General features: G+C 43.2%; 41 protein-coding genes and 2 rRNA genes (1 of these 43 running past the window's edge). 10 read left to right on the top strand and 33 right to left on the bottom strand.

The genetic code is table 11. The annotated features are described in order from the left end of the window. The 3 genes from nagK to NH462_RS05010 form a co-directional block, all read right to left on the bottom strand. Positions 1-303, bottom strand: the beginning of a protein-coding gene (gene nagK, locus NH462_RS05020) for an N-acetylglucosamine kinase (RefSeq protein WP_010378041.1). 609 nt of this gene lie to the left of the window's left edge; 303 of the gene's 912 nt are visible here — the first part of the coding sequence; the start codon lies at positions 301-303; its stop codon lies beyond the left edge, outside the window. A 310-nt stretch (positions 304-613) separates the two neighbouring features. Next, entirely contained in the window at positions 614-1,456 is an 843-nt protein-coding gene (locus NH462_RS05015) for a 2OG-Fe(II) oxygenase family protein (protein ID WP_017219251.1), read from the bottom strand. A 386-nt stretch (positions 1,457-1,842) separates the two neighbouring features. Then, complete coding sequence (locus NH462_RS05010) at positions 1,843-2,964, bottom strand: hybrid sensor histidine kinase/response regulator (RefSeq protein ID WP_010378038.1); 1,122 nt, start codon at positions 2,962-2,964, stop codon at positions 1,843-1,845. Between the two features lie 105 nt (positions 2,965-3,069). Here NH462_RS05010 and NH462_RS05005 point away from each other — a divergent pair, with 105 nt between their 5' ends. Beyond that, positions 3,070-6,801 (top strand): response regulator, encoded by a 3,732-nt coding sequence (locus tag NH462_RS05005; protein WP_253104544.1) that lies wholly within the window; start codon positions 3,070-3,072, stop codon positions 6,799-6,801. A gap of 112 nt (positions 6,802-6,913) precedes the next feature. Here NH462_RS05005 and NH462_RS05000 read toward each other — a convergent pair whose 3' ends face one another. After that, entirely contained in the window at positions 6,914-7,588 is a 675-nt protein-coding gene (locus tag NH462_RS05000; RefSeq protein ID WP_010378035.1) for a DUF3334 family protein, read from the bottom strand. Positions 7,589-7,703: 115 nt separating this feature from the next. Here NH462_RS05000 and cmoA point away from each other — a divergent pair, with 115 nt between their 5' ends. The 3 genes from cmoA to NH462_RS04985 all read left to right on the top strand — a co-directional run bounded on the left by cmoA (position 7,704) and on the right by NH462_RS04985 (position 10,063). Next, positions 7,704-8,429 carry a carboxy-S-adenosyl-L-methionine synthase CmoA gene (cmoA, locus tag NH462_RS04995; protein WP_010378032.1) on the top strand — a complete coding sequence of 242 codons (726 nt, stop codon included), beginning with the start codon at positions 7,704-7,706 and terminating at the stop codon, positions 8,427-8,429. Positions 8,430-8,437: 8 nt separating this feature from the next. Beyond that, complete coding sequence (cmoB, locus tag NH462_RS04990) at positions 8,438-9,406, top strand: tRNA 5-methoxyuridine(34)/uridine 5-oxyacetic acid(34) synthase CmoB (RefSeq protein WP_017219248.1); 969 nt, start codon at positions 8,438-8,440, stop codon at positions 9,404-9,406. A gap of 183 nt (positions 9,407-9,589) precedes the next feature. Beyond that, the gene (locus NH462_RS04985) at positions 9,590-10,063 is read left to right on the top strand and encodes a hypothetical protein (RefSeq protein ID WP_010378028.1); all 474 of its coding nucleotides are present in this window, start codon (positions 9,590-9,592) and stop codon (positions 10,061-10,063) included. Positions 10,064-10,139: 76 nt separating this feature from the next. On the opposite strand, the gene adk is transcribed toward NH462_RS04985, so the two are convergent. From adk to glk, 6 genes are all read right to left on the bottom strand, one after another. Next, positions 10,140-10,784, bottom strand: coding sequence for an adenylate kinase (gene adk, locus NH462_RS04980; RefSeq protein WP_010378026.1), 645 nt, complete (start codon positions 10,782-10,784; stop codon positions 10,140-10,142). A 168-nt stretch (positions 10,785-10,952) separates the two neighbouring features. Beyond that, positions 10,953-11,957: a type I glyceraldehyde-3-phosphate dehydrogenase gene (gene gap, locus NH462_RS04975; RefSeq protein ID WP_010378024.1), complete on the bottom strand. Its 1,005-nt coding sequence runs from the start codon at positions 11,955-11,957 to the stop codon at positions 10,953-10,955. Positions 11,958-11,974: 17 nt separating this feature from the next. Then, entirely contained in the window at positions 11,975-12,595 is a 621-nt protein-coding gene (locus NH462_RS04970) for a bifunctional 4-hydroxy-2-oxoglutarate aldolase/2-dehydro-3-deoxy-phosphogluconate aldolase (protein ID WP_253104541.1), read from the bottom strand. 23 nt (positions 12,596-12,618) lie between these two features. After that, the gene (gene edd / locus NH462_RS04965; protein WP_017219245.1) at positions 12,619-14,472 is read right to left on the bottom strand and encodes a phosphogluconate dehydratase; all 1,854 of its coding nucleotides are present in this window, start codon (positions 14,470-14,472) and stop codon (positions 12,619-12,621) included. A gap of 523 nt (positions 14,473-14,995) precedes the next feature. After that, complete coding sequence (locus NH462_RS04960) at positions 14,996-16,015, bottom strand: LacI family DNA-binding transcriptional regulator (RefSeq protein ID WP_010378018.1); 1,020 nt, start codon at positions 16,013-16,015, stop codon at positions 14,996-14,998. Between the two features lie 10 nt (positions 16,016-16,025). Continuing rightward, positions 16,026-17,027, bottom strand: coding sequence for a glucokinase (gene glk / locus NH462_RS04955; protein WP_010378016.1), 1,002 nt, complete (start codon positions 17,025-17,027; stop codon positions 16,026-16,028). A 318-nt stretch (positions 17,028-17,345) separates the two neighbouring features. Between glk and NH462_RS04950 the strand changes: the two genes are divergently transcribed. Further along, positions 17,346-18,365 carry a LacI family DNA-binding transcriptional regulator gene (locus NH462_RS04950; RefSeq protein WP_010378014.1) on the top strand — a complete coding sequence of 340 codons (1,020 nt, stop codon included), beginning with the start codon at positions 17,346-17,348 and terminating at the stop codon, positions 18,363-18,365. 75 nt (positions 18,366-18,440) lie between these two features. Here NH462_RS04950 and NH462_RS04945 read toward each other — a convergent pair whose 3' ends face one another. The 5 genes from NH462_RS04945 to NH462_RS04925 form a co-directional block, all read right to left on the bottom strand. Beyond that, entirely contained in the window at positions 18,441-20,837 is a 2,397-nt protein-coding gene (locus NH462_RS04945) for a glycoside hydrolase family 15 protein (protein ID WP_253104536.1), read from the bottom strand. Positions 20,838-20,847: 10 nt separating this feature from the next. Next, the gene (locus NH462_RS04940; RefSeq protein WP_253104534.1) at positions 20,848-22,347 is read right to left on the bottom strand and encodes an MFS transporter; all 1,500 of its coding nucleotides are present in this window, start codon (positions 22,345-22,347) and stop codon (positions 20,848-20,850) included. A gap of 3 nt (positions 22,348-22,350) precedes the next feature. Next, positions 22,351-24,225: an alpha-amylase family glycosyl hydrolase gene (locus tag NH462_RS04935; RefSeq protein ID WP_253104530.1), complete on the bottom strand. Its 1,875-nt coding sequence runs from the start codon at positions 24,223-24,225 to the stop codon at positions 22,351-22,353. A 119-nt stretch (positions 24,226-24,344) separates the two neighbouring features. After that, positions 24,345-25,859: a tryptophan halogenase family protein gene (locus NH462_RS04930; protein ID WP_253104527.1), complete on the bottom strand. Its 1,515-nt coding sequence runs from the start codon at positions 25,857-25,859 to the stop codon at positions 24,345-24,347. A 158-nt stretch (positions 25,860-26,017) separates the two neighbouring features. Then, complete coding sequence (locus tag NH462_RS04925; protein ID WP_253104523.1) at positions 26,018-28,876, bottom strand: TonB-dependent receptor; 2,859 nt, start codon at positions 28,874-28,876, stop codon at positions 26,018-26,020. A 635-nt stretch (positions 28,877-29,511) separates the two neighbouring features. Between NH462_RS04925 and NH462_RS04920 the strand changes: the two genes are divergently transcribed. After that, entirely contained in the window at positions 29,512-31,131 is a 1,620-nt protein-coding gene (locus NH462_RS04920; RefSeq protein WP_253104522.1) for an alpha-glucosidase family protein, read from the top strand. A 30-nt stretch (positions 31,132-31,161) separates the two neighbouring features. Here NH462_RS04920 and NH462_RS04915 read toward each other — a convergent pair whose 3' ends face one another. The 7 genes from NH462_RS04915 to NH462_RS04885 form a co-directional block, all read right to left on the bottom strand. After that, positions 31,162-32,772 carry an EAL domain-containing protein gene (locus tag NH462_RS04915; protein ID WP_253104520.1) on the bottom strand — a complete coding sequence of 537 codons (1,611 nt, stop codon included), beginning with the start codon at positions 32,770-32,772 and terminating at the stop codon, positions 31,162-31,164. A gap of 110 nt (positions 32,773-32,882) precedes the next feature. Next, positions 32,883-33,182: an integration host factor subunit alpha gene (gene ihfA, locus NH462_RS04910; RefSeq protein WP_010377997.1), complete on the bottom strand. Its 300-nt coding sequence runs from the start codon at positions 33,180-33,182 to the stop codon at positions 32,883-32,885. A gap of 2 nt (positions 33,183-33,184) precedes the next feature. Further along, complete coding sequence (gene pheT / locus NH462_RS04905; RefSeq protein ID WP_253104516.1) at positions 33,185-35,572, bottom strand: phenylalanine--tRNA ligase subunit beta; 2,388 nt, start codon at positions 35,570-35,572, stop codon at positions 33,185-33,187. A gap of 13 nt (positions 35,573-35,585) precedes the next feature. Then, the gene (gene pheS, locus NH462_RS04900; RefSeq protein ID WP_010604038.1) at positions 35,586-36,566 is read right to left on the bottom strand and encodes a phenylalanine--tRNA ligase subunit alpha; all 981 of its coding nucleotides are present in this window, start codon (positions 36,564-36,566) and stop codon (positions 35,586-35,588) included. An 83-nt stretch (positions 36,567-36,649) separates the two neighbouring features. Continuing rightward, entirely contained in the window at positions 36,650-37,354 is a 705-nt protein-coding gene (gene hda / locus NH462_RS04895) for a DnaA inactivator Hda (protein ID WP_138527255.1), read from the bottom strand. 1 nt (position 37,355) lies between these two features. Further along, positions 37,356-38,417: a DUF2066 domain-containing protein gene (locus tag NH462_RS04890; protein ID WP_253104513.1), complete on the bottom strand. Its 1,062-nt coding sequence runs from the start codon at positions 38,415-38,417 to the stop codon at positions 37,356-37,358. A gap of 123 nt (positions 38,418-38,540) precedes the next feature. Next, a complete protein-coding gene (locus NH462_RS04885) occupies positions 38,541-39,713 on the bottom strand; it encodes a sensor domain-containing diguanylate cyclase (protein ID WP_017219234.1) in 1,173 nt (390 codons plus the stop codon). 179 nt (positions 39,714-39,892) lie between these two features. On the opposite strand from NH462_RS04885, the gene NH462_RS04880 reads away from it, so the two are divergent. Further along, the gene (locus NH462_RS04880) at positions 39,893-40,333 is read left to right on the top strand and encodes a VOC family protein (RefSeq protein ID WP_253104510.1); all 441 of its coding nucleotides are present in this window, start codon (positions 39,893-39,895) and stop codon (positions 40,331-40,333) included. Positions 40,334-40,413: 80 nt separating this feature from the next. Here the strand turns inward: NH462_RS04880 and NH462_RS04875 are convergent, their stop codons facing one another. From NH462_RS04875 to dapB, 8 genes are all read right to left on the bottom strand, one after another. Beyond that, complete coding sequence (locus tag NH462_RS04875) at positions 40,414-41,166, bottom strand: transporter substrate-binding domain-containing protein (RefSeq protein WP_253104507.1); 753 nt, start codon at positions 41,164-41,166, stop codon at positions 40,414-40,416. A 226-nt stretch (positions 41,167-41,392) separates the two neighbouring features. Beyond that, complete coding sequence (locus NH462_RS04870) at positions 41,393-44,191, bottom strand: collagenase (RefSeq protein ID WP_253104504.1); 2,799 nt, start codon at positions 44,189-44,191, stop codon at positions 41,393-41,395. A gap of 252 nt (positions 44,192-44,443) precedes the next feature. Continuing rightward, complete coding sequence (locus tag NH462_RS04865; RefSeq protein WP_010377978.1) at positions 44,444-44,719, bottom strand: hypothetical protein; 276 nt, start codon at positions 44,717-44,719, stop codon at positions 44,444-44,446. A gap of 149 nt (positions 44,720-44,868) precedes the next feature. Then, the gene (locus NH462_RS04860) at positions 44,869-45,474 is read right to left on the bottom strand and encodes a hypothetical protein (protein WP_253104501.1); all 606 of its coding nucleotides are present in this window, start codon (positions 45,472-45,474) and stop codon (positions 44,869-44,871) included. Between the two features lie 155 nt (positions 45,475-45,629). After that, on the bottom strand, positions 45,630-46,106 hold the full coding sequence (gene greA / locus NH462_RS04855; RefSeq protein ID WP_010377973.1) for a transcription elongation factor GreA: 477 nt from the start codon (positions 46,104-46,106) through the stop codon (positions 45,630-45,632). Between the two features lie 46 nt (positions 46,107-46,152). After that, complete coding sequence (gene carB, locus NH462_RS04850) at positions 46,153-49,371, bottom strand: carbamoyl-phosphate synthase large subunit (RefSeq protein WP_039495519.1); 3,219 nt, start codon at positions 49,369-49,371, stop codon at positions 46,153-46,155. Between the two features lie 16 nt (positions 49,372-49,387). Further along, positions 49,388-50,524, bottom strand: a complete 1,137-nt coding sequence (gene carA / locus NH462_RS04845; RefSeq protein ID WP_010377970.1) for a glutamine-hydrolyzing carbamoyl-phosphate synthase small subunit — start codon at positions 50,522-50,524, stop codon at positions 49,388-49,390. 206 nt (positions 50,525-50,730) lie between these two features. Further along, a complete protein-coding gene (gene dapB, locus NH462_RS04840) occupies positions 50,731-51,534 on the bottom strand; it encodes a 4-hydroxy-tetrahydrodipicolinate reductase (protein WP_010377967.1) in 804 nt (267 codons plus the stop codon). Between the two features lie 434 nt (positions 51,535-51,968). On the opposite strand from dapB, the gene NH462_RS04835 reads away from it, so the two are divergent. Next, entirely contained in the window at positions 51,969-53,282 is a 1,314-nt protein-coding gene (locus NH462_RS04835; protein ID WP_088530882.1) for a Na+/H+ antiporter NhaC family protein, read from the top strand. A gap of 73 nt (positions 53,283-53,355) precedes the next feature. Further along, positions 53,356-54,135, top strand: a complete 780-nt coding sequence (locus NH462_RS04830) for a nucleoside-binding protein (protein WP_253104498.1) — start codon at positions 53,356-53,358, stop codon at positions 54,133-54,135. A 313-nt stretch (positions 54,136-54,448) separates the two neighbouring features. On the opposite strand, the gene NH462_RS04825 is transcribed toward NH462_RS04830, so the two are convergent. Next, positions 54,449-55,468, bottom strand: coding sequence for a tetratricopeptide repeat protein (locus tag NH462_RS04825; RefSeq protein ID WP_253104495.1), 1,020 nt, complete (start codon positions 55,466-55,468; stop codon positions 54,449-54,451). A gap of 192 nt (positions 55,469-55,660) precedes the next feature. Here NH462_RS04825 and NH462_RS04820 point away from each other — a divergent pair, with 192 nt between their 5' ends. Further along, positions 55,661-57,199, top strand: coding sequence for an FAD synthase (locus NH462_RS04820; RefSeq protein WP_253104492.1), 1,539 nt, complete (start codon positions 55,661-55,663; stop codon positions 57,197-57,199). Between the two features lie 133 nt (positions 57,200-57,332). Here NH462_RS04820 and rrf read toward each other — a convergent pair. Both rrf and NH462_RS04810 read right to left on the bottom strand, forming a co-directional pair. Continuing rightward, positions 57,333-57,446 (bottom strand): 5S ribosomal RNA (gene rrf, locus NH462_RS04815). Positions 57,447-57,563: 117 nt separating this feature from the next. Continuing rightward, a 23S ribosomal RNA gene (locus NH462_RS04810) occupies positions 57,564-57,671 on the bottom strand; the annotation flags it as partial.

Genomic DNA, 57,671 nt, shown 5'->3' with positions numbered 1-57,671 from the left:
AAAGGGATGCTCCCATTGCATGATTTTGTCATAGAGCGCGGGTAAGTTAACACCTGCAAGGCCAAGACCAGCATTTAGCTCATGTACTTGTTCAACACGAAGACCCGCGTCTTGTAACGCCATTTGTGTCGATACCATGATGGATTCAAGCGTACGCTCTAAACCATGTAAGGGATTCGCAGGACCGCCTAGACCCGTACCCAAAACGCCATGTTGAAGAGAATAAATTGTAGCGCGGCATTTTGTTCCACCACCATCGACGCCGATGTATAGTTGGTCTTGGTTAACCTGTTTAGCCATCATGTAAAGACCCCTACTTTGTTCTGGATTAGACCGCGTTATTGTTTTCGTTGGACACGGTTTTTCATTCATGTTGAATTGATGTTACACAACAAATGACAGCGTTGTCATTAAATTTTTCAAGAAATTTCTTCATTTTGAAAAAAACTAATATTGCACAGTTTGTGAGGATTGTCAGTGAAAAATTGCAATAATCGTCAAATTACAAGGACTAACAGAGATTAGGGATTGTTAGACACATAATAAAAAAGCGACTCAATATTACATCAAGTCGCTTTATCGATTTAACCTTATCGTTCAGGTTATTCGCAGATTACTTAACCCCAAGTTCTCTCAAACGCTCTTGCAAATAGCTATCTGCAGTGTAACGCTCTGACAACACAACATCCGGTCTTGGATGTAAGAATAGCGGCAATGAAATGCGAGATTTCGTCGACGCTTTGCCTGTAGGATTAATCACACGGTGAATTGTCGATGGGAAGTAATCACCCGACGCCTCTTGCAGCATGTCACCAATGTTAATAATTAGCGAACCAAAGTCACATGGTACGTCTAACCAGCTGCCATCTTGTCTTTGCACTTGTAGACCTGGCTCATTTGCCGCAGGCAATACAGTAAGTAGATTGATATCACCATGAGCCGCGGCGCGAATTGCACCCGGTTCTTCATCGCCTGTCATTGGTGGGTAATGAAGAATACGCAGTAATGTCTGCTCTGATTCTTTGATCATATCTTTAAGATCAATAGAGAATCTCGCTCTCACATCTGCAGGCGCTTCAGCTTGTACCCAGCTTAGCAATTCTTGAGCAAACTCGCTCGCTAAACGGTAATATTCACGAATCTCTGCTTCTAATTGGGCCGGTACGCGACCTTTTGGATAAACGTGAAAGTACTCTTTAATGTCTTTTACTGTAAAACCTTTCGCAACTTCAGAGACTTCTGGTGGGAAGTAACCATCTTGGGTTTCTTTATTGAAAAGGAATTCGTGTTTTTCTTCTGAATTAAAAAATTCTTGCCAATGTTTGTAGATTGATTCAACCAACTCTTGTGGGATTGGGTGATTTTTTAGTACACCAAAACCCGTGTTTCTTAAAGATTCTACAAATTCTTTCGCAGCATTTGGCGATTGATAGTCTACGGTAGGTAACTGTTGCATAATGGTTCCACCAAAATTATTAGTAATTCATGGTTATTTACTCAATTGCACATTGGAGTAAATAACGCACTTCCCGTGTCATCTCAACACTGCGTACCTAGTAGAAGGTAAGGCGTATGTTATCGGGTCTGTTAACCTAGGGGGTTGTTTTTAAGCAGTAAACTTGTATTTGACAAGACTCGCTCAAAACAGCAACAGCAAAGGCTAAAAAGCCCTTATACGATCGTGTTGTCGATAATTCTTAAAAAAGTGTAGCTAATTACATGGTTAGCAGAGTACTTTTTAAAGATTACGTTTTAACAGCGAGCGAGCTTATTGAATTAGGACAAATGATATAAGGACTTATGTCCGCTTTTATGTATAGGACCTGAGACTTTTGATGCAGATCAAGCATTATCGGGTGCATCTATCGGTATTTGGATATCCCACTCCAATCCTTGCGGTGTATTTTTCACACTAAACTCTCCATTGAGTGCCCCTGAAACCAAGTTGGCAGTTAAATTTGCGCTGAGCCCAACATGACCTGCATTACCTCTTTTTGTTGTAACAAATGGTTTTAATAACTCTTGTGTACTAATTCCTCTAAGCCCTATTCCATTGTCAGTATAATTCACATGTAAATTGTTACCCGAGTGCGTAAAGGTGATAGTGGCAAGATGATCATGGTCAATCCAAGCATGCGCAATGGAATTTTCAACTAAGTTGCTCAATACCTCAACCAGAGCTTGTCCATCCACATAAATCTCTGTTGTTGTGTTACCAACAAACTGAATTTGTACGTCTTGCTTTGAAAAATCTTTTTTCAGTCTTGTTTCTATTTCTTGTAATTTAACGTCAGCACAGCTGCTATCTCGCTCAGACTGAGAGACCGATTTCAATAAGCTGACAAACTTAGCCACTTTTTCTAGATTACGGCTGCACAGCGCACTGCTGTCTTTGATCTGTTCAAACCCCGTAACCAGCCCATCCTGCGTAAGCGTACCTGCGGTAAGTGCACTTTGAAGCTCTTGCATGACGCCTTCTAAAAAGGTGTTTGATGTAATACTGGTACCAAGCGGGGTATTGATTTCGTGTGCAATCCCCATCACCATTTGGTTTATGGCTTTAGATAGCTGCTGTTTTACCGCTAACTTTTGCGCTTCAATTAACTTAAATTGGGTGTTTACTCTGGCTATGATTTCAGCGGGTTTATAGGGTTTGGTAATGTAATCAACACCACCAACCTCGAATGCTTGTACCAAGCTCTCGCTGTCTTCATAAGCACTCACAAAAATAACGGGAATGGCCGCAGTCGAGTTGTCGGACTTAAGCACTTTACATAGTTCAATCCCCGACATGTTTGGCATTTTTATATCAGTAATAATTAATTCAGGCTGATGCTTTTTAACGATACCTAATGCAATGTCCCCGCCTCGTGCCGCCAATACTTTATATCCTTCCTTTCTTAGTATGAGCTGCAATACTTGGAGGTTTTCCGGCATATCGTCAACAATTAAAATGTCTGACATGTAACGTTACTCAAGTCCTTAAGGTAGACACTTTTTACAGCATAGCTTGAGAAATTGTATATCGCGACTATGTTTATATATAAATTCACGCGTAAATAATAACTTATGTCCTCAAAAGCATTACTAAGTTGGATCGCACTTTTCGCCTTGATGGCAGCCTTAGGAAGCGCAACGCTTATCTACTACTCAACAACCACTCATAGCACACTCGCGACCGACGTTAATACCGCTTATCACAACCACCTCTCACTTGAGATATATAGCAAAGATAAAAACGCCCAATGGCTCAATGATATCAAACCTGCACCAAGTCACTCATTACCACTACCGCTACAACAAATTTATGAAACCCAAGCAAGATTAAAATCTCAATTTTTAGCAAACACGGTTGAACAGGTCTATTTACCTCAAAGTTATCAAAACGCCATCTCACAGCTGCCTCTCATCGCAAACGCTGAACTCGAAACACATACTAATCAACAACTTAAAATACTGTTGATTACTGGCCTTGCTTTCGCGGTGTTAACACTATTTTTAAGCTTTTATGTTTGGTTTATGCGCACTAAACATTTCTCCCCACTCTATCGCATCGTCAATACGTTACGTGAACAAGCGTTAAACGGCGCCCCTCTTTCAGTAACCCCCACAAACAGTGACGCAGATGTAAAACGCCTCACACAAGCTATCCATGCTGCCACCACCTCTCAAAGCCAAAAGTTGGCGTCAGCCGCAATTATCGAAAACTATAATCGCGAACTAAAATCCATCACTGGTTCCGAGCCTATCGTCCGCCACGCACTAGAGTTTATTTCCAGTGAGTTCAATGCACCGAGTGTTTGCCTCTATGCCAATTCAGAAGACGACACCTTGTCGTTAGTGAAAAGCCACGGAGTGACACCAAGCCAATCAATTATTGCGTCCACGATAGCGCTTTGCGCAACAAATAATGAACCGCAAGTACAACAAGAACCGTTGTGGCTCAAAGAACAAGAAGTTGAAGTGAAGTTACAAAGCCGTTATTGCTTTCCACTAGCCATCGGTAATCATGTAGTTTATGTGCTACTAGTCGGTAGTGTACAGGCGTTGATAGACAGCCAATTTGAAGCGCTTGAGTACTTGTGTAAGGACTTAAGTCTCGCGCTTGCTATTAATGAAAATATCGAAAAACAACAAAAGACAGAGTCGGCCTTAAGCGAACAACTTGAACTTACCCACCACATTATCAATGCTATCCCAAACCCTACATACTATCGATCTACTGACGGGGTATTTATGGGGGTAAACAAGTCCTTCTTGGCACTGTTAGATCAATTTGAAGTAGACGTGATTGGCGCCAAACTAGACGAGATTTTTGATTTAGGAATAGCCAGTCTATTTGAGTCCAAAGCCCACGAAATTATCACCACAACCCAAGAGCAAACCTACGAAGTACTATTACTCGATGGCCAAGAGCAAGCTCGGGAACTGATTGTATACGAAGCGCCATTTTTTAATGAAAATGGCGCTGTAGCTGGGATTGTTGGTATGTACCTTGACGTGTCGGAGAGGAACCAACTACAACGCGAGCTCATAGAAGCGAAAGACTTGGCCCAAAACTCGGCAAAAGCGAAAAGCGAATTCCTCGCCAACATGAGCCATGAAATTAGAACCCCAATGAACGCGATTATTGGTATGTCTCATCTCGCACTTGCGACCGAATTAAATGCAAAACAGCACGACTACGTATCAAAAATAGATACTGCGGCAAAGCAATTACTGAGATTGATTAACGATATACTCGATTTTTCAAAAATCGAAGCTGGCAAAATCGAGTTAGAATATCAGGCCTTTTCAACAGAAAAACTACTCGACAATGTCGCCACCATCGTCAGTGTAAAAGCCCAAGAAAAACAACTAGAGTTAGTCTTTGATATTGACTCACAAGTGCCCTACTGCGTGATTGGCGATCAGTTTAGAATAAGCCAAGTACTCATCAATTTAGCGGGTAACGCGGTTAAATTCACAGAAACCGGTGAGGTTGTTATTCGTGTTGCCCTCGTCAATGTCGAAAAAGGGTTAGCGAAAATTAAGTTTAGCGTCAAAGACTCCGGTATTGGCATGAATAAACGCCAGCAAAAAAACCTATTTCAATCTTTTTCTCAAGCAGACAATTCAATCACCCGAAAATATGGCGGTACTGGGCTTGGCCTCACAATTTCGCAGCAACTGGTCAAGCTTATGGGGGGAGAAATATATGTTGAGAGTGAGGAAAACGTCGGTTCGGAGTTTTATTTCACATTAGAAATGGAAGTCAGTGACGAGCTGAGTCAGGCGAAAATGGCGTCAACCCACTTATCAGAGCTATCAGCAACAATTATTGACGATAACCAACATGCATTGGACGTGTTAAGTGGTATGCTAACAAACTTTGGTATGCAAGTTTGTTCTTATTTGGACCCTCATAAAGCATTAAATCAATTCGTCCTAACACAAGATTTACCCGATCTTATTTTCGTCGATTGGCATATGCCAAAATTAGATGGCATCGAGATGATCACTAAGCTGCAATCGCAAGTCGATGTGTCACAAAGTAAGTTTATTTTAGTCACAGCTTATGGTCGGGAGTTAAACCTGAGCGACAGCCAAGCCAGTTTAGTCGATGGTGTACTTTTAAAGCCGATTAATCCGTCAAACCTTGTGGACGTTATTCAAAATGCCGTATTTGACTCACCAGAGGTAAGAACCACTATCACCAAAAAAGAACAAACGATTAGTAAACAAGCACTAAATGGCATATCGATTTTGGTTGCGGAGGATCAACCTGTTAACCAGGAAATCGCTGTTGAGATCTTATCTAGCTTCGGAGCGCAAGTGGCGGTCGCTGATAATGGGCAAGAAGCCATTGAGCAAGTTCATAGCAAACATATAGATATTGTTTTAATGGATATGCAAATGCCAGTGATGGATGGCATTACCGCGACGCAAAACCTTCGTATAGAGTTCGATAAAAATACACTTCCTATTCTCGCGATGACCGCCAATGCCATGGAAGAAGACATCCAGACTTGTATCGATGCTGGTATGAATGACCATGTCACCAAACCCATCGACGTAGAGCAACTCGTTAAAAGTATTTTGAAATACGCAAGTGCGGAGACCAGTAGCCTTTTAGCAACACCAGTAGCAAACCAATCAGAAGTCACTACAGAAGTAGAGGAAGTTGATGAGATCATTGAGTTTGAAGGCATTGATATTGCTGAGGGTATTGCTCGAGCAGCTGGCAACCAAAAGGTTTACTTCGATATCTTAGAAAAGTTCCTGTCCCAGCAGATTGAAGAGCTGATCAATTTAAAACAGGCTTTAGCCATTGAGAATTTTGAACTGGCACATAGCATGTTACATGCATTAAAAGGTGCTAGTGCTAACCTTTCGATTGTTAGGCTGACAGAGGAATTTAAGCACATTGAAGCTTCTCTCAATGTCCGTCCACCTAATGCGAGCGAAATTGACGAACTGATTAAATACGTTAAATATGCGCTGGAGCAATGCCAAAAACGTCGTAAAAAAGAAGCGTCTCATCAGGTAAAAAATGTAACGAAAAACAACGAAGAAAAAGGTGGCAATAGTCAATTAGAGGAACTCATCCAGCTTGCGTGTGCGTTAAGAGATTATGATACCCAAGCCACAGAGTTAGTAGACTCAATTTCAGTAAGTAGCTATTTGACGGAGCCAGAACTACAGAAATTAAAAACCGCCATCGCCCGCTTTGAGTTCAATGAAGCCTTTATGATGCTAACATCCATAAAGCATGTAGAAGAAGCACCTGAGCTTAATGCAGGAAAAGGCGCACTGCATTAGTGCCATTACTATATATTTTATCCGAGGGCGAAATGAAGATTTCGACGTAATAGAAAGGCCACTGAGGTGGCCTTTCTATTACGTGCTCAAACACATGTCCTTAAATACGGTTTTACAGTCCTAACTGATCCATAAAGTCGTCATCTACAACATCTTCTTCCTGCGGCTTCGCTGGCTTTTTCTTCTCAGCCTGACTTGCAATAATGTCATCTGGGTCTACCGACTCTGCAATATCAAAGTCATGTAGCTTAATGAATTCAGTTTTATCCATTGCCAATTCAAGATAGAAAATATTCTGGCCTTGAGTGGTAAAGGTAACGCGTCTTGCCTGCGGGCGATCCATCGTTGTGTCTACCGAGATCTGCACCTGTTTGTTGATAGCCATCATCTTAGGCTGGTTTTGCGTGATAGAGGTATGTAGCTGCTCGCGTACTTTGTTGGTGAAATCACCGACAATCTGGTTCATCAACTCACCCAATACGTTGGCAACGTCATCGGACAAATGACTATGCGCAATTTCTTCTTCAGGCATGCCCATGTTGCGCATGTAATCGGTATACACCTCCATTGCTGCTTGCGCGGTAAAATTAGTTACGACTAAACCGGTAAAGCCGCCATCAAACAATACGAAACAGCCGATGTCAGGCCTCATACAGGTACGAGTTATCTTTTGTACCATCGCGGAATAGTTAATTTGGTTGCCGCTTGCCGACGACAGAACTTCTGTTACTGAGTGGCATAGCGTTGAGAGGATATCTTCTGTGCTAATCACTTTGCTTTTCGCCATTTTTGGTCTCATATTTACTTCTTATTATTAATAGTAGCCAAGCTACTGAATTTATCACTGACTATCCAGCATAAAATGCTAAAATAGCGAGATTATTTTCAAAGAGAGATTTAATGTGACGGGCAAAGACAGTATTTATGCCACTGAGCAAGCAGTAAAAGATTTCACTTTCGACGCCAATGTCGTCGAAGTGTTTCCAGATATGATCCAACGCTCAGTGCCGGGCTACGCGACAATAGTAAGCACAATGGGCAAACTTGCGGGTACTTACGCGCAAAGTAACTCAAACTTATATGACTTAGGCTGCTCTTTAGGCGCGGTCACGCTAAGCATGCGTAGAAATATAGATAAAGAAAACTGTCATATCATTGCCGTGGATAATTCACAGCCTATGGTAGAGCGTTGCCAACTGCATTTAAAAGGCTTTAAATCTGACGTCCCAGTCTCGGTCACTTTAGGTGATATCAATGAAATAGAGATTAGCAATGCATCTGTCGTTGCGATGAACTTCACCCTACAGTTTATCCCACCAGAAAACCGCAAAGCGGTTCTCGAAAAAATATATCAGGGTTTAAAACCTGGTGGCGTACTGCTATTAAGTGAAAAAATCCGCGGTGAAAACGGTACTAAAGACAACTTACTTATCGACCTTCACCACGACTTTAAACGCCACAATGGCTACTCAGAATTAGAGATCAGCCAAAAACGCACCGCGATTGAAAACGTGATGCGCACGGACTCATTAAGTACCCATATGACAAGATTAGAGGATATTGGCTTTAATCAAACTCAAGTGTGGTATCAGTGCTTTAACTTCTGCTCAATGGTAGCAATAAAATAGAGGCAATTATGAATCATTGGTTTACCGACTTTTATGCAACCATTGCGAAAACCCCTTTGAGCCATTGGCTAGAAACGTTGCCTGCGCAGCTTAGCCATTGGCAAAAAGAAGCCCAACATGGCGACTGGCCGAAATGGGAAAAAGTCATTAAAAATCTACCTGAGATCTCAACCACCCATGTTGATATAAAAACCAAGGTTGAGATAGGTACTGGCGAAGACGTCAATGAAGGTCATCAAAAGCAGTTAACACATTTACTAAAACGCATGATGCCATGGCGTAAGGGACCATTTCATTTACATGGCGTCCATATTGATACTGAGTGGCGCAGCGACTGGAAATGGGACCGACTGCTCCCCCATATTAGTGACCTTCATGGCCGTAATGTCTTGGATATCGGCTGTGGTTCTGGTTATCACTTGTGGCGTATGCGCGGTGAAGGCGCAGAGCTTGTTGTTGGCATTGACCCTTCCGATCTATTTTTATGCCAATTCCAAACTATTAAACACTTTAACCCCGATCCAAACGTGCATTTACTACCACTAGGTGTAGAGCAATTGCCAGAGTTAAAAGCATTTGATACTGTGTTTTCAATGGGCGTGCTATATCACCGTCGTTCACCAATCGATTTTTTAGCGCAGCTAAAGTCTCAGCTAAGAAAAGGTGGAGAATTGGTGCTAGAAACACTCGTCATTGAAGGCGATGTAAATACAGTATTGGTGCCGACCGATCGCTACGCAAAAATGCGCAACGTATGGTTTATTCCAAGCTGTGATGCATTAACATTGTGGCTTGAGCGCGTGGGCTTTAAAGACATCAAAGTGGTAAACAAAGACGTCACGTCGTTAGACGAGCAGCGCCAAACCCCTTGGATGGAAACAGAGTCGCTTGCTGATTTCTTAGATCCAAATGACACTAGCAAAACCATTGAAGGCTACCCCGCTCCACTCCGTGCTATATTTATCGCAAAAGCGTAAAACTGGTAAGGGGCATCAGCCCCTTACTCATAAGACTCATCAAAACAAAACCATAACCCACTGATTTAGTTGCATTAACTTACAATTCCAAGGTTGACCTAAACATTCTCCCTTCATTACAATCACGCCGTTATGCAGTTGCACTGCGTAGCTTGAATTAGACTATACAATAAGGAATTGTTAATGAAAAAGATGTCTCTTACCGCCCTATTCATTTCTTCACTCGCGCTAAGTGGTCAAGCAATTGCTGACAACTTTATGATCACGAAAGAAAAACAACCTAGTCGGATGCTAGTATTAAGCTCAGCAGGCGGTCTTTCAACCACAGAGTTTTCTGTATTAAACATCGATTTAAGTGATATCCCATATGGAAGTAAAACGGGTACTATCACTGGAGTTAGCTATACTTCAGCGGGTTACGCCGATCCTGGCAATGAAACGGTGGAGCTTTGTTTCAGTCGTGCATACAGCACGACACCTTTCAAGTGTATTGAAATTAATCCTAACGATTCAGGGAATACAACTACGTTTAATGGTGAGGCATTTAAAGCGGGTATTTCAGCCTCTATCGTTCATAGAGTAGAAGCCACAGGCAACTTCCATTATGCAGAGCCAAGTCGAAAAGAAAGTATTACTTTCCACTACAGCACTTATTAAAACGATTTAGCTAGTTTAGAGATAATGTAGGAGTCTCTTTGGACTCCTACATGTTAACCAAGCGAACGCTTAATTATTAACCCAATAGTTCACCTAACTGCTTGCTCACCGCATCAACAGCTTGTGTACCATCTAGTTTGTGATATTGCGTGTTACCAGCATCCGCTTCTGCACTGTAGTAGTCTACTAGTGGTTTAGTTTGCTCATGGTAAATCGCTAGACGTTTACGGACTGTCTCTTCAGTGTCGTCATCACGAATGATTAGGTCTTCACCCGTTACGTCATCTTTGCCTTCTACTTTAGGCGGATTGTAAACGATATGGTAAACACGACCAGAACCTGGGTGTACACGACGACCGCTCATACGCTCAACGATGATCTCATCTGCCACATCAAATTCGATAACATGGTCAACTTTGATGCCATTTTCTTTCATTGCGTCTGCTTGTGGAATTGTGCGTGGGAAGCCATCAAGCAAGAAGCCATTTGCACAATCTTCTTTTGCGATGCGCTCTTTTACCAAGCCGATAATGATTTCATCAGATACTAGTTGACCTGCATCCATGACTTTTTTCGCTTCAAGACCCAGCGGAGTCCCTTCTTTGATAGCAGCACGTAACATGTCGCCTGTCGAGATCTGAGGGATCCCATATTTGTCCATTAGAAATTGAGCTTGAGTACCTTTACCTGCACCCGGCGCGCCTAGCAAGATGATGCGCATAATTGAATCCTCGTTTGGAGTTATTGGTATTTGTGTGGTGAATTTTTCCATATACGCTGCCGATCCTCAAGGAACTTATACTAATTGATAAGGAAGAATGGCAATTTTTCCGTCAAAAACAAAAAAGCTCCGCGATCTGCAGAGCTTTTGGTTAGAAATTAATCCTGATTATAAAAATGCACCTAGTGCTTTAACTTGGTCTAGCATGCGGCAAGAGAAGCCCCATTCGTTATCATACCAAGCCATCACTTTTACCAGCTTTCCATCTACTTTGGTTTGTGTTGAGTCAAACACTGAAGAAGCTGGATTGTGGTTGAAATCGATAGAAACCAAAGGTAATTCATTGTACTCAAGGATTGCACTCATCGCGCCCTCAGCGGCCGCTTTGATTGCTGCATTCACTTCTTCTTTTGAAGTGTCACGCTTGGCAACAAACGTTAAATCAACCAGTGATACGTTGATAGTTGGCACACGAACCGCCATACCATCTAATTTGCCAGCAAGTTCAGGAAGCACTAAGCCAACTGCCTTTGCCGCGCCCGTTTTCGTCGGGATCATCGACTGAGTGGCACTACGCGCACGATATAAATCAGGGTGGTAAACGTCTGATAGATTCTGATCGTTGGTGTAGGCATGAATGGTTGTCATGCTACCTTGATCAATACCAATCGTATCATTCAATACTTTTGCAATAGGCGCAAGACAGTTTGTGGTACAAGATGCGTTAGAGATAATGGTTGATTCAGCATTTAGCACTTCGCTGTTAACGCCATGAACAACCGTTGCATCCATATCTGTGCCCGGCGCAGATACAATCACTTTTTTCGCACCGGCTTCAATGTGTTTAGCCGCAGCTTCACGAGAAGTGAACAACCCAGTACATTCAAGCACGATATCAACGTTTAGCGCTTTCCAAGGAAGATTTGCAGGATCACGCTCTTGCGTTAGCGTGATTTCGTCACCACCGATAACGAGTGTGTTGTCGTTAAGAACAACCTGCTCTTGAAAGCGACCATGTACAGAGTCAAATTGAGTCAAATGTGCGTTTACGTTTGCAGGTGCGAGATCGTTGATGGCAACGACTTTGATGTCTTTATTCTGACCTGACTCGTACAGTGCACGAAGTACGTTACGACCGATACGTCCATAGCCATTAATTGCGATATTAATCATGATAACTGTCCCCTAATCTATTTTACTTCACTTGCTTGTTTCGCAAGCGCTTCAATGGCTTGCCAGTCTTTGTTTGCGATAAGTGCTTTATCAAGCATCCAAGTACCGCCCACACATACCACATTGTCGAGTGCAAGATACTTAGGTGCAGTTGCCAACGAAATACCACCCGTTGGACAGAATTTTACTTGTGGAATTGGCCCGCCAATGGATTTAAGCATTGGTGCACCACCTGCAGCTTCTGCTGGGAAAAACTTTAAGAATTCAAAACCATGACTTGCAAGCTTCATCACTTCGCTTGGCGTTGCAGCACCTGGAAGAAATGGAATACTTGACGACTTTGCCAGTGCCAATAATTCGTCATTGACACCTGGACTTACCATGAAGTCAGCGCCGGCTTCTACTGAGGCATTAAAGGTTGCCTTATCCACTACCGTACCAGTACCAACATAGGCGTCAGGTAAAGCCGCTTTAATGTCTTTTACCGCTTGCGCTGCCACCGGAGTACGAAGTGTAACTTCAAGTGCTTTTAAGCCACCATTAAACAATGCCGTGGCAAGCGGCACCGCGTCTTCTAGGTTATCAATAACGATAACCGGAACCACTGGTGCTGCTGACAATATCTCTTTAATACTCATGCTCACCCTCATTCCCACTGTTATTATTCTTCGATGCCAAATGAGCATGCGCCTTGATCTGCACTGCTCACTACGTGTCTAAATCCTGAGAATAGCTCTCGACCCGTACCAAATGTTTGAGATTGCGGTGAAAGCTGTAATTCGCGCTGTGCCATTTCTTCATCAGAAACATGTAGCACTAATTCGCCTTTTGGTGCATTTAAGGTGATCAAATCACCTTCGTGCACTTTTGCAATTGCACCACCTTCAACCGCTTCCGGTGCAAGGTGGATCGCCGCAGGTACTTTACCCGACGCACCAGACATACGACCATCAGTCACAATCGCCACTTTAAAACCTTGGTCTTGTAATGTAGCCATGACAGGCGTCAGTTTATGTAACTCAGGCATACCTTTCGCTTTAGGGCCTTGCTCTTTAATCACGGCAATAAAGTCTTGGTTAAGCTTGCCAGCAGTAAAGGCTTCTTGTAATTCGCTTTGAGAGCTGAATACTTTCGCCGGTGCAGTCACCGTTTGGTGCTGCTCTTGTACCGCAGACACTTTAATCACCGCTTTACCCAAATTACCATTAAGTAGTTGCAAGCCGCCTTGCTTGTTAAATGGATTTGCTACTGGGCGAAGCACTTCTTCATCCAGTGAATTCTCAGGTACTGGTACCCACTTCACTTTGGCAGGACCTTGATTATCGCTGATGATAACATTGCTGTTGATATCCAGTAATGGTTCCATCGTATAAGCATCAAGCCCTTCACCCACAATCGTTTTTACGTCATTGTGTAAGAAGCCGCCATCTCTTAATTCACGCATTAAGAAGCCCATGCCACCAGCTGCTTGGAAGTGGTTTACATCGGCATGACCATTTGGATAAATACGTGTTAACAACGGCACTACTTCAGACAAATCCGCCATGTCTTTCCACGTGATTTGCACGCCAGCTGCTTTTGCCATTGCGACTAAGTGAATGGCATGATTGGTAGAACCACCAGTAGACAACAGACCGACCAAGCCATTGATCACGGTTTTTTCACTCACGATATCCGCAAGTGCATTGCCGCTTTTACCGTCAAGTAGCTGAGTTAGCATGGTCTCAACCGCACTCGCCGTTAAGCCATCTCTTAATTCTGTGTATGGATTGATAAATGAGCTACCAGGTAAATGAAGACCCATGATCTCCATTAACATCTGGTTCGAGTTCGCCGTACCGTAGAAAGTACAAGTACCTGCACTGTGATATGAAGCACTCTCAGCTTCCAGTAACTCTTCTCGGCTGACTAAGCCCTGTGCAAACTTTTGACGAATGCGTGCTTTTTCTTTGTTCGGGATCCCTGATTGCATTGGACCTGCTGGTAAAAAGAAAATCGGCAAATGGCCAAAAGACAAAGCACCGATTAATAGTCCTGGGACGATTTTGTCACAGACACCAAGACAGAAAACCCCATCAAAGACATCGTGTGATAACGCCACTGCTGTTGACATGGCAATGACATCACGAGAGAACAAAGACAGTTCCATGCCATCTCGGCCTTGGGTAACCCCGTCACACATAGCAGGTACACCACCCGCTACTTGCGCAGTCGCGTCAAACTTGTTTGCCACTGCTTTAATTAAATCTGGATATTCTTTATAAGGTTCGTGCGCAGACAACATGTCATTGTACGAATTGATAATTGCTAGGTTCGGTTGCTCGTCTTCTTTCAGACGTGCTTTGTCACTGCTTGAGCAAGCAGCCATTACGTGTGCTAGGTTTCCACAGCCCAGTCCTGCTCGTACGCGCGTTTGTTTTTTTGCTTGTTGGATTCGAGCTAAATAGGCTTGACGTGTTGCTTTGCTTCGCTCAATGACGCGTTCGGTGACTTCCTGAATTCGTGGATGCAACATATTACTGACTCTCTAGTGTTAGAGGAAAAAGGCTCTGCACGATTACCAGCATTCGTGGTAATCCTTGTACAGAGCTGCTTTGATTTACCCGTTCAAAGGTACGCTATCAGGTTGTCTCTCACCCCAACCTGACACCGGTGTCACTATATTTACGCATAAAGCTGACACCGGTGTCAACCCTTCTTATAAATTTAGTCTAACTTTTTAAAATGACCAAATTATAACCACTTAAAACTTTACCGGTATCTGCGGTATTAAAATCATTACCTAACTGATTTTATTAGTAATTATTATGACAAAAAGATTAATATTAATGATTGAGCGAAGTCATTATTTGATAGTGAAGTTATCAATGAGCCTAAACTTGGCAACATGACCTTTAATCGATGGACAAGCGAGCCTGATAATCACGACATAAATCTGCGCATTTATCTAGTCCGCAACGTTTTCCCTAGTAGCTGCGAAAATAAAAAGCCCAACGGCTAAGCGTTGAGCTTTGGGGCAAGTATAAAAATTGAAAAAGTTATGAATTCGAGCGCGCTTTCGTCGACTCTCGAGTAATGAGTTTAGCTTCTAAAACTTGCTGAAACGGTGCTTCTTGCGGCTGAGATATATGCTTAATCAGCTCTTCTACCGCTATCCGAGTCATTTCTTCCACAGGCTGTGCTATCGTCGTCAGACCCGGCCAAATATGCCTTGCGATAGGTGCGTTATCAAACCCAGCAATAGATAGCTGCTCGGGTACTTTGATCTCTCGCTGCGTAGCAAGTTTTAACACGGCCGCAGCCATGTAGTCGTTCGATGCAAATACAGCCGTTGGTCTTGGCTCTAAGTCCAATATGGCTTTTGCACTGTCTGCACCTGAGTGATAACTAAAGTTACCTTCTGCAACTAACCGCTCTCGATATTCAATACCGTGCTTTGCTAGTGCTTTTTGGTAACCAGAGAAACGATTTTCTGTGGCACTGTGATCAGGGTGACCTTTAATAAAGGCAATTTCGGTATGACCTAAATTAATCAAATGCTCAGTTAACTCAAAAGCACCCTGCTCATCATTACTGCGAATTGAAATCGAATCATCGCCTTCAATGGCTGAAGCAACGCGTGCATAGGGAATATTACGCTGCTTTAAAAAAGCAATAAGCTCGTTGGAGTCTGAAAATGGCGGAGTAAGCACAATACCATCAAGTCTCGATGTGGTAAGCAGCTGATCAACATTGTCGATAAGGTCTTGGCCGCGCAGCTCACAAGGATGTATCAATAAATTGTAACTATGTTTCTGACACGCTTCCAGCGCACCGCTTTGCACTCGCGTGATATAGCTTTTTGATGGGTTGTCGTATAAACAACCGATGATAAAGCTACGATTTTGTGCCAAACCTCGTGCAATAGGGTTAGGCTTATAATTCAGCTCTTCAAAGACCTTCAGGACTTTTTCCCGTGTTGCAGGACTAACATTTGGCTCGTTATTTAATACCCGAGATACTGTCTTTTTAGACACTCCGGCATATTCGGCAACGCTATTAATAGTTACTTTTTTCATCGATTTTCCCTTAAGCTCGGCGTCGCTCATGGATACATGCTGCTGCGCCAATCAGTGGGATATTATCTTGTACCACCAAAGTAACTGGAATTTGGCTTGTGTACTGTGACATCATGCCTTTTTCGGTAAAGCGTTCAACAAAGCTACTTGCTTGTAATCGCTCTTTCATCCGCGGCAAGATCCCACCACCTATATAAACACCACCTAAGGCACCAAAAGTCAGTGCTAAATCGCCAGCCACACTACCCATCCAGTCACAGAAGTGACTCAATGTTGCATCGCACACTTTACATTCTTTCGCAAGCGCACTGATCTGCGCCGCATTAAGATCTTTTGCTTGCTCACCACGCACTTCTGCCATGGCTTTGTAGAGTCTCGCAATACCCGGGCCTGAAAACACCGTCTCGACTGAGACATGTTGAATACTTGCGCGCAGCACCGTTAACAGTTCTTTGTCTAAGGCGGTAACCGGTGCGAGCGAGATATGTCCCGCTTCACAGCTCATCACCGCGCTGCCATTAATATCTCTAGCAAGACAAGCCGCACCAAATCCAGTACCAGGACCCATTACACCGATATTTGCGCCTAGCTCAGGCTGACCTTGCTTAATCACTAGGTTTTTCTCTAGTGCTAAGTAGGGCGCCGCATAGGCAAAAGCAGCAAAGTCGTTGATCACGGCAAGTTCGGTAAAATCGAACTGGGCTTTGATGTCTTCGGAATTAAAATGCCAACCTAAATTAGTTAAATGAACTTGCTGAGATTTGATAGGACCGGCAACCGCGAGACAAGCTCGGCTTGGCTGCGCTACAGGTAGCTCAGTTAAATATTTTTGGATAGCGGATTCAAAAGACTGGAATTCAGCACTAGGAAAAGTGGCTTGATGCGTAATTACAAAATGATTAGTTCGCGTATCGAAATCTGACACGATTGCAAATCTGGCGTTTGTTCCCCCGATGTCGGCAACGACAATCGGCTCAAACGGCACGGATGAATGGCTTGTTGTCTGGCTCATATTATTATCTCTTTATCACTGCGATTATGCTTGGGCTAACATCAGGGCTGCCAGCACACGTCCTGCAATTTATTGTCTCAACTCGCCAAAATTTGCACGCCTTGGCTTTTGTTTTTACCTGTTATTCTGTTAATTTGGTAAAAAAATGCTGCCCTTGGCATAGGGCAGCCAAATACGTTTTGACAACAAAATGATAAAACATCGACATTATGACACCGGTGTCAGACTGTATCAATAAAAATTTGCAAATTCGGTGAAATTGGTTGAAAAAAAAATTGAATGGCTGACAATGTCACTGTCTTAAGCGTTGAGAAGAACATGAAAGGTAAAGCAACTTCATTTGATATCGCCCATTATGCTGGCGTTTCGCAATCTACGGTGTCGCGCGCCCTAAGAAATAGCCCTTTGGTTAACGAAGAAACACGTCGTCGCGTTCATGAGATTGCTAAAAAGCTTAACTATAAGGTCGATAAAAACGCGAGTAATCTGCGCACGCAGCAAAGCAGTACATTGGCTTTGCTGTTATTTGAAGATCCCACAGAAGACGAGTCGCAAATTAATCCTTTCTTTTTAAGTATGCTTGGCAGTATTACCCGAGCATGCGCAAAAGAAGGCTATGACCTTTTAGTATCGTTCCAATCGACGAGCAGTGATTGGCATGCCGATTATGAGGATAGTCACCGTGCTGACGGGTTAATTTTACTAGGCTATGGTGATTACATCGACTACCAGTCAAAGTTACAAACTCTACTCGACAACCACACAAAGTTTGTTTGTTGGGGGGCAACGGTTGATAACCGTCCAGACCTCACTGTGAGCTGCGACAATTACGGTGGTGGTGTATTGGCTGCAAAGCATTTAATTGACATGGTCAGAACAGATTGTGCGTTTATTGGTGATGCTTCGGATCACAGCCCAGAATTTTTTGCGCGCTTCAAAGGCTTTAGAGACACCCTTAAAGCAAAGGGTATTGAGGTGAGCGACCGTAAGATGGCAAATGCGATTTCCACAGAAGACTCAGGGTATCATGCGACTCGCTCCTTAATCGCCAACAATGTTAAATTTAACGCGCTTTTCGCAGCTAGCGATCTCATTGCTATTGGCGCGATTAAGGCGCTTCAAGAAGCAGGTGTTCGCGTCCCTCATGATGTCCATGTCGTTGGCTTTGATAACATTGCCGCGGCGGGTTATGTTTCTCCCTCTTTAACTACTGTGCAGCAAAACACCACATTGGCAGGACAAATGCTGGTCGATAACTTACTTACGCTTATCCGAGGTGAAGCGGTAGCCTCTACCCTCTTGCCGCCCAAACTTATTATTAGACAATCTTCGCGATAGCTAGATCTTCAACAGAATCGAATAAAAAATGCCGAACTCATCTTCGGCATTTTTTATGTGTTTACTTACTGTTTGTTATTTCAGTTTACTTTCTACGATTGGGTAGTGATCCCATACTTGCTTTCCATTAAGAGAGCGCACTAACTTTACGTATTCAGCATGTGTCCAGGCCAAAGGCGTCGCCGAGTTCGTTCCTTCGCCAAGTTGATAGCCAAAGGTATTTTTACCCACACCATCCCATACTTGCTCAGGTAACATCATGCCTTCATTAGCAAAGTGCTCCATCCCCTTCACATAAGTATTTTGTATTTTGCTCTGTTCATCCGCACTTAACTCACCATCAAGCAGCGCCAGCGCAATATCATAGTGACCACGCTCTCCGGTAAAGAAAGGCCACACTCGACCGCGTTGGCCATCGGTATTTTGACCATTTTCGGCATAGTTGATACCGCGCTTCTCATCTTCACCATAACCGTCGTTACCGTAACGGCGGTACCCTGGATAACTATTAACATCGCCGTCAAATTTAAAGCTATATTTTACTCTTAAGTTTTCAGCTATCGATTCATCATCGTATTCAGGTATAGTAGCCACGATGCTCGGAGCGTCAGCCCCTCTAACCCCGTATCGCACAAGTTCTAAGAAGCCACCGTCGATGATCTGCTTCTTATCCATTCCGCTGCGGCCATTATTGGCATTTAAGGTCGTACTGGAATTAGGGTTTTCGTCTTGTCCAATACGGAAGAAGTATTGACCGTCACTGTGTTTGCTTTGCAAATTACCTTTGGTTGTGAACATGAATGACTCAACATCACGATTGTACTGCTGCGCCGTCGCAAGGAACTTCTCTTGTCCCGCTTTATCACCAGCCAATTTAGCAATGTCGCTCGCCGTCACCAGTCCTGCAATGATTGCCGCGGTAGTCGATGGTGAATAGCCATTTTGCTCTTCCCAACGCTCTTGTTGCGTCGCAGGCGGTGTGATTTGCGTGTCATTCCACAATATTTTAGCCAGTCCCCCTTCAACTAAGAAGTTAGCCGCAGGCTTTAACATCTTGTTGTACCAATAAACCAGTCTATCATCGCTTAGCCCACCCGCTTGCCATAGTTTCCATGCCAGCATAATCGGCATTGCCGTTTGGTCAAGCTGTACACCAACCCACTCAAGCTCGCCATCTACATGCGTTTTTTGTAAGAACCAGCCGGTATCACCATGGTTACCCGGTGTTTTATCCGTAACTTGCACTTTTTCTAGATACTCAAAAGCAGTGAGTGCTGTTTGCGTATCTCCCATCGCCAAAAATGCCATCGCTACTTGATAAAAATCACGCACCCATACTGCTTTATAACCTGTATGGCCTTGCTCTGCTGGCACTGTGTCACCCCACGGATTTGACAACGATGCTATCAGCGCACCGGCATGGGTTTTATCTTCTTGCGCCTTAAGCACAAGCGCACTAGTGTAAAGTAACTTGCCGTTGTCTGCGGTATTTGCCGTCATGGACTTTAGTGGCGCTAAACTTTCAAGATAATCTTGCCAGCCCGTCGCTTCGCCTTGGCCATTATAATCAGCCAATACCTTATCGTAACCTTTGGCTAATGTGGCTGCCCCCTCAGCAAAGCTTTGCTGCTGAGAATGACCAAAACTCAAGGTAAGATCAAAGGTGCTGCTGCCCTTTACTTGCCCTAAGTTTGCCAACCAGTTAACGTTGCCACTTTCTTTGCCTGTAGACGCATAAGCCCGAGCTATATGTCCTGTAGACTCAAGTGCCGCTAAATTATCGCTGGTGCCAGTAAAACCGACAGATGCTTCAACAAAACCGGTTTTGCTCTGCAATGAGAGATAGTTCTTACCTTCCCATGCTAGCAAACCTTGCTCTGTCACTTTTGCAAAATCGTTTAAGCCATTGTTATTCACGTATGGATTAACGTTCACAAAAGCCTGTACATCTTTGAGATCAGTATCTACTTTTGCTCTTACAAACAAGGTTTGTCCATCAGGGTCGGTGAAAATATGCTTTTCAAGAGTAAAGCGACCTTGTTTGTCCTTGCTTAAAATTTTGTAAGCAAGCGATAACGGTCTTCCACTCGCATCTTTATAAAGATAGTCAATCGTGACATCTAGAGCGTCAGTATCAGATTCTTTCACTGCAAAGCCGTCACCCACGATGATAAATTGCATGTCTTTGATCTGCGCTTGGTGAATAAGTCCAAACATGGTCTCTGTGATCATCCCTTTTGCAACAGAAAACCATACCTTTGAAACTGCTTTTGTAGCCGTAGAATTACTGTACTTGCCGTCTTCGTACGCTTCGTATGACGTACCAATCCCCGTTTTTCCAGAATATGACCAATAAGGTTTAACGCCAGGCGCACCTGGTGCTGTCAGGGTTTCATTGCCAGACTGCTGTGATCCGCAACCCATGAGGCCAACACTTACCAAGGCAAGTGCGATTGTTGATAGTTTAATCATCTCGTTCTCCTTATTGAGCCTTTATCGTGACTCTTGAAACAGCTAATGCAGCGAGTAAAAATGACACGCCTCCGATGACGAGTGCGAATATCGGTTGGTTATCAAAACCATGACGCAGAATTAGACCTAGAATACTGGCAGCGAGTAATTGTGGGATCACGATAAAAAAGTTAAAGATCCCCATAAATACACCCATTTTGTTGCTTGGCAAAGCGTTACTTAACATCGCGTAAGGTAATGACAAAATAGATGCCCAAGCAAAGCCAATGCCCACCATTGGCAACCAAAGTAATGTGGGATCAGCGATAAATTTGAAGCTAATTAAAGACACGGCGCCAAAAAACAAGTTAGCTGCATGTGCCCCTTTGAGACCAATGCGCTTAACCATGAATGGGATCAGCATCGCAGCAATAGCAGCAAAGCCATTGTAGGCTGCAAATAACACCCCGACCCAATCAGCACCGTCGTTATAAAGCTTGCTCGTTACATCTGACGTGCCATAGTGATAGCTCGTCACCGCTGAGGTGGTATAGATCCACATGGAAAATAGCGAAAACCAGCTAAAAAACTGCACCACAGCAAGCTGCTGCATGGTCTTTGGCATCGTAAACAAGTCAAAAATAACATGATAAAAACCATTACTTACACGCTGTTTTTGCTGCATCACATGCGCAATGACAAATACAATTGCAAAAGCGATAAGCAGCCCACTGAGCAAATAAAGCTCTTTTTCAAGGCCAAGAAGTGCAACGGCAAGCAACACAATAACGCCAATGAAACCGCTCACCGCACTGCCTTTTAAAAAGTTCACAGGTAAGTCTGACAGTGTTGCGCTTTGCGTATTCGTTTGCGCTTGTTCAAAGGCTGCGAGTTGTTCAGGGCTATATTCTTTCGTTTTTAGAATCGTCCACAATACGGAGATGAACAAGATAGCTCCCCCCCAGTAAAATGCGTATTTTACCGAGTCAGGGATTTGTCCTGCAGGAGCTGTGTTACTCACCTCAAACCAATTGGTCATCATCCAAGGCAGCGCAGACGCGACCACGGCACCAACACCAATGAAAAAGCTTTGCATCGCATAACCTGTAGCACGTTGCTTTTCATTCAGATTATCGCCTACTAATGCTCTAAACGGCTCCATTGTGACGTTGATTGACGCATCCATGATCCACAACATACCCGCCGCAATCCAAAGCGTTGGAGAATTGGGCATGATGAAAAGCGATAGCGTGGTGAGAATAGCCCCCCACAAGAAAAATGGTCTTCTACGCCCAAGCTTTCCCCATGTTCTATCACTCCAGTAGCCGATAATTGGTTGCACGATTAAACCCGTTAAGGGCGCTGCAACCCATAATATAGGGATGTCATCGACCTTGGCACCGAGGGTTTGAAAAATACGACTCACATTGCCGTTTTGTAGTGCAAAACCAAATTGGATCCCAAGAAACCCAAAGCACATATTCCATATCTGCCAAAAACTGAGTTGTGGTTTTTGTTGTTCTTGTTGCATAGGTTACTTCTCTACTTGATAAACCGCGCTGGCAAGCGGCGCTAGCGCAATTGTTGCGTTGGCGTGCTCGCCATATGTTGTTGGTTGCAATTGTAAAGTCGGGTGTGACGCTAAAATATCGTTATAAACACCATGCCACTCTTTAGGCAGATTTACGGTGACTATTTGTTCTTGTTCTGCATTAAAGTTGCTCACGACCAACAACTTTTGTTGACCTAATTTACGGCCAAATGCCATAACTGTTTCAGCATTGCTTGGCATCTCAGCACTCAGGGTGACTTGCTGGTATTCACCAGCCGCAATCGCTGGCTGTTTTGCAAGATTGAGTAATTTGACGTAGTAATTACGAAGCGCCTTTTGCTCATCCGAAAGAAGCGCGCCATCAAACTTCCCGTTATTCATCCATTTTTGATGTTCGGGTACACCAATATAGTCAAAGATACTGGTTCTGCTTGGACTGCCGAACCCCGCCTGCTCAGAGCCGTCTTCCCCTAATGTTTGTCCAAAATAGATCATCGATGGCGCTGTGCTTATCAGGTGACTAACCACCATAGCGGGTTTACCTTTTAGCGGATCGCCTACAAATTCAGGGCTTGCGATACGCTGCTCATCATGATTTTCTAAAAAGTGCAACATATGTGGGGCAATATCGGCTACCGATTGATGACTATCCAACACAGCTTGGGCACTACCTTTGCCTTGCATTAACGCCTTCAAGGTGTCGTAGAAACCCACTTTGTCGTAGAGGTAATCCATCTTACCTTGCTTGATATACGGGCGATATAAAGCGGGGTTATAGACTTCTGCAAGCAAGAAAGCTTCAGGGTTTTTTGTTTTAATCGACGAGTTTAGGAAGCTCCAAAACTCTACTGGCACCATTTCCGCCATATCGTAACGGAAACCGTCTACACCCTTTTCTAACCAAAAGTGGGTAATGGCTTGGAATTTGTACCAACTATCTGGCAATTGCTTGTGTTGCCAAAATTCAAAGTGCGCACGATAATCTTGCTGAGCATAGTCATCTGGCAAGCGGTCGAAGTCGTAACTACCGTCAGGCTTCACACCGTAATTCACTTTGACGGTTTCATACCAATCATTAATATCAGGCTTTGCCGCACGAGCACCGTTACCGGTCCACTTTGCTGGATTTTCTGCAAATTTGCCATCCGCCAATGGATGAGATCCACCACCTAACACCTGATAGCCTTCACTCGTTGGTACGGTAAACTCCTCACCAACCACATAATAAAAATTATTGTCCCGAGCATATACAACTTGCGTGTCATCATTGGTGCCAAAATCAACAGTTCCTTTAGGCGCACCGAGTGACTCATAGTTACGAGCGACATGGTTTGGCACAATATCAATGATCACTTTTAAGCCGGCGTCATGTGTACGTTTGATTAAGGCTTCAAATTCAGCCAGTCGCGCAGAAGGATCGTTCGCAAGATCAGGGTTAACGTTGTAGTAATCTTTTATTGCATAAGGTGAACCCGCTCTGCCTTTTACAACATCAGGATCATCTTGGCTGATCCCATACTTGCTATAATCCGTCACTACTGCGTGATGGAGCACGCCGGTATACCAAACATGGGTCACACCCATCGCCTTGATTTGTTGTAATGCCGTAGGAGTAAAATCAGAAAACTTACCTACTCCGTTTTCCTCTAGCGTTCCCCAAGGTTTGTTCACTGCCTTGGTGTTGCCAAAGAGCCTTGTGAAGACTTGATAAACAACGGGTTTGCTCACTGGTGCCACTTCCGATTGCAATGTCATTTGTTCGGTTTTTTTATCAACTGGCTTGGGGCCACAGCCGCTTAAACTTACTGCACCACCCAAAAGCGCTGACACAGCCAATAGTAGAGATTTATTTTTCATAGTGTTGTCATAATGCTGTTTTAAAAGAGTCTACTTGCGTAAACGAACGTACTGAACCCATTACATATGTATTCAGCGAGACCCTTAATTAGATTTTATTTATAACGATAAATACCAAGTTACTTGTGAACATTTGCCACAAAGCTTTCTAGCTCCATTCGGTGATCTTTAAAATTCAATCCACATCGCCTGATGAAGTCATTCACTTTTTCAATGTTATGTTGGTTTGCTAAGGCATTGCCTGACTTAAGCTGAGCTTGTTCTGGGTAGATACCATAACCTGCCAATAAACAATGCCAGCTGACTGAAGGGTAATATTGCTCAACATTTTGGCGAACTAATTCATCCGATAAGTTGTTACCAGAAACCCAAGTCTGTAAAATTTGATAGAGTGACCGCGATAAGTGGTTATTGTTGGCATTATCAAGCCAGTAGTTGGTGTCAGTGCGACTATTCACACGATAATGAGCGACGATATAGTCTCGAATAGCCTGATACCGTTCGCTCAAAGCGCGGTTGTGTTTATCTCTGTTACCATCGGTAAAACCCGCATCTTGGTAGCATTCAATGAAACTTTGAACGGTTTCTTGGACTATATGCAAAGCGGTTGCTTCTAATGGCTCTATGAAGCCCTGAGATAAACCAATCGCTATGCAGTTTTTACTCCAGTGCGCTTTAACTTGCCCGACTTTCATTTTTATATGTCGAGCTTCTACTTCTGAGTCCAACAAACCCAAAGCAGCCCTTAGCTCGGTTTCGGCTTGATCCGCATCGCAGTAATGCTGACTATAAACATAACCATTACCGATACGGTTAGTCAGTGGAATGTGCCAAGACCACCCAAATTGACGCGCAACAGATTGTGTTTCGGAGCGAATTGTATCAAGTTGCTTGGTAGGTATAACGACCGCAGCGTCGTTAAATAAATTGGACTCGAATGACTCAAAACCTACACCTAAAGTGTGTTGTAGCAGTAAACTTTTGAAGCCCGAGCAGTCAATAAAGATATCACCAGAGATTTCTGTACCATCAGACGTTATCAGTGCCGCAATATCACCATCAAGGTGTTTTCGAACGTCGGTAATTGTTGCATCAAGGTGTTTTACATTAAACTCAGCCGCTTTGCGAGCCAACAACTGGCCAAGCAAAGCTGAGTCAAAGTGATAACCATAATTAATTTCGAACGGGAAGCTTTCTGCAGCAATTGGGGATTTATTTAAATCAGCCAAGTGAGTCGCTAAAAAAAAATGGTCTGGGTGGCCCTCTACGTCAATCGCCTTACGCCGAACAAAGCTGTTATGAAAAAAAGCCGGTGCACTGTAGTCGTCAGGTTGTGCAGGAAATGGGTGAAAATAGCTAGAAAACCCAGGTTTTGTCGACCAATCTATAAACCGAATGCCATTTTTATAGGTCGCATTACAAGCCGGCATCCACTCGGCTTCCGAGATACCTAAATAGTCCATAAATCCTTTGAACTGCGGAGTAGACCCTTCACCAACACCAATAGTCCCGATGCTAGAAGATTCAACCACAGTGATTTCTATCGCTTTATCTGCCCAGCTTTTTGCCATCATATTTGCGGCCATCCAACCTGCAGTTCCACCACCTAAAATCACTATTTTCTGACTTTTCATCGCCTTCGCACCTTTACTCTATTAAAAACCACGTATTGAAAGTGAAACAAACATATCAATTAAGATAATTGATGATAACCACTCATTACACTGTGAGCGATTATAAAAAAGCCACCAAAGCAGGTGTTACTTTGGTGGCCATGGATGCTTGCGACTAATTAGAAGCTATAGTTGAACCCTAAATAATACTGGCGACCAAACTCTTTGTACTCACCAGTGGCAAGTGCAGTACCATAATTAGTGGTATTTGACTCATCAGTTAGGTTATTAACCTGTAAGACGGCTTCTAAACCATTTTCAAAGTTGTACGATGCCTGCCAATCAACCACAGTATATTCATCAGCCCAAGCTAGAGAAGAGCCCCCTGGTGAAGCCCCTTCATATACATATTCATCACGGTAACGGATATTCAGGTGTGTTGTGAACGAGTCTATGTTCCAAAATACCGTCGCACTCCAAACATTTTTTGATAGACCAGGGAGTGGCAATTGCTGATCAGGGAAGTTACCACCGCCATCTACCGTTGTTTCGCTCTCGGTATATGAATAGTTAGCGTTAAAACCTAAGCCTGAAAAGACGCCCGGTAAATTATCAAACATCGTGGTATAGGCAAGCTCGATACCTCTAATGTATCCACCTTGATCATTGTTCTGAGTCGTTTGGTATTGACCTGCAACGAACCCATCAGGAACCTCTAGGCCAATATCAGCCCAGTCAACTTCACCTTCTTGATAAGTGATACTTTCAATCAAAGATTCAATATCTTTCCAGAATATAGCGGCAACAAAAGCACCACCATCTTCAAAGTAACGCTCATAAGATAAATCAATTTGAGTCGCTCTAAACGGGTCTAAATTTGGGTTACCTTTGGACCACACATTATAACGAGGACTAGTACCATCATTTGCGGTGTCAGCCCAAGAACCTGCACCACCTCTAAGCTGGTAGACAGGTGGACGGCCAATAACTTCTGCAGCTGCGAACCTAATTTGGTCTGTGTCACTCACTCTGAAATTGAGGTTTAGTGAAGGCAATGTGTCTGTATACTCAGGACCATAATTAACATGACGATAATCGGTTCTTTCAACGCCATTGTCATCGATGATTGAGTCACCAACTTCATCGCCTTGGATCTGTTGAATGCCTATTGATTTCGTATCAGTTCTTACTACACGAACGCCAAAATTACCCGTCACTGGTATGTCGGCAATTTCAGTATCTATATTTGCCATAATATAACCGGCTAATACTTCTTCTCGAACAGCTCCACTTTCAATGAGCGTCCAATTGTGGCCCCAAGTTTGTTGCGCCTCATAATTACCCGGACCAAATACTTCGTTAGCGATACCTTCAAGGTCTAATTCCAAGTATTGGAAGCCTCGAGTATCTCTAACCGAAACATATCCCGTCAAATCGTGAGGAATACACGGGTGGTTCTGATCATTAAATTCACAGCCTTTGTTCGTGACGATAGTGCCATCCGGTAACTGATAACCGTTTTGACCTTCGCGTGCGCCCCATCTAAATGTCGAGCGTTGATCAGTAAATTCACGATCAGACCAACGCGCACCAACTTCAATCGAAGAAATAAAGCTGTTCTCAATAAAATATTTAAAATCAACTTTAACGCTATCTAACTCATCTGTGTACTTGTGAGGGAATTGTTCCCAGTCACCCAGTCGCATATTAGATAGGTCGGTATACCCATTACCAAGTGTTAACAGTGGTGAGTCTTTCTCTCTTTGTTCAAAAGAAAACGTTTGATTTCTTAATTCTTGCCAGGTGTTAACTAATGTTCCATCTTCCAGTGTAGAGGTACCGTATTCGTATGCATGCATTGAAGCAATCATATCTCTACGCGTTTTTTCCCCTTCACTATGAGCCCAGTCGAACTTTAATTCCCACGAATCTGTCGTATATTGCAAGTTTAAGCCAAAGCTGTCGGTGGTTGAGTCCGTTGATTGGTCTTCAGAGCGCATCTCAACCCATGGGCCATTGGGATCCGTAATAGTTACATCCCCAGCGACTAGAAAACCATCTTTAACAACTGCATTGTCAACCGTATACAACGAGTTAATATCTTTTGAGAATCCTTCAATATTTAAGCCGCTCTTTTTATCTTCCGATTCAAACTTAGAATGGAAATAATCAAATTGGACTTTGAATGCGTCTGTTGGCTGATACACCAAGGTGCTTAACAGGCCAAGTCTTTCATCGCTGCCTTTGGCTGAGCGATATTGAAAGCCATTGACCGAGCGCTCTTCAGTACCATCACCATCAAAATCTTGAGAGCGTGTAGGAGCATGCGCTGAGATATCAATTGCGTTATTTGGTTGGTTTAGATACGCCCCACCAATAGCAAATCCAAGTGTCTCATTTAGGAATTTACCTCGGTATGAAAAACTAATACGTTCGCCTGTTGAATCCGCGCCTACATCTGACGCTGCATCATTGTAGGAATATCTTACCGAAGAATTAAAATTATGTTCTTTTTCAGCATCGAGAGGGTTTGCTGTTTTAAGCTCAACCGTAGCCGCAACACCGCCTTCAATCAGCGATGCCTTTGGTGATTTATACACTGCGGCTTGATTAATTAATTCTGACGGATATTGGTCGAATGAAATCCAGCGACTACCTGCGGTATACCCACTGGTGCTCGCCTGTTCACGTCCATTTAATGTGGTTTGAATAAAGTCGCCGTTCATTCCGCGAATATTAAGTTGCGAAGATTGCCCACTTGCTCTTACCGCGGTGATCCCTGGTAGACGGCTTAGCGAGTCAGCGATTGACACGTCAGGTAAGGAAGCTAAGTCTCCAGCATCAACTACTTCTGCAATGGTGTCGCTAAATCTTTTTTTATCGATTGAGGCGATGATACTGCGCGAGATACCTCGAACTTCGATCACCTCAACGTTATTTTCTTCATTATTAGCAGTGTTATCTTCAACAGGAGCAGCATGGCTCACACCCGCAGCAATCAGCGCAAGCGTTAGCATACTCGGTTTGAACTTAGACATAATGTTTTATCCCAATTAACCATATTATATTGTGCGATTTGTTCATCAGGCGTGCAAACTGATGAAAAAACAAACGAGCACAGTTGTTGTCAGTCAAATACTAGCGGCTGATTAAATTTGTAAACAACTTTATGCATACGTATTCAAAGCTAGTGCATTTCAACGAAATTTACAGGCTTTTTACAGGAATAAAACCCAACCTTATGATAAATATATATTTTTATTAGTTAAGGTCATAAGACCGACCGCATTTATTTTCCTGCTTTAATTTCACTAAATCTTAACTTTCATGGGCTATTATTGTCGACTGAGCATCAAAATATCCTCAACATGTCATCACTAGTCATACCCAAGTTGAATTGGTCTTACCAAAAACTCTCTCTCGAAAAGCTTTATTTATCTGGTTATTCCTTTTTAAAGGCCAATATTGGTAAATTTATTTTATAAAATAAAATTATGTAAATGACTTATCATAAATTTACCCAACAAAACCTGCATACGTATGCAGGTTTTTTACAGCCCCATGTGCATGACGTATTCTTTGGCAAAATTAGTGGTGAAAGTGCCTAGCATAGTATTTACTTGATACTCAGCACTGCCAAAGAACAAACACGCACATAGCCTGGAGAAAGTGCATGGCAAATAATGAATGGTGGAAAGGCGCGGTTATCTATCAAATATATCCGCGTAGCTTTCAGGACAGTAATGCAGATGGTATTGGCGACTTACAGGGTATTATTCAGCGACTAGATTATATTAAATCGCTTGGTGTTGATGCTGTATGGATTTCACCATTTTTTAAGTCACCGATGAAAGACTTTGGCTATGACATTAGCGACTATCGCGATATCGATCCTATGTTTGGTACACTCGACGATTTTGACACGCTTATCAGCGAAGCACATAATCGTGATATTAAGATCATTATTGATCAGGTACTTAGTCATACCTCAAATCAACACCCGTGGTTTGTCGAAAGTCGTGAAGACAAAACAAACGACAAAGCAGATTGGTATGTATGGGCCGATGCCAATCCAGACGGCAGTCCACCAAACAATTGGCTATCCATTTTTGGTGGTGTTGCCTGGCAGTGGGAGCCTAGACGTTGCCAATATTACCTGCATAACTTCCTAACTGAGCAGCCGGATCTGAACTTTCATCATCCTGAAGTACGTAAAGCCGTACTAGACAACGTCGAATTTTGGCTTAAAAAAGGCGTTGATGGATTTAGACTAGATGCTATCAACTTCTGTTTTCACGACAAGCAGCTTAGGGATAATCCAGCTAAACCTATTGAACTCCGTCAAGGTCGTGGCTTTAGCGAAGACAACCCTTATGCTTTTCAGTACCATTATTACAACAATACGCAACCTGAAAACTTACTGTTCATGGAAGAGATCCGTGCCCTATTAGATAGATACCCAGGCACAGTTAGCTTAGGTGAGATAAGCTCAGAAGACTCTTTGCAAACAATGGCAGAGTATACGGCCGATGGTAACAAGCTACACATGGGTTATAGCTTTGAGCTCCTAACTAACGACTATAGTGCAAAGTACATCAGAGAAACGGTTTCTCGCCTAGAGTCAGTCATGACCGAAGGTTGGCCATGTTGGGCATTTGCTAATCACGATGTAGAACGGGTAGCAAGTCGCTGGAGTGTAGATGGCAAGGTAAACAATACACAGGTCAGAATGCTCACCGCCCTTCTCGGTTCATTGCGCGGTAGCGTCTGTATGTATCAAGGCGAAGAACTAGGACTTGGCGAAGCCGCCGTTGCCTTCGAAGAGTTGCAGGACCCATATGGCATTACCTTTTGGCCAAACTTTAAAGGCCGTGATGGCTGTAGAACGCCGCTTCCGTGGACGAAGGCAAAAACCAATGCTGGCTTCTCAGAGTCTAAGCCTTGGTTACCAGTTTCTGAAGCACATGCTCTACGAGCAGTAGACGAACAAGCTGTAGATAGCAATTCAACGCTCAGCTATTATCAAGCATTCCTACAGTGGCGAAATGCGCAACCTGCACTAAAAACAGGTGACATTGAGTTTATTGATACCCCAGAGCCAGTATTAGCTTTTTACCGTAAAACACAAACCCAGACATTGCTGTGCGCATTCAACTTAGCAGCTACTCAGCAAAGCGCGACACTTCCTGAAGTTGCATTAAGGCAGTGTGAGCTGAAGCACCTAAGTGGCACGGCAAGCGCAAATGTACTAACACTTGGTGCATTTGGTTGCTACTTCGCTGAAGTTTTATAATAGTTGGGCCTTGTAATTAAATAAGAGCGGTTAAGCCGCTCTTTTATTATCTAACACTTTATCCATCTCACGCTGTAGTTGCGGCAGTTCCAGTGCTTTGAAATAAAGCCAACCTTGATGAATATTCACCCCCCGGCTTTTGAGATAACGAGCTTGAGCTTGGGTTTCTACCCCTTCAGCAATCAGTTTTTTATCCAGCTTTTCCGCCATATCAATCACGGCCGATAAAACCGGGGATTGCAAAGTATCTAGGCCAATTGATGCAACAAAGCTCTGATCTATTTTCAGCAGGTCAATCGGAAAACTTTGTAAGTATTGCAAACCGCTATATCCCGTGCCAAAGTCATCAATCGCGATTTCTATTCCAGCCCGTTTGAGCTCAGTTAGTACCGTTTTCGTTTGAGCCTGCGTCAGCACATCACGCTCAGTTAATTCAATAGTCAACGAGGATATTTGGCTTTTTGCAGCAAGTAAGGCGTCGATATAGCGTTTAGAGCCCAGAAGTAAACCATTAACGTTAAAAGACACCTTAAAGCCTGGCTGAGCAACTAAGATGTCCGTCAAATCACGCACAGCGTTTTCGACTTGTGCTATCGAGATATCTAAAATAGTACCATCACGCTCAGCTTCTGGCACAAAGTAAGCGGGGCCGAGCACACCTTCAAGTGGATGACGCCAACGAATGAGTACTTCCACGCCCACTATCGATGGCACCTCTGCATTAACAAGAGGCTGATACACATTAAATAACTCATCATTTGCCAATGCTCTTAATATTTGTGTTTTACTGCTTAGCTGGCGCTTGTCATAACTGATCAATAACAACGTGAGGCCAACCCAAGAGGCGCAATACAACACACTCCAAAGTACTAGCCACAACCACCCTAGACTCACTAGTTGCTCATCATTTTTTGCAATGATTAAGCTCATCTGCGGCAAACTCGGAATAGCTGCAACGTACGCAAACTTTACCTTTGCATCATCAAAGAGTCCTTCTACTGCGCGGCTATTAGCAGTCGGAAATAGTTTTTGGCGGATTGGCAAAGCATATTTACCATTTAAAAAAACCGGCACACCCGTGCTATTGTCCACCAAGGCAGCAAAATCGGTATTATGATGAGCCGAGATATCAAGCATACTCTTTAGCCAATGATCCGGCATCAACACATTTACCTCATAACCATCGTCTCTCGTGCGCGCTAAAACAAAGGCTGGAAGTTCTAAATAGTCGGTAATGATTGGGCCATAGTATCTAAGTCCAGGCTTCTTTATTGGGGCACTGGTATTCACAGGTGGAGTGAGTTGCCCAAAAGAATTGCAGACCAATTTCCCGTTACTATCTACGATCCCTATTTCGCTCATGCCTGGGTTTTCAAAAACCAATCTACGCATGTAGTGTAGACCGTCAGGGTCGCAATGTGGAGAAAGGTGGATGGCGTGTTTTAAGGTATCGTCTACAACGACAAACTCTTTGTTGATGTCAGATACAATTCGACTCGCTACGGTGACAAGATTGGATTTAGCGGTCTCTTTTTGATGCACATAAGTGAAGGCGGCCACAATTGAAAATACAAAGGTGCAAGACAACCAAGCAATAAAGATATTCTTAAACAACTTGCTTAAGGAGTGTGCTCCTCGCATAAGCTCCTCACTCCACGGAACGCAAACAGGCGCAGAGTGTAGCTTGAATATGTGACAAAACTATTTCAATATAAAAAAAGCCTTGGTATCACCACCAAGGCTTTCTTATATTACAAGTTTTTGCTTGTGCCGACCTCAACACGGGTTTTTAACTTTTGGCCAGGCCTAAAAGTTACCACGCGTCGCGCAGAGATAGGAATATCTTCCCCAGTTTTTGGGTTCCTACCTGGGCGTTCCTTCTTGTCGCGAAGGTCAAAGTTACCAAACCCAGAGAGCTTTACTTGCTCGCCGTTTTCTAGCGCTGAGCGGATTTCTTCAAAAAACGCTTCAACTAAGTCTTTGGCATCTTTCTTATTGATCCCCAGTTTTTCAAATAGGTGTTCAGCTATGTCGGCTTTAGTAAGCGCCATATCTAGTCCCTCAACGATGCATTGAATTGTTTGGCCAGTTCGGCCACCACGTTTTCTACAACCGCGTTGATGTCTTTCTCTTCGAGCGTTCTATCAACCGCTTGTAATGTTAGAGCAATGGCTAAACTCTTATGATCAGGTTCAACCCCTTGCCCTTTGTACACATCGAATAAGTTTAGGTCAACTAATTGATTTCCGCCAACTTTCTCAATGCACTCTAAAATATCGCCTATTTTTACGTCATCTGCAACTAAAATAGCAATATCTCTTCTATTTGATGGGAATTTCGAGATACTAACAGCTTCTGGAAGCTGGCGATTTTCTAAAGCAGCCATGTCGATTTCAAATACATATGGTGTATCTTTAAGCTCTAACGGCTTTAATAGCTGAGGATGAACTGCACCGATGAAACCAACCTTTTTACCGTCTGCATAAATTGCAGCTGATTGACCTGGGTGCAAACCATCGCTCGCCTCTGCTTTAAAGCTAAAGCGTGCTTTATCGTTACAAAGCGCAAGTAATGCTTCTACATCGCCTTTCACATCAAAGAAATCCACTTTACGTGAAGGCACTGACCAATGTTCACTGTGCGTATTACCATACGCGATACCACCGATCACAGCGGTTTGACGTACGCCGTTTTCTGCGTTGTCGTCTTTGATAAACTTAAGGCCCGTTTCGAATAAGCGAATACGCGATTGTTGACGATTTTGATTATAAGAAACCGCATTGATCAAGCCTGTCATCAGGCTTACACGCATTGCTGACATTTCAACCGAAATTGGATGCGGAAGAATTAATGCATCTGCTTCTGGGTGTAGCTGCTGTTGTGCTTTTGGATCAACGAAGCTATATGTGATGGCTTCTTGATAACCACGGCTTACTAACTCATCTCTAAAGCGTGCTACTGGCAAACGTGCTTCTTGATGGTCTGTCATCTTTAACGCAGCGGTTGGCGCCACATTTGGAATATTGTTGTAGCCAAATACGCGCGCAACTTCTTCAATTAAGTCTTCTTCGATACTAATGTCGAAGCGATAGCTTGGTACTTGAGCTTGCCACTGGCCGTCTGCAAATGTTACCGCTAAGCCCAAACGCGTTAAGATATCTGATACTTTAGCATCTTCGATATGGTAACCAATCACGCGGTCTAAACGCTCACGGCGTAAAGTCACTTGACGCTCTTTTGGTAAATCAGTTTCTGACACAGCTTCAACAATCGGCCCTGCTTCACCGCCAACGATTTCAAGTAGCAAGCCTGTTGCTCTTTCCATCGCATCACGCTGCAGTACCGGGTCTACACCACGCTCATAACGGTGCGATGCATCAGTATGCAAACCGTAGCTGCGAGCCTGGCCTGCAATCGCAAGCGGTGCAAAGAACGCGCTTTCTAACAAGATGTCTTTTGTCTCGTCACTAACACCCGACTGTTCACCACCAAAGATACCTGCCATCGCAAGTGCTTTATTATCATCAGCAATCAGTAGTGTTGATGGATTAAGCTTCGCCGTGTTGCCGTCTAACAATACTAGCTCTTCATTCTCAAAGGCATTACGTACTTTAATTCCACCTTCGATTTGGTTTAAATCGAACGCGTGCATTGGGTGACCTAGCTCAAGCAACACGTAGTTCGTAACATCAACAACTGGATCAATTGAGCGTACACCGCAGCGGCGCAGTTTCTCTACCATCCAAAACGGGGTCTCTGCTTTAACATTAACGCCCTTGATCACACGACCTAAGTAGCGTGGACATGCTTCGCTGTTTACCAATTCAATAGAGATTTTATCATCAATCGTTGGCGTAACGGGCGTGATAGCAACTTCTGTTACGTCGATGCTGTTTAGTACCCCAACTTCACGAGCCAGACCTTTGATCCCCAAACAGTCGCTACGATTAGCCGTTAAATCGACATCAATCGTTACATCGTTCAAGCCGAAGTATTCACGAATATCTTGACCGATTGGCGCATCCATAGGGAGTTCTAAAATACCGTCTGAGCTTTCCGCCATACCAAGCTCTTCAAACGCACACAGCATACCGTGAGACGGCTGACCGCGAAGTTTAGCTTTCTTAATTTTGAAATCGCCTGGAAGCGTTGCGCCCACTTTAGCAACCGCCACTTTTAAACCGGCACGGCAGTTAGCGGCACCACAAACAATATCTAGTAGTTCGTCTTCGCCTACGTTTACTTTTGTTACTCTAAGTTTATCAGCATCTGGGTGTTGACCACATTCAACCACTTCACCGATAACCACACCTTGGAAGTCACCGGCAACTGGGTCTACACCATCAACTTCTAAACCAGCCATTGATAATTGCTCAGATAACGCATCAGTATCAATTGCTGGATTGACCCACTCGCGTAACCACTTTTCACTGAATTTCATACTTTTGTCGCTCTTATCTGAATTGGTTTAGGAATTTTAAGTCGTTTTCGAAGAAAGCTCTTAAGTCAGTTACGCCATAACGTAACATCGTCAAACGCTCAACCCCCATACCAAAGGCGAAACCAGTGTATTTTTCAGGGTCAATGCCTACCGAGCGCAGTACGTTCGGGTGCACCATGCCGCAGCCTAGTACTTCAAGCCATTTACCATTTTTACCTTTTACGTCCACCTCAGCTGAAGGTTCTGTAAATGGGAAGTATGAAGGACGGAAGCGAATCTCCATATCTTCTTCAAAGAAGTTACGTAGGAAATCGTGCAAAATTCCTTTAAGTTCTGTAAAGCTCACGTTAGTGTCGACCATCAAGCCTTCAACTTGGTGGAACATTGGCGTATGTGTTTGATCGTAATCGTTACGGTATACACGACCTGGCGAGATAATTCGCAAAGGCGGCTGCTCAGCTTCCATAGTACGGATCTGAACGCCACTGGTTTGTGTACGTAGTACCAATTTAGGATTGAAATAGAAAGTATCATGATCAGCACGCGCTGGGTGGTGCTCAGGAATATTTAGCGCGTCAAAGTTATGAAAGTCATCTTCAACCTCAGGGCCAGATTTAACAGCAAATCCTAGCTCACCAAAAAACTGCTCAATACGTTCAATGGTGCGAGTAACTGGGTGAAGGCCACCAGCTGGCATTGTACGACCCGGCAACGTCACATCAATCGTCTCAGCTGCTAGCTTCTGCTCAAGTGCTGCATTGGCTAACGCTTCACGTTTTACCGTAATCGCATCTTGTACTTGGGTCTTAGCTTGGTTAATCACTTGACCTGCATCTTTACGCTCTTCTGGTGCTAGTTTGCCTAGCGTTTTAAGAAGACCTGTGATCTCACCTTTTTTACCAAGGTAGTTAACTCTAACTTCCTCAAGGTGCGCAATTTCGCTTGCCTGCTCAACGGCTTCAAGCGCTTGCGCTAAAATATTTTCTAAATTCATTGTCTACCTGATCTTTGCTGAGGTAATTTGCTGTTATTTAATCTCTTATGATAACTGAATTGCAAGGCGATATTCTAGCCCTGTTACAGCTTTAAAGTGGCTTTTATAAAAGGAATTGTTAACTTTCTTTGCGCAGCCATGGATGCGTGATCGAGTTTATCCAACACATCAAGTAAAGCGCGCATATCACGACTCAATCTCGTGAGCAAAAATCGCGCACATTCATCGGAGAGCTCAAGGCCACGCATGTGTGCTCTTTTTACTAAGGCTTCGGCTTTATCATCATCACTCATCGAGCGGATCTGGAAAGTCGTTCCCCAGGTTAGACGCGATTCTAAGTCTGGTAGTGACAAATTCAGCATGTTGGGCAACAGATCGGCAGTAACCACTAGGCATTTGCCTTTTTCATTAAAACGATTGAAAAAGTTAAATAAGGCTTTTTCCCACGCTTCATCTCCTGCAACCAAATGTACATCGTCTATACAAACTACATCCAATGCATCGAGCCCATCTAATACCAAGGGGCCAAAATCCAAGACTTCTCGCATCGACAATAAAATAGTCGAGAGTCCAAGCTCTTGCGCTTCAATGCACGTGGCATAAAGCAAGTGCGACTTGCCAGAGTCTGCCAATCCACACAGGTAAGTGTACTGAAATCCGGCTAAACGACGGGCAAGACCATTTTTTAAGTGGCTTACCTCTAATGACGCTTCACCGCCAAAATAAGAGGCAAAGGTTTCGTCATCAGGCAGTGTCACTGGCAACGCCATTTGACGTGGCGATTCCATCCTATTTGCCCACCCAATTATATTTAAGGTTGTCTTCGTCTGCGATTTGATAATAGGCTCTCGGGTCTTCGTACGCCTTAAAACTTTGCTCCAATGCAATGGTTTTACGCAAATCTGATACGCTTGAGGTATGTTCAATCGCAAACTTCACAGCTGTTTTCGCACGGTAGATCACATCGACATCCACTACAGTACTCATAGATAGCAAACGACGCTTCGCCATTTCTACATCCGTAAATGACTGTAATTGCTCAACAACGATTTCAGTTCGATGGGCTTCTAAAGTGAGATTAGGATCGATAACATATTTCTGAGCTAAGGTGCTAGATAGCTGGTTCACCATATCAATAATAACTTGCTGCTTGTCACCGACATATTGCTCAGGCTCAAAATATTCGGCATCAGTGTAGCGCCAATCTAGCTGCCAAGAATTTGTATGGGGAGGCTGGAACAAGCGTGCGGTGATAACGCGCTCCGCCTCATAACGCAATGACGCTTCCTCTACTTCGTTAGAAAAGTTTCCCCATACCTCTGCGATACTCACATTGCTGCGATCTTCAAGATCCATCAAAGGAACAACCACTGGCACGCCCCATTCGTCTGCGGTGTCATAAATCAACCGTTCGAGTTGAGGGTAGCTTTCTTGCGTAACAAACTCTCGGCGGAAATTATCTTCAATCACCATCCAAATCGCGACCATAGGACGGCGGTTACCCCAAAGCGGTAGACCAGCTTCTCTGACTAGATCTTCGACCTTACCAGGCTCAAACTCCACCTTTATTTTGGTTACGCCTTGTCGATCATAATATTCATATCTCAGCATGTAATCTGAGATGCGCTTAAGGCTCGCTTGGATAGAAGGGTGAGAAAAATCATCGGCTTTACCTGTGAGCTTTTGCAACACTTTTAATAATGCCTGTTGGCTCGCTTGCGCTCGCGTTGCGCGAGATTTGTCGCTAACACTCAGCGAGGCTTCATATAAATTTTGAACTTCTACTGCTTTTGCCGTCATAGCAAAACAAAACAGTGCAATAAGGATCAGCCTGATGATCATAATGTCCATGTTTTTCTGACTATAAAGCCTGATCCTAAATCAATCATCTGCTTAAAGCAAAGGGCAACGAGCAATATCATGAAATTTTATAAAAACATGATAAATAACAAAATATTAATCTTATATTCAGTGTTATTTGAAGCTAAATGAAACCTGATTCTTGCCCTTTCCTTTCGACTCATAAAGCGCTTGATCCGCTACTTTTAATAACGATTCCGCACTGAATTCCATGCCCTCAGAAACCGCCATGCCGATGCTACACCCGACATTGACCAACTCACCATTGGTAAGCAAGATATCTTCATTTATCACACTCAAAAGGCGATTTGCTAAGCTTTCAAGCAAGTCTCTGGCAATTTTTTCATTAATCACAAAGACAAACTCATCTCCACCAATACGACAAACAAAATCATACTCTCGTAACGCTTCTTGTAGACGTCTTGCTACGTGTACCAAAACCTCGTCACCACTATGATGGCCATGATTATCATTAATCGGCTTGAAGTTATCTAAATCTAGATACCCTAAATATACATTTACCGGCTGTCGCATCGAGCGAGCAGACATTTTATTCAGCTCGTTAAAAAGGTATTTTCGATTCGCCAATTGCGTAAGATTATCGTGGTAGGCATCAAACTCTAGCTTTTCTTGAAGTGATTTGCGCTTTTCGACTTCTGTTCTTAACTCTTCTAAACTCACACTAAGTTCACGGGTGCGTTTTTCTACCATTGCTTCCAATTCAAGCTCATGGGTTCTAAGTGCTGTATTCGCGTCAATGAGTGCTTGCTGGTTTGCAAATGCATCCATCGCAGAGGCAATAACATGACTAACGGTATACAACAAATCCACCATGGCTTCTGAATATTCATCGCTACGACGGTAAGATTGGATCACAAACGCGCCTAAATGCTTGTCGCGATTGATTAGCGGAAAGCACAACCATTGCTTGGGGAAACTGCCTAACATTTCAATAACCCCTTTCTCGGTCAATGCCATCAAAGCATGCTCAGAATAGTTCTTTACACTGTCAGAGCGCAGCGCATAACTAGTAAGCGTTTTATCTATTTCTGTGCTAGTTAGACTATTTAATTCCTCGAGCGAAATACTGTCTTTGACATCATGGAAATAGGGAAATTCAAACTCGCCATCTTGTCTTTGCAAAACCACATAGAAATTGTCCGCGTAAGTAATTTTTTGCACAATACAGTGCACATTCAACAAGAAATGCTCCAAAGATTCGCTGGTGTTTAAGCACGAAACGATATCTGTCATGCTATCTATTACTTCAGGAAGTTCTGCCATCATTGAGCGCCCTTGTGATACATTAATTCTCAATCTGACAAAAGCTTAACTAGCAGTACTAAAAATTACCAGAAATCAATTACTTTTTTATCCGGTCATCTAGGTGCCTGAGGTCTGTTGACCTTTCAATCTGATGTGTAACACTTTAAACTTTGCTGACTAGAGTCTAAACGGAATACATAATGAAATACTTACATACCATGGTACGTGTACGTGATCTTGACGAATCAATGAAGTTTTATTGCGACCTCTTAGGTCTCGTTGAAGTGAAACGTTATGACAGTGAACAAGGCCGCTTTAGTTTAATTTATCTCGCCGCCCCTGATCAAGTTGAGCAGGCTCAGCAAAGCTTTTCTCCTACTATCGAACTTACCTATAACTGGGATCCGGAAGAATATAGCGGTGGTCGTAATTTTGGCCACTTGGCCTTTGCCGTAGAAAACATTTATGCACTTTGCCAAAAGCTGCAAGATGCCGGTGTGGCTATCAACCGACCACCGCGCTGTGGTCACATGGCATTTGTTAAATCTCCAGATGGAATATCTATCGAATTACTCCAACAAGGTGATGCATTGCCTCCAGCCGAGCCTTGGCAGTCAATGGAAAACACGGGTAGTTGGTAATAATTGCTGATAATCACTAAAGCACCGGAGCGATGTATCTAACCTGAAATAAGAATAGCTACTGCTCCTTTCCCCTTACTTTAATAAGCAAGATGGTAGCTTTTAAGCAATTTCACCAATTGCTTTTTGAAAGGCTTGGAATCTAACACCTGTTGTAGCGCCTCAAAATCCGATGCTGAATTTTTAGGTGCCAATATTGCTCTAAAATAGGTTTCATGGGGATTTTGAGAAAAGTGAAACACTCGCTTCCAACCATTTTTAGCAACAAGATATTCTGTCGTAGACCGACTGACAATGGCAATACTCACCCGCCTTTTGAGGATCATCTCCAATAGTGCTTCTTCGGAATTTACGTTCACTCGCTGGATATTGGCTTGCTCCACTCCTTGATCCAAGTGGCGATAGTAGTACCCTGCAATGGCGCCAACTTGATTACCGTACAATGAGCTAGGGTGATAATACTCAAACGGTTGATCTACATGCGAGACGAATTCGTCCGTGTCATACATTAACGGGCCGCTCCACAAATACTTTTGTTTTTTGCGGTCATCAAACCAAGCTGGGTTTACCCCTAAAATAAAACCTTTGAGCGTTTGCTGTTCGAGCTGCTTATCTAAGCGTTTACGTGGTACAAAACGTACTTCTACCTGCAGCTCTTTTTGCACGGCATTAATCAGTTTGGCTAAATCAAAATAAAGACCTTTTTGCGCTTCTAGATCAATAATATAGGGCGGCTTATGATGATATACGTAAAGAATTTGGGTTTCAGCGGCTGTCACTGAAAAGGCTACCATTAACCAAGTGGAAATGGCAATAAAGTACTTTTTTAACACTGAGTGCCTCGTGTCTAACCTAAACTTTTAATACAGTCTAAAACTACAGCCTAGCTCCTTCTCGGCACATCCGTTAATTCCTTTTGCATGTTTTTAAATGAGCAAAGGGACCAAAGGCCCCTTATTTTACAAAAATATAACAAAAACAAATTATGAACAAGTAATAACTGTGATCTGTATCACCCGTTTAATTACTTTCCATTATTTCTGCCTTAGTATTAGGCAATTACTGACAACCATCTTTATTATAAGACACCTTCAGCGCTGCCCCCGTTGGTGCGCCTGACACTTTCAAGTATCCCCAATATTCAGATTGCGCACTTATCTCAATGCACTCTCGGTTACCTTGATTGAACGAGCTTGCGTCCACATTAGTGCCGTTTGGCCATCCTGCATTGCTGTATTCAAGCCCAAGATCACCACTACCATGGGCTGTTTTGATCACCACCGATTGTTGACCACTTACATTCTCAAGGCTAAACCACATCGGCTCTTGGCTTCCAAGGCAAATTGTTTCATCCGCTGCTAATCTACCATTAGAGACACTACCCTGCGACTGACATACGTCCTCTATTGTTGAATTTGTTACGATTTCCCCTAACAACTGCACATTTTCAAAGCGATTATAACCATACAGCATAATGTGATAGGTACCAGCGGCAGGTGTAGTGATTTCACATACCTCTTCGTTACCGGATTGGTATGGTCTGCAATCATACTCGCTGAGTGTTGGCGCCGTGCTTAACTTAACGTAAAGATCGGCATCACCTGTACCTCCAGACGTGCTGATGACTAATTTATCAGTGCCAGCAGCGACATCGATTGAAAACGCAACTTGATCATCTTGCTCGCCCGCAACCGTGACAGGTACGCCAGACTGTAGTTTGTTTGAAGTCGTTGCGCTTACAGTAGCCACTGTATTACTAGTGTGATTCAAACCGCTAGAATCGCTCACTGTTAAGCTAATTTGATACTCGCCTGCTTGCACATAACTGTGCGTGGGATTGGCTTCATTACTTTGACTACCATCACCAAAACGCCACAGATAAGTGAGTGCATCACCATCAGGGTCGACACTACCTTGGCTTGAAAATAGTATCGCTTGATTAACATCACCAGAGTATGGACCATTAATCTCTGAAGTGGGTGCGTTATTCTGACCACCAGCGGCAAGCTCGTTGCACCATTGAACAAACTCTGATTGATACTGTGATGCGAGGCGGTCCATACGGGCTTGGTACGCATTCCAATTTGCTTGTCTCGTTTCCTGTCGCATTGCGAGTACTTCATCAAAGTGTTTTTCATACAGGAATCTCACTCCTAAATAACCCCAACGGTAAATTCTATCTTGATCAAAACCGTCATACGTCGTGCTGAATATTTCGGCTAGCGTATATACTGAGCCATCTTTGATTGTATCTATTGCGGCTTGATTATCATTTAGGTTTGCAATGTACTCAGCCACCCCTTCACTCCACCAGACGATAGGCTTAGTCGGTGCATTGAAGTCACCATAAAGATCAAAACGCCCATCAAGATAATGTACGTATTCATGCTCTAAGTTCCAGATGTAATGATCCGGCTTTGCATAACTGGCCTCGTATGCAACAAAATTAGCAACGTTATTCACATCGCTAGGATTACCCTCTAAATACATACCACCGTTGTCGGTGCTGATTTTAAAAATGGCTTTGGCATATTTTTTATAGTCTGCACTGCTATTAAAGATATTCACTTGCAGAAAATCATTGTTATCATCGGCAACTGGTAAGCGGCCAGTTTCCAGCATGGTGTGGAATCGCCCTTCTTCCGCTTCCATGGTTTGACACGCTGAAGTCAATTGCTGAGCGGTGAGCGCTTGTGCTCTAATCTTTATTGTATCGCTACAACTATGTTGTTGAGAAAGTACTTTGGTCTCAAGTTCTTTATCAAAATTACAAATGCCAAACTGGCTACAATCAGCATAATAGGTCGCGACATCAGCCGCAGCTAACCAGACACCATCGCCAAAGCCATAACTGTTATAACGCGAGAATAAAGCGGTTAATTGCGTGTCGACTGACTCTTGAATAGCTGCACCATTGTATAATTTAAGTCGAGCCAATTCGCTCGCAGCATTGATGATTAGATATTCAGAGTCTGAACTTACCATCCAAGTTTGTTCGGTGAAGCTCCCTAGTAAACTCACCAATTGTTGATCGTTTTTAACCAAAGCGACAAAGTTATCATTCCACTGACCACGATATAAGATAGTGAAAATGCCGTTTACCGCACTGCGCATATTCCACTTTTGAGCGTAGCTTTCATTCCATTTGGATAGCCATGCTTTTACAACTGGCAGATAGTGCCCTTGTAGTTCCGATGAGTCCATTGTAGTGATAGCCTCACCAAGTACTTTACCATGGGCATCATTGTCGTCGTAGAAATGGCTATTGCTAACAAAAGCATCCAACGCATCTTTAACAGCAGGCTTAACCCAAGTAGCAAAAGTCACCTGGTCATTGTAAAACTCAACGTAAAAGCCAGCGCGAATAAATAGATAAAGCGCTTCTAGGTCGGCACTGCCGTTGCCTGAATAGCTTTGCGAAAGCGACTTGGCATTTTGCGCCGCAGCATACATTTTATCTGAAGTGAATACTTGTGTTTGGATGCTGCTGTCAGCGGAGAACAAAGCATTGATACAGCTCGTACCCTGTTGCTTTATTTCAGTAACAATTTGGCTACTGCTCGCATTTGCTAAGCTGTTTAAATCACATGCAGCAATCGCTTCACTTTGGCTTACTACCATCGCTTGCAATAATGGCGTGTGTTTAGCAGATAATAGCGGCATACTCCTTGTTGGTGTATGTGCAACGGGTGCTCTGTCATGCAAATTTTTGTGCTCATGGCCATGGGAAATGTTCGTTTCCACTTGAACCGATGCATCGAGCGGCTTAAAGAGTCGCTGTGATTCTTGATATGCGTTGGCTGAATTTATCGCTGTAAGCGCAGATAGCGCCAAAGTGAGTTTTGTAATTTTCATCATTTACCTTTCCTGTTGTGTATCCAAACCCGATTGGGTTATAGGTTTTTAACACTAAAGTTACAATGTATACAATATATTTTATATAACTTTATGGAATAGTGGCTCGACTGAAAAGCCACCATAATCTTAAAAACGGGTATCCAAAGGTGAAGCTTGTAGCTTATACGTACACCCAATTGGTTGATCTTTATGATTAAAAATCCAACCAATTGACGAAAAGAAGGAATAAAAATTTATAGTGAATGGAATAAATTAGATCTTATCAATATGGGAAATAGCGCCAGAAGTGATTTTTACTCTCACTCGATAAGTGGATAGCGTGATTGAATAAACACCGTCATTTGGTTTTTGTGCTAATAAATGCTGTAGCCCTAACAGCAACTCATCTGTATCGTTACCACTGCTGGTGTTTCTTGAATCTAGGTATTCTTTTCCCTGCTTCAGTGCCTTATCCAAAACCACTGAAGCGACTTGCTGAGTAGACTTATTTTTCAACGTCTTAAACAATGCGCTTTTTAATAAACTCATGGTTATTCTCCTGATAAAGATACCGATTCATACTAACATATCACTTATGAACCGGTGCCTAATTGGTTTTGGGAACAATCCGAGTGTAACAAGCTCGCACTAAAAGTCTAAAGCAAATTCGTTTCAAACTATGTCAGATGTCTATAATCCTATTCAATCTCAACTAAATAGTTTACTTGCTCAGCAAGTTGCTTACCGGAGAATAGCTTCGGTACAAAGTGTAATAGATTCAAGGAAAGCTGATGCTCTGAGCGAGTGGTATTTACTAAGCTGGGTAAAGTACCTAATTCGCTGCTTATATCGTGCCAAACGGGATTAGCCTCATTGAGCTTGTCATAAGCAATCGTATTGAACTCGAAATTTTCAAAATATTCATCAACTAAGAATAAGGGCTGAGTGAGCTTAAGCGAATCAAGTAACTCACGAGAGAAGCTTTGTCGAGCTTCTGAACTATTACTGGTAAAGAAGTGATCTGGTAGATTATAACCAATGATTAAATCAGAGCTTGCATACAAGCTATTGGTATACAACAAAGCAGTAAGAATAAGATAGGTATCGTATCTTGCTAAACTCACACCTTGCAAAAGCTCACTCTGCTTACTAAGGTCGATCGCACATCGACTACGCATGGTACGCCAAAAACAATGTTGATTCTGGGAGAGATCCCGCGCGCCAGCACCTGCCAAGCTAGATTTCCAACTCGACATAAACAATTCAAACCCTTGTGTTTTGAATTGATCGACTTCAAATGACATCCATTTCTCCTAAAAATGTTTGTTCCAAAAATACATAGGCATCAAACAAAGCTATAAGAATATAGAGAAATGGCAATTACACAGCATTACAGCAGCAAAAGTAGAAATGATTATTATAGTAAAAAGCCCGCGGATGCGGGCTTTAAAAGAAAGGATTACTTGTATTCAACTTCGATGATTTCATATTCAACAGCACCATTTGGCGTTTGAATATTCACTGTATCATCTAGTTCTTTACCGATTAATCCACGCGCAATTGGTGAATTAACAGAAATCAAGTTGTTCTTAAGATCGGCCTCGTCGTCACCAACGATACGATAAGTTACTTCTTTGTCTGTATCTACATTCACAATAGTCACAGTACTACCAAAAATAACCTTGCCGTTGTTCTGCATTTTAGTCACGTCGATGATTTGTGCTGTTGAAAGCTTAGCTTCAATTTCTTGAATTCGGCCTTCACAAAAACCTTGCTGTTCACGTGCAGCATGGTATTCAGCATTTTCTTTCAAATCACCGTGTTCACGCGCTTCTGCAATATCTGCAACGATTTTCGGGCGAACAACTTTTTTTAAATGATTCAGTTCATCACGAAGCAATTCTTCGCCTCGTACTGTCATCGGAATTGATTGCATAAGTATCTCACTCATTGCCAGAGCTGACGCTCTGGCCTTGTTCTTTTTAGTTCAAACGCTGGTGTAGTTCTTGAACAGAGTTTACAGAACTTCTGTCGTCAGCTTCATTCGCTGTACAGTTTGCAAACGCTGCATTTAGCGTAGTGGTGTAGTTAGTCTTATGCTGAAGTGCACCACGACGTAACACCTTCGAGTCCTCAATAGCTTGGCGACCTTCGGTAGTATTAACGATATAGCTGTACTCACCATTCTTGATACGGTCAAGAATATGAGGACGGCCTTCGAATACTTTGTTTACGCGACGTACTTCAATACCCGCTTCTTCAAGCGCTTTCGCCGTACCATTCGTTGCATCTAACTCAAAACCAATTGCTTTCATTGTCTTAGCTAGTTCAACTACGCGTGCCTTATCACCATTGCGCACAGATAGTAGCGCGCGGCCGCCACGTGGTAAAGTGTTTGATGCACCTAATTGGGCTTTTGCGAATGCTTCGGCGAAGTTTTCACCAACACCCATCACTTCACCCGTAGAGCGCATCTCTGGACCACGCATTGGGTCAACACCTGGGAACTTAGCGAATGGCAATACCACTTCCTTTACACTGTAATATGGAGGGATAACTTCCTTCGTTACACCTTGGCTCTCAAGAGACTGGCCAACCATACAACGTGCAGCAACCTTTGCAAGTGCAACGCCTGTTGCTTTTGAAACAAATGGTACTGTACGAGCAGCACGTGGGTTAACTTCAATCAAGTAAACTTGGCCGTCTTTCACCGCGAACTGGGTATTCATCAGGCCAACAACACCCAGCTCCAGCGCCATATCACGGACTTGCTTACGCATCACGTCTTGAATATCTTGTGGCAACGTGTGTGCAGGCAATGAACAAGCCGAGTCACCCGAGTGAACACCTGCTTGCTCGATGTGCTCCATAATACCGCCGATGATAACATTCTCACCGTCACAGATAGCATCTACGTCTACTTCAATTGCATCGTCTAAGAAACGGTCAAGTAGTACTGGTGCTTCATTAGAAACAGACACCGCTTCTGTCATGTAGCGACGTAAGTCGTCTTCATCGTACACGATTTCCATTGCACGACCACCAAGTACGTATGATGGACGAACAACCAGTGGGAAGCCAATTTCTTGTGATTTAGCAACTGCTTCTTCTAGTGAGGTTACCGTTGCATTTTCTGGTTGTAGTAGGTTTAGACGCTCTACAAGCTGTTGGAAGCGCTCACGGTCTTCTGCGCGGTCGATAGCGTCAGGAGAAGTACCAATCACTGGCACACCATTCGCTTCAAGATCTCGTGCCAGTTTAAGTGGAGTTTGACCACCGTACTGAACAATTACGCCTTTTGGCTTTTCAACACGGACAATTTCTAGCACGTCTTCAAGTGTAATTGGCTCGAAGAATAAGCGATCAGACGTATCGTAGTCTGTTGAAACCGTCTCTGGGTTGCAGTTAACCATGATAGTTTCATAGCCATCTTCACGCATCGCAAGGGCTGCGTGTACACAGCAGTAATCGAATTCGATACCTTGACCGATACGGTTAGGACCGCCACCGATAACCATGATTTTATCTTTGTCAGAAGGATTCGCTTCACATTCTTCATCATACGTTGAGTACATGTAAGCGGTGTCTGAGCTAAATTCTGCAGCACATGTGTCTACGCGCTTGTAAACAGGCAGAATTTCAAGCTGGTGACGCTTCTTGCGAATTTCTTTTTCTGATACGCCTGCGATTTCGGCAATGCGAGCATCTGAGAAACCTTTACGCTTCAAGCGGCGCAGGAAGTCTTTGTTTAGACCTGCCATGCCCACTTCAGCGATTGTCGCTTCATCTTTTAAGATGTCTTCGATTTGCACTAGATACCAAGGGTCAACTTTAGTGAGTTCAAATACCTCTTCAACAGACATACCGTGACGCATCGCATCAGCAATGTACCAAATACGCTCAGCACCTGGCTCGCGTAATTCACGGATGATCGTTTCTTTTGCGTTTGGCGCGTCAAGTGCGACGATTGGGTTCAGACCCGTAGCACCCACTTCCAGGCCTCGAAGTGCTTTTTGTAATGACTCTTGTTGGTTACGACCAATTGCCATTACCTCACCAACCGACTTCATTTGCGTAGTTAGACGGTCGTTTGAACCTGCGAATTTTTCGAAGTTAAAACGAGGGATCTTAGTCACTACGTAGTCGATTGACGGCTCAAATGATGCTGGAGTTGCACCACCTGTGATGTCGTTTTGAAGCTCATCAAGCGTATAACCTACGGCAAGCTTGGCTGCGATTTTAGCGATCGGGAAGCCCGTTGCTTTTGACGCAAGCGCAGAAGAGCGCGATACACGCGGGTTCATCTCGATGATAACCATACGGCCATCAACAGGATTGACACCAAACTGAACGTTTGAACCACCAGTTTCAACACCAATTTCACGAAGTACCGCCATCGAGGCGTTACGCATGATTTGATATTCTTTATCAGTTAGCGTTTGTGCTGGTGCAACTGTGATTGAATCACCAGTGTGTACGCCCATTGGGTCGAAGTTTTCGATTGAACATACGATGATACAGTTGTCGTTTTTGTCACGAACCACTTCCATCTCATATTCTTTCCAGCCTAATAGGCTTTCATCGATAAGCAGCTCATTTGTTGGTGACAGGTCAAGACCACGAGTACAGATCTCGTCAAACTCTTCCATGTTATACGCAACACCACCACCGGTGCCGCCCATCGTGAATGAAGGACGAATAATACATGGGAACCCGATGCGAGTTAAGATATCGTGCGCTTCATCCATTGAGTGTGCAATTTCAGCACGAGGACATTCTAAGCCGATATTTTTCATCGCCGCGTCAAAACGCTCACGGTTTTCCGCTTTATCGATTGCATCTGCAGTCGCACCAATTAGCTCAACGCCATGTTTAGCAAGCACACCGTGCTTATCTAGGTCTAGCGCACAGTTAAGTGCTGTTTGGCCACCCATAGTCGGCAGCACTGCATCAGGCTTTTCTTTTTCAATGATCTTTTCTACCACTTCCCAGTGAATAGGCTCGATGTAAGTTGCATCCGCCATTTCAGGGTCAGTCATGATAGTCGCAGGGTTAGAGTTAACAAGAATAACTCTATAGCCTTCTTCTCTAAGCGCTTTACAGGCCTGAGCACCAGAGTAATCGAATTCACATGCTTGGCCGATAACGATTGGGCCTGCGCCCAAAATCAGAATGCTTTTTATGTCGGTACGTTTTGGCATTATTACTCCGGTCTAATTAAGCGTTGCGAGATTGCATTAATTCAATGAAATGGTCGAATAGCGGTGCCGCATCATGTGGACCAGGACTTGCTTCAGGGTGACCTTGGAAGCTAAACGCTGGCTTATCAGTACGGTGAATACCTTGCAGTGTGCCATCGAACAGTGACTTGTGCGTTGCACGTAGGGTATCAGGAAGCGTTGCTTCGTCAGCAGCAAAACCGTGGTTTTGTGCAGTGATCATCACGACATCACGATCTAAGTCTTTAACCGGGTGGTTACCACCATGGTGACCAAACTTCATTTTTACTGTTTTCGCACCAGAAGCGAGTGCTAATAACTGATGGCCTAAACAAATACCAAAAATAGGTGTATCTGTTTCTAAAAATGCTTTGATTGCTTCAATGGCATAAGTACATGGCTCAGGGTCGCCAGGGCCATTTGATAGGAAGATACCATCAGGGTTTAATGCAAGTACGTCAGCAGCGGAGGTTTCTGCTGGAACAACGGTTAACTTACAGCCTCTATCAACTAACATTCTAAGAATGTTCTTTTTCACACCAAAATCGTACGCAACAACATGGAATTTTTCTTCTTCAGCAGAAAGCGTTTTAAAGCCCTCGCCTAGAGTCCAGCTTGATTCACGCCATTCAAACTGAGATTCTGTTGTTACTACTTTTGCTAAATCCATCCCTTTCAAGCCAGGGAATGCTTGCGCCGCTTCTAGCGCTTTTTGCTCGTCTACTTCGTCGCCTGCGATAATACAGCCGTTTTGAGCGCCTTTATCACGTAAAATGCGAGTTAGTTTACGAGTATCAATATCTGCGATCCCTAAGATATTGCGTTCTTTCAAGTAATCACTCAATGATTGTTCGTTACGGAAATTACTCGCAAGCAGTGGTAAGTCACGGATCACTAGGCCTTTTGCCCAGATCTTGTCCGCTTCCTCATCTTCGCTGTTAGTACCGGTGTTGCCGATATGTGGGTAAGTAAGCGTAACGATTTGTTCCGCGTATGAAGGATCCGTTAAGATCTCTTGATACCCCGTCATTGACGTATTGAATACCACCTCACCGACTGACATACCGTCAGCACCGATAGCAGTACCGCGAAACACCGTGCCGTCTTCAAGGACTAACAGAGCGGATTTAGTCAAGTTAACCTCCTAATAGTAAAAAACGGGCGAAAGCAAAACGCTCAACATCCCGTCTACAAAGCGCTTGGTAACACGCAGTTATTAAAATTTTGGCAAATTCGTTATAGTCTACAGCATGAATGCCTTTTCGTCTAATATAAATCACAAAATTTATAAAAATAAGCCATTAAACTCTTTTTTTGCTTTAAAGCCTCAAAATGTTATACTTACTTCTTTAAATCTAGCACATCTTGCATATCATAAAGGCCTACTGGTTTATCTTTTAGCCACTGCGCAGCCCTTACAGCACCTGATGCAAAGGTCAATCTCGACGCTGCTTTATGTGTTAATTCAAGCCTTTCCCCCATTGTCGAGAAGTAAGCCGTATGTTCACCTACTATATCTCCCGCTCTGAGGACTGAATAACCGATTTCTTGTTGAGATTTCGCTTCATGGCTTTGACTTCGGTCGTAAACCGCAACCTCATCATGTTGCCAGCCTTTTGCTTCTGCAATCGCCTCTCCGATAGCGAGCGCAGTTCCTGAGGGCGCGTCGATTTTGTTGCGATGGTGCGCTTCGAAAATTTCAATATCCATGTCGTCAGCCAGCTTTTGTGCGGCTGTTTGTACTAGGTTCAGTAGCAGGTTAATGCCAACGCTATAGTTGCGAGAAAACACAATTGGGATATCTTTTGCGGCTTCCACCAACAGCGCCATTTCGTTTGCAGTCAGTCCAGTAGTACCGATCACCATCGGTTTTTTAGCGGCAATTGCAGCTGATAAATGCTGCTTCATGCCCTCTGGCAAAGTGAAGTCTATTAATACGTCAACATTTTCAAGCTTACTTTGCTCGGAGCTAAAACAGATATTTGCGTCTGCTTGAGGCTGCAATTGATTAACTGCTTTATCAAGATATTGTGAATTATCTCGTACAAAAGCGTTGGCCAGCTCTACTTGTTGCGACAAATAACAGGCTTCAATCAATGCTAACCCCATTCTGCCATTCGCACCGTAAATACCTATTCTTGTCATACGTTACCCTTTTTTATTTGCGATGTTGATTATCCAAAAGGCAGCAACGATGGCTAACCGGATAATAGAAATGTGTTTTTGCGGGAGTAGAGTTTACCGTATCTGTGTGTCATAGTCAGTTAAGTTGAAAATAATAAAACATTAGACTTTAGACGTCTAAACATATAAACTGCCGCGCTCACTCACCTATTGAAGTTGAGAGATTTTCATCTTATACCAATTGCATTAAGTAAATGGGCTACTTTGAAGCGGAAAATAGCTTTAGTAGCTAGGCAAAAATTTTGCTATTTAGTTGTTCTAAATGAGAAATTTTTAACGACGCTAATATGCTAATTCCCCGTTCAAATTGGTTGGAGAATTAATACAATTGGTATTAGGTGTGTTGTGCGGTTTTACAGCTGACTATTGGCTGTGCTTTATTGTTGGGGAGTGCTATGCAACCAAATTACAATCAAACAAAGGCAAAATTATCATTATTGCCGCTGTTGACCTTTGTAGGGATTTTTCTTGGCGCAGGATTGTATTTGCAATCGCAAGGCGTTGATTATGCGTTTTATCAATTAAAAGCTCCTGTCGCGATTCTACCAGCCATCGTTCTCGCTTTTTTACTTAATAAAGATACCATCAACCGCAGCGTCGAAACTTTTATTCAAGGCGCAGGACACAGCAATATTATCACCATGTGCCTCATCTATTTATTAGCAGGAGCTTTTTCTGCGGTTGCAAGTGCCACTGGCGGTGTTGACGCTGTGGTTAACGCCGGTTTATCACTTATTCCTCCGGCATTTTTATTACCCGGCTTGTTCCTTATTTCTGCTGTCGTCTCTACCGCAATGGGAACCTCCATGGGCACAATTGGTGCAATTGGACCTATTGCTGTTGCCGTCGCGATGAAAACCGGAATTGATCCGGCACTTATGGCTGGCACCATCGTTTCGGGCGCAATGTTTGGCGATAACTTATCTATTATTTCTGATACCACAATCGCGGCAACACGAACGCAAGGCTGTGAAATGAAAGATAAATTTAGAGAGAATCTTAAAATAGCCCTACCAGCGGCACTGCTGACTGTTTTACTATTGGTGTTTTTAACCCCAGAGCCGCAGGTTGTAGAAACCAAGCCGTTTGATTGGTTATTAGTTTTACCATACGCATTTATTTTGGTCTTGGCGGTGATTGGTATCAATGTCTTTGTTGTGCTCTTTAGTGGTATTGTGTTTGCCGGCTGTATGGGTTTTGTCGGTGACTATCAAGGCGCTGCATTCTTAAACGATATCTATAAAGGCTTTAGTGATATGCAGGAGATTTTCTTGCTGTCGATGTTTATTGGTGGTTTATCTGAATTTATTCGTATCAATGGCGGCCTAGATTTTTTAGCCAAACAGATCCAAAAAATTACCAGCATTATCGCGAAATGGCACCGTCAAGTTGCTGATCAACTGGGTATTGCAGCACTCGTGTTAACAAGTAACTTGTGTATCGCAAATAACACAGTAAGTATCATAGTTGCAGGCCCTGTTGCTAAAAAACTGGCTGAAGATGGAAAGATCTCAGCTAAGCGTTCGGCAAGCTTATTAGATATTTTTGCTTGTGTTATGCAAGGCTCTTTACCCTATGGTGCACAAGCACTGCTACTCGGGGCCACGTTTAAAATCAGCCCTTGGGACGTATCTAGTTCTTCTTATTACTGTTTCATTTTGGCTTTCACCGCCATTACCGTTATCTGCCTAAGAAGAAATAAAGCATAATTTATTCGGTTTACGCGCCCAACTTTGGGCGCTTTTGTTATACTTTCATTTTTAACGCTATCCGAATTAATAAATGAAAATCAACACACTCATCATTTCCTCCTCACTCGCTTTTAGCACATTTGGTTATGCTGCTGATTGGAGTACAACACAACTACATATAAACCACGGTGATTTCAAAAACCCGTTTAGCAGAAGCGAAGCAACGGCAACGATTTACTCATTACAACATGCGTCTGGATATCGCTACGGCGATAATTTCTTCTTTATCGATTACAGCAAAGATGACCTTAGTGATGGTTACCAAGACGGTGACTTTTATGGAGAGTGGTATTCGAGCTTGTCGATATCAAAGATTGCAGGCTTTAAGTCTTCTTTCGACGCCATAGCTGACGTTAGCTTAACAATGGGTTTCAATGCAGCCGGAGACGCTAAGGTGATGAAATACTTGCCAGGTGTCAAAGTAAATTGGAATTTTGAAGGGTTCAATTTTTTCTCTTCTACCTTCACACTTTATCAAGACGATAGCCAAGGTATTAGTCATGGCGGTGCGCCTAAAGAAAGTGATAGCTGGATGATAGATCTCGCTTGGGGTTACCCCTTTACAATAGGCGAGCAAAAGTTCTATCTGACAGGTCACGTAGAGTATATTGGCGAGCGAGAGAACGAGTTGGGTAATGACGTAAAAGGCTGGTTGCTCGCGCAGCCAATTCTACAATGGGATCTAGGCAACGCGGTAGGTATGCCTGACAATCAGTTAATGTTAGGTGTTGAATGGCAATATTGGCGTAACAAACTTGGCACAGATACCAATGAATCTGTTCCCCAGCTACATCTAGCGTGGACTTTCTAACTCTGAACTCGCTTTTGACCTTTGATTTTATACCAATTTGACTTAATACTTGCTCAATTTGAGGAATTAAATCTGACGCTAGCTGTGTTAAAAATTTATCATTTAGAACAACTAAATAGCAAAATTTTTGCCGGGCTATCGACAAGATTTTTTTGCCTCAAAATAGACCACTTAATTAAGTAAATTGGTATTACTCTGTGATGGTTAAGTCAAAGGTACTCATTATTTATCAGCCCCTACCTGACTACATCTACTATTCAACGTATAAAAAACGGTGCTGTGCTCTACTTTTGTCAGAGCTTTTTTTGATAGATTAGTGCTCACACCAAGATAGCGCAACTTCCAGTAGCGAAGCATTCGTCGATACACTGGCTGCCACTTGTTGCTGCTCAGACAACAACGTATTATAAAATGCTATCAACTCTGGGAGCTGCAATGTATAAACATATTTCTCCATATTACTGCCGTAATCACTTTGGAGCAATACGGGTAAAGTCGAAATAAGAAACTCTACTTGATCTGCTTTTGGCTGTATGCCATTTCTACTTCTTTGAAAAATTAGCTCCTGCCAAGTAAACACTATAGATAATTCTTTATCCTCTAACGCACTTAGCTGAGTTTTCACTGTATTCATATAGCGTCTATAGTTTTTCCACTGATTGGCAAGCAAATAAACATTTAATAAATTTAACCCCGTATAGCTCGCCTCGTAAGCTTGCTCTGCTTTTTGATGATAGAGGAAAGCTTGCCTATATAGTCTTGCAGCATGCTGATATTTACTCATATCAAAATAAACATTAGCTAAGTTATTGTTAAGTGCCGCTTCCAGTTGTTCATCCTTCACCTCAGACAATGTCGGCGCTAAAATATCGACTGCTTCTTCTAACTGCCCTGTTGTTCGATATAAAACGGCAAGATTATTAACGATAAGTGGCCTTTGCTCGTGAGTTGAGTACTTAAGTGCACATTCATAGTTTTTTTGCGCAAGCGCAGGCTTACCTATTCGGCGATAGTAAATTGCGAGGTAATTTGCAATTTGCCCCTTTTCGGACTGCAAATACGCAAGCCACTCAGCATTTTCAGAAAATAGCGCTACTATTTCATGTATTCTGACCGTATCGTTTGTTTTAATTGCAGCTTCTAAACCGGCACGATGTAACTCATAGATGCCTTTAGAGGGTTGTGTTGGCAGTTTGGGCAGCGCTGCTTCATATACCCGAGTTGCTTGTGTTGGATTAGAGGTGTTTAAATCTTGAATAACCTGTAATGTCTTAAACAATTCATCAGGGGCGAGTACTGTCAGAGAAGAAACAATAATTAAAACTGGTAGCACTTTCGCTCTCCGATTTCCTGATTTAAAGTAATCATAGTGGAGCTTCCGCTGGTTGGCAAAATGCCCGAGCGTGCAGAAGCATAAAACTGCTAGCGACTTCACATTAAACACATCAAATCCATTAAAGTGGGTCATCAAAATATGGACTCTGTGACTACAAAAACTAAAAGCAGCCAACTAGGTATTTAATCGATGCAGAAAGATACAGCAATTCAACAGTCACAGCTTAATAAAAAGATGACACAGGCTATCGAGTATTTTACTTCGGGCCAAGACCAAGCAGCAGAACAAGCATTTCAGCAGCTATATCAACAGCAGCCCACCCAGCAGGTCATTTTATATCTCGCACAATTGGCACAACGAAGACAAGCCGGGAGTGAATGGATTGAACAACTTGAAGCACTGCTACATAAACACCCAGATGTACCAGATAGCTATTATATTCTCGCTCGTAGTTATCAACAAAACAGACAACTACCACTCGCCGCTCAAACCTTTTATCAAGCGCTAGGATGGCGCTTGCAGCATGACGCACTGACAAACATTGTAAAAGTTCAATCATCCGAAGTACCAATACATGAAAGCGCGAACTCAACTAAACTAACTCCTGAAAACGCATTACACCTATTACTACAAACGTTGTCATCCTTAAAAAAGGCGGGGTTTTATGCTTTCCCTACGGCTGGTAGTTTGCTTGGGTTAGAGCGTGAAGGTCAACTCTTAGAAAATGATAAAGATATTGATATTGGTATCGACTGGTCTCACATGGAAAGCGCAATCGAACATTTACAGCATCTTGGCTGGCAGGAAGAAGCGCAATCCTATGGACTTATAAACCCTCGGTGTTTTCGCCACCAATCAGGCTTGGTGCTTGACCTTTGCGGTTATGCCACAGAGCAAAGCACTGGAGACACCATATCAGGTTTATGGATGCGAGAAGTACCTTTTACTTGGAATAGAGTGACGCGTTTCTCTGCTATTCAAGTTGTGAGCATCAGCTCACCTGCCGGAGAAATTTGTTATCCCCAGTATCCAGAACAAATCTTACAAGCATTATATGGATTGGATTGGAAAATGCCTGACGCAAATTTTGATACCATCGTCTGCGCCCCGAATATTATACAAGATTCCTACTTATATTACTGTTATGCCTACTCTCACCTCTACACTGAGTGGAAAAAAGGCAACTTCAAAAAAATGCATGCCATGCTTAAGGTGCTATTACAATTCAAACCTCATGACGGTCTTTTAAAAAATCTTATGCAGTTCGTACAAAAGCAGATGAAATCACAACAGCCGTGCCGTGTTTTAGCGCTTGGTTTTTTTGATCTGCTTCACTCTGGTCACTTAACGTATTTGTCGTTAGCGAAATCACACGGTGACTACTTAGTTGTTGGGGTCGCACCGGATGCTTTTGCGTTAAAAAGTAAGGGACGACCGCCAATAATGGATCAAGACGAGCGCTTAAGTATTATTGAGGCATTAGCATGCGTAGATAAAGCGGTTTTAGTCGGTGCACCAATGGCCGATACTGAGCGAGCAGCGCACTGGATCGCACAACAAAGAGTAAACCTTGTGATCTGCGGTGATGAATGGCAACACACGCCCCGTTGGCAAGCATTGGAAATAGCTTTAGCACCACAAAATATTCGAGTTGTTTATATCCCTTATACCCAAGGAATTTCAAGCACTAAAATTAAAGAAAGAATACAAAGCTTTAATGAGAATTAACGCTGTGTATCTGGTAGGAGCGAGTTTACCTCGCGAGGTTTTAATTGCTTGCGAGGTTTTTTATATCTCAAATTTCTATACCCCAAACAGCAAAAAACCCGTCGCATTGCTGCAACGGGTTTCTCTTATTTGGCCCTGGCGATGTTCTACTTTCACATGGGTAATCCACACTATCATCGACGCTGTTTTGTTTCACTTCTGAGTTCGGCATGGGGTCAGGTGGGTCCAAAACGCTATAGTCACCAGGAAATTCTGTTCATCAATGAAGTCTCCCTCATTAATGTAAATCCGGAAAAAGCTATTAAATTCTTTTGTCTACTTTAGTCTATTAACTTCTGTCGCTTATAAACCACTTTGGCGTTGTATGGTTAAGCCTCACGGGTAATTAGTACGAGTTAGCTTAATGCCTCACAGCACTTCCACATCTCGCCTATCAACGTTGTAGTCTTCAACGGCCCTTCAGTTGACTCTA

It is taken from the genome of Pseudoalteromonas sp. OANN1 (assembly GCF_024124685.1).
Classification (GTDB): Bacteria; Pseudomonadota; Gammaproteobacteria; order Enterobacterales; family Alteromonadaceae; genus Pseudoalteromonas; species Pseudoalteromonas piscicida.
The sequence above is the reverse complement of the archived record's forward strand: the minus strand, read 5'-3'. Positions and strand labels throughout refer to the sequence as shown.

Excerpts from the sequence above, each read along its gene's own strand:
- NH462_RS05015 (WP_017219251.1), bottom strand. The coding sequence starts at position 1,456 with ATGCAACAGTTACCTACCGTAGACTATCAATCGCCAAATGCTGCGAAA.
- NH462_RS05010 (WP_010378038.1), bottom strand. The coding sequence starts at position 2,964 with ATGTCAGACATTTTAATTGTTGACGATATGCCGGAAAACCTCCAAGTA.
- NH462_RS05005 (WP_253104544.1), top strand. The coding sequence starts at position 3,070 with ATGTCCTCAAAAGCATTACTAAGTTGGATCGCACTTTTCGCCTTGATG.
- NH462_RS05000 (WP_010378035.1), bottom strand. The coding sequence starts at position 7,588 with ATGGCGAAAAGCAAAGTGATTAGCACAGAAGATATCCTCTCAACGCTA.
- cmoB (WP_017219248.1), top strand. The coding sequence starts at position 8,438 with ATGAATCATTGGTTTACCGACTTTTATGCAACCATTGCGAAAACCCCT.
- NH462_RS04985 (WP_010378028.1), top strand. The coding sequence starts at position 9,590 with ATGAAAAAGATGTCTCTTACCGCCCTATTCATTTCTTCACTCGCGCTA.
- adk (WP_010378026.1), bottom strand. The coding sequence starts at position 10,784 with ATGCGCATCATCTTGCTAGGCGCGCCGGGTGCAGGTAAAGGTACTCAA.
- gap (WP_010378024.1), bottom strand. The coding sequence starts at position 11,957 with ATGATTAATATCGCAATTAATGGCTATGGACGTATCGGTCGTAACGTA.
- NH462_RS04970 (WP_253104541.1), bottom strand. The coding sequence starts at position 12,595 with ATGAGTATTAAAGAGATATTGTCAGCAGCACCAGTGGTTCCGGTTATC.
- edd (WP_017219245.1), bottom strand. The coding sequence starts at position 14,472 with ATGTTGCATCCACGAATTCAGGAAGTCACCGAACGCGTCATTGAGCGA.
- NH462_RS04960 (WP_010378018.1), bottom strand. The coding sequence starts at position 16,015 with ATGAAAAAAGTAACTATTAATAGCGTTGCCGAATATGCCGGAGTGTCT.
- glk (WP_010378016.1), bottom strand. The coding sequence starts at position 17,027 with ATGAGCCAGACAACAAGCCATTCATCCGTGCCGTTTGAGCCGATTGTC.
- NH462_RS04950 (WP_010378014.1), top strand. The coding sequence starts at position 17,346 with ATGAAAGGTAAAGCAACTTCATTTGATATCGCCCATTATGCTGGCGTT.
- NH462_RS04945 (WP_253104536.1), bottom strand. The coding sequence starts at position 20,837 with ATGATTAAACTATCAACAATCGCACTTGCCTTGGTAAGTGTTGGCCTC.
- NH462_RS04940 (WP_253104534.1), bottom strand. The coding sequence starts at position 22,347 with ATGCAACAAGAACAACAAAAACCACAACTCAGTTTTTGGCAGATATGG.
- NH462_RS04935 (WP_253104530.1), bottom strand. The coding sequence starts at position 24,225 with ATGAAAAATAAATCTCTACTATTGGCTGTGTCAGCGCTTTTGGGTGGT.
- NH462_RS04930 (WP_253104527.1), bottom strand. The coding sequence starts at position 25,859 with ATGAAAAGTCAGAAAATAGTGATTTTAGGTGGTGGAACTGCAGGTTGG.
- NH462_RS04925 (WP_253104523.1), bottom strand. The coding sequence starts at position 28,876 with ATGTCTAAGTTCAAACCGAGTATGCTAACGCTTGCGCTGATTGCTGCG.
- NH462_RS04920 (WP_253104522.1), top strand. The coding sequence starts at position 29,512 with ATGGCAAATAATGAATGGTGGAAAGGCGCGGTTATCTATCAAATATAT.
- NH462_RS04915 (WP_253104520.1), bottom strand. The coding sequence starts at position 32,772 with ATGCGAGGAGCACACTCCTTAAGCAAGTTGTTTAAGAATATCTTTATT.
- ihfA (WP_010377997.1), bottom strand. The coding sequence starts at position 33,182 with ATGGCGCTTACTAAAGCCGACATAGCTGAACACCTATTTGAAAAACTG.
- pheT (WP_253104516.1), bottom strand. The coding sequence starts at position 35,572 with ATGAAATTCAGTGAAAAGTGGTTACGCGAGTGGGTCAATCCAGCAATT.
- pheS (WP_010604038.1), bottom strand. The coding sequence starts at position 36,566 with ATGAATTTAGAAAATATTTTAGCGCAAGCGCTTGAAGCCGTTGAGCAG.
- hda (WP_138527255.1), bottom strand. The coding sequence starts at position 37,354 with ATGGAATCGCCACGTCAAATGGCGTTGCCAGTGACACTGCCTGATGAC.
- NH462_RS04890 (WP_253104513.1), bottom strand. The coding sequence starts at position 38,417 with ATGGACATTATGATCATCAGGCTGATCCTTATTGCACTGTTTTGTTTT.
- NH462_RS04885 (WP_017219234.1), bottom strand. The coding sequence starts at position 39,713 with ATGATGGCAGAACTTCCTGAAGTAATAGATAGCATGACAGATATCGTT.
- NH462_RS04880 (WP_253104510.1), top strand. The coding sequence starts at position 39,893 with ATGAAATACTTACATACCATGGTACGTGTACGTGATCTTGACGAATCA.
- NH462_RS04870 (WP_253104504.1), bottom strand. The coding sequence starts at position 44,191 with ATGATGAAAATTACAAAACTCACTTTGGCGCTATCTGCGCTTACAGCG.
- NH462_RS04865 (WP_010377978.1), bottom strand. The coding sequence starts at position 44,719 with ATGAGTTTATTAAAAAGCGCATTGTTTAAGACGTTGAAAAATAAGTCT.
- NH462_RS04860 (WP_253104501.1), bottom strand. The coding sequence starts at position 45,474 with ATGTCATTTGAAGTCGATCAATTCAAAACACAAGGGTTTGAATTGTTT.
- greA (WP_010377973.1), bottom strand. The coding sequence starts at position 46,106 with ATGCAATCAATTCCGATGACAGTACGAGGCGAAGAATTGCTTCGTGAT.
- carB (WP_039495519.1), bottom strand. The coding sequence starts at position 49,371 with ATGCCAAAACGTACCGACATAAAAAGCATTCTGATTTTGGGCGCAGGC.
- dapB (WP_010377967.1), bottom strand. The coding sequence starts at position 51,534 with ATGACAAGAATAGGTATTTACGGTGCGAATGGCAGAATGGGGTTAGCA.
- NH462_RS04835 (WP_088530882.1), top strand. The coding sequence starts at position 51,969 with ATGCAACCAAATTACAATCAAACAAAGGCAAAATTATCATTATTGCCG.
- NH462_RS04830 (WP_253104498.1), top strand. The coding sequence starts at position 53,356 with ATGAAAATCAACACACTCATCATTTCCTCCTCACTCGCTTTTAGCACA.
- NH462_RS04820 (WP_253104492.1), top strand. The coding sequence starts at position 55,661 with ATGCAGAAAGATACAGCAATTCAACAGTCACAGCTTAATAAAAAGATG.